Here is a 57,671-nt window from a genome sequence, read left to right as displayed (position 1 = left end):
GGGTGGTCGGCAATACGACGATCGAACTGCACGCCGACCGCAGTCGGGTGATCCGCTCGGCAGACAGCTCGGGGCGCGAGGCCCTCATCGGCTGCGGCGCGGCCCTCGACCACTTCCGCGTCGCGACGGCGGCGGCCGGCTGGAACACCACCGTCGAAACGTTTCCCGACCCGGACAGCATCGACCTCCTCGCGTCGGTGCGGATCAGTTCTCCGCGGGAAGTCACACCCGCGGTGCGTGAGCGCGCCGATGCAATTCCTGCGCCGGCGCACGGATCGGCTGCCGTTCCGGGCGCCCGGCGATCCGCTGGACCTGTTGTTACCGAACGCTTCCGACGAGAGGTTCTTCGTCGACGTCCTGGCCGCGCACACGCATTCCGAACTGGCCGAGGCTGCGCGGCTCACCGAGTCGCTGCGTTCCGCCGACGATCTCTACCATCGCGAACTTCAGTGGTGGACCGCGCCTTTCCGGCTGTCCGAAGGTGTTCCGCCGAGCGCCCTGGTGTCCGAATCGGAGCGGCGACGGGTGGGCGTCAACCGCAACTTCCGGCCCAGTGGTCATCTCGACCGCCGGTCTGTGACCGCGCACGACCAAGCGGAGATCCTGGTTCTGTCCACTCCGGCGGACACCCGCGAGGACGCCCTCAACTGCGGTCAGGCGTTGTCGAGATTGTTGCTGGACCTCACGATCGCCGGGCTGGCGACCTGCCCGATGACGCACCTCACCGAGGTCGAGGCCGGTCGCGACGCCGTCCGCCGGCTGACGGGCCGCAACGCGGTGCCGCAGGTGTTGATTCGCGTCGGGAAAGCGCCCACCATCGAAGAAACGCCGGCACCGACACCGCGGCGGTCGGTACGGGAAGTCATGGAGACTCGCCGCTAACGGTGCTGAGTTGGGAGGGCTTCGCGTGGTCACGGTCTTCTTGGTCGACGACCATGAGGTCGTCAGGCGCGGCCTGGTCGACCTGCTGGCATCGGATCCGGAACTGAAGGTCGTCGGCGAAGCCGGGTCCGTCGCCGAGGCCATGGCCAGAATCCCCGCCGTACGCCCGGATGTCGCCGTCCTCGATGTGCGCCTGCCCGACGGCAACGGCATCGAACTGTGCCGCGACCTGTTGTCCGACCTGCCCGATTTGCGCTGCCTGATGTTGACGTCGTACACCTCCGACGAGGCGATGCTCGATGCGATCCTCGCCGGCGCCAGCGGATTCGTCATCAAGGACATCAAGGGGATGGAGCTCGCGCAGGCCATCAAGGACGTCGGCGCGGGCAGATCACTTCTCGACAACCGCGCCGCGGCGGCGTTGATGGCGAAGCTGCGCGGCTCGGCCGACCGCAAGGACCCCCTTTCCGGGCTGACCGAACAGGAGCGGACACTGCTCGGGTTGCTCGGCGAAGGGCTGACCAACAGGCAGATCGCGGCGCGGATGTTCCTGGCGGAGAAGACCGTGAAGAACTACGTGTCGCGGTTGCTGGCGAAACTCGGCATGGAGCGCCGGACCCAGGCAGCGGTCTTCGCATCCAAACTGGACCGGAAACCGTGACCGACCCGACTGCGCCGAACCGGTCGAGCGAAGGTCGGTCGCTACGTAATACGTTGTCGCAGCTGCGGCTTCGCGAACTGCTGGCCGAGGTGCAAGACCGGGTCGGTCAGATCGTCGAGGGCCGCGACCGCCTCGACGGCCTGGTGGACGCCATGCTGGTGGTCACCGCGGGCCTGGAGTTGGATGCGACGCTGCGCACGATCGTGCGCACCGCAAGCGAACTTGTCGACGCCCGGTACGGTGCGCTCGGCGTTCGCGGCGACGGCCACGAGTTGGTCGAGTTCGTCTACCAGGGAATCGACGAGCCGACGCGCGACCTGATCGGGCACCTGCCCGAAGGCCGGGGTGTGCTCGGCGTGCTGATGGATGATCCGAAACCCATTCGGCTGGAGGATATTCGACAGCATCCGGCATCTGTCGGCTTTCCCCCGCATCATCCGCGGATGTCCACCTTCCTCGGGGTTCCGCTGCGGATCCGCGACGAGGTGTTCGGCAATCTGTATCTCGCGGAGAAAGCCGATGGTCGACCGTTCAGCGAGGACGACGAGATTCTGGTCGAAGCGTTCGCCGCCGCGGCCGGCATCGCGATCGAGAATGCGCGCCTGTACGAGCAGTCCCGGGCCCGGCAGTCGTGGATCGAGGCGACCCGCGACATCGCCAACGAGATGCTGTCCGGTGCCGAGCCTGCGGCGGTGTTTCGGCTCATCGCGGCGCAGGCGCTGAACCTGACCGGCGCGGACGCCACGGTCGTCGCGATGCCGGTCGACGTCGACCTTGCGGCGGCCGATGCCGTCGAGCTGTCGGTGGCGGCCGTCGCCGGCGCGCTGGGCGGCGAACGGTGCGGCACAATCATTCCCGTCCCCGACTCACCGATCGGTAAGGCGTTCCTCGACGGGATCCCGCGCAAGTTCGGATCCGTCGACATCGGCGTCGGTGCCGGCGTCGGACCCGCGCTCGTGCTGCCGCTTCGCGCCACCGATGCGGTCGCCGGCGTGGTGGCCGCGGTTCGAGGCGAAGACGCGTACCCGTTCACCTCTGAACAGCTCGAGATGATGGCCGCCTTCGCAGATCAAGCCGCGCTCGCCTGGCAACTCGCCACCTCGCAGCGCCGGATGCGCGAACTCGACGTGCTGACCGATCGGGACCGCATCGCACGTGATCTGCACGACCATGTCATTCAGCGGCTGTTCGCGGTCGGATTGTCTTTGCAGGGCACGATTCCGCGAGCGCGGTCGGTGGAAATCCAACAGCGGCTGACCGACTGCGTGGACAATCTGCAGGAGGTCATCCAGGAGATCAGGACCACGATCTTCAATCTGCAGAGCGCCCCGTCGGTCGCGACGCGGCTTCGCCAACGGCTGGACGCGGCGGTCGACGAGTTCTCCGATACGGGGCTGCGAACCACGGTGCAGTTCGCCGGGCCGCTGTCGGTCGTCGACGCGACGCTGGCTGATCACGCCGAAGCCGTTGTGCGAGAAGCCGTCAGCAACGCGGTTCGGCATGCGCAGGCGACGACGATGACGGTCGGTGTCCGGGTCGACGACAACCTCACCATCGAGGTCGCCGACGACGGCCGTGGCGTTCCCGACGACATCACCGGCAGCGGGCTGGCGAACCTGCGCAAGCGCGCCGACGAGGTCGGCGGGGCGTTCACGCTCGAGCACCGTCCGCAAGGCGGCACGCTGCTGCGGTGGTGGGCGCCTCTGGCCAGGAACTAGTCCGGCCACTCGACGACGTCGGCCAACGCACGCCGCGGTGTGGACGGCAGCGGATCGGCGTTCACCGGCGCCCAGCCGATGCGCAACAGCATCTGCGGATAACCGCTGTCGCCGAACACGTCCTCCCTCAAGGCCTCCCGCGTTTCGGCGATCTCGAGGGGTTCGGTGACCGGGCAGCTCGCCAACCCCAGCGCGGTTGCCGTGAGCAGCGTCAGGCTGGTGGCCTCACCGGCGCGCAGCCTGGCCAGCGGGCTGTCGTCCTTGGTGCCCAGCGCCAGCACCGTCGCCGAGTCGTCTTCTGGCGACACCTCGGGCGGCTGGGCCAGCGCGGGACCGGCGAAGAGGCGCCCCGGGAGCGCGGCGGCCGGATTCGACTGCGGAATGTTGCGGGCGGGCACCCCCGCCAGCGATGCGTGGCGTCCGCTCCACACGGTCAACTCGCGCAGGTAGTCCTCGTTCGAGACGTGCTGCTGCACAGCTTGGGCGACAATGTGTTGCAGCTTCGGAAGCAACGCGACCTCCCGCAACATCACGCCGCACCGGGCGGCCCGTGCACCCATCAACGCGATGTCGGCCTCCGGGACGCACCACGAGTTGTAGAGCCTGCGGTCGGTGCGTCGCCTCGGGAACGCCGCTGCCAGGACCACATCCACCTCGCCGGCGGTCCGGGGCCGCACCTCGATGGCGGCCAGGTGCTGCGGTTGCGCGGGATTCGGGAACCGGTGAACTTTGGCGTGCCAGCCGAGCGCCGCCAACGCGACCACCGCGTGGTGCAACGCGATTCCGCAACTCAACAGCAGATCGCGGCTGTCGGGATCGGCGTTGTGCAGCTGCCGGTCCAGATCGGCGTACAGGTGCAGACTTTCGTCTCCGACCCGCCACCGCCACGGTTGCGAATTGTGGATGGAGGGCGCCCTGGTGGCGAGCGACAACGCCGTGCGGATGGTGTCGCGATCCGGAAAGTGAGCGGTCATGGCGGTTCGTGCGCTTCCTGTGTGATTCGTTCTCGTACTCCACAATGGCTCGCGCCGACAGCACCGGACTAGGGACGAAGGTCCTCGATGTGAGGAAAATTGCGTCGGCGGTCAGTCGGCGATCGAAAGCGCGATACCGTCGAGGATGTCGTGCTCGCTGACGGTCAACTCGTCGATGCCGGCCCGCTGCCGCAACGCCTGCGCCAACTCTTCGACGATGATCGCGCCGCCACCGATGACGTCGACGCGGCCCTCGTGCATCGGTCCGAGCGCTGCGCGCCGGCTACGCGGCATCGCGATCAGCTCGTCGCATACCCTCAGCAGTTCGCCGAACGGAACCCGCGACCGGTGAATGGCGGCCGCATCGTACGCCGGCATCCGGTGCGCCAGCGCCGACAGCGTGGTCATGGTGCCCGCCACCCCGACCCAGGTGCGGGCCTGTTCGACCGGCACCGCGCCGAACGCCTCGGCGAGCCCGGCGCGGACCACCTCTCGCGCGGAAGCGACCTCGGTGGGGGTCGGCGGATCGGAGTGCAGGCACCGTTCGGTCAGCCGGACGCAGCCGATGTCGGCCGAATAGCTGGCGGTCACGTCGGCGCCGCCGGTGCCCAGCACCACCTCGGTCGAACCGCCGCCGAGGTCGACGACCACGAAAGGTGCTGCGGCGGCGTCCAGTTCGTCGACGGCGCCGCGGAACGACAACGCGGCCTCCTCGGTTCCGGTGATCACCTCGGCGACCGCACCCGGCGCCACCGCGCCCAGCACCTCGGCCGTCATCGCGAAGAACACGTCGCGGTTGGCGGCGTCCCTGGTCGCCGAGGTGGCGACCATGCGCACCTTCGACACGTCGTGGCGGCGCATCAGGTCGGCATAGTCGATCAGCGCCGCCTTCGTCCTGTCGAGTGCGTCGGCGGCGAATTGCCCTGTGGCGTCGACTCCTTGGCCCAGCCGGACGATCCGCATCTCGCGGTGCACGTCGGTCAGCTTGCCGTGCACCCGGTCGGCGATCAGCAGCCGGATGGAGTTGGTACCGCAGTCGACGGCGCCGACCCTATTCATCAGACCACCTTCCGGGCTCGAGGACGCCGTCCATGGCCGGGTCGTCGGCCAGTGCGGCCAGCGCCTCGTCGCCGAGCGGGTTGGTGCCGGGCCCCTTCGCCAGGGAGTGGGCCATCAGCACGTGCAGGCACTTCACCCGGTCCGGCATGCCGCCGCCGGAGAACGTCGTGCGCAACGGTTCGATCGCGTCTCGCTCGGCGAGATACGATTCGTGCGCCTTCCGATATGCCTGCGCCAGTTGCGGATCGGTCTTGAGGCGTTCGGTCATCTCCCGCATCAGCCCGGAGGACTCCAGCCTGCTGGCGGCCGCGGTAAGCGCCGGATGGGTCAGGTAGTACAACGTCGGAAACGGTGTTCCGTCCGGAAGTTTCGGCGCGGTCTTGACGACCCCGGGCTCGCCGTTGGGACACCGGTAGGCGACCTCGAGCACGCCGCGGGGTTCACGACCCAGCTGCCGCGCGACGGCGTCGAGGTCCGAGCGCTCAACCACCGGGAGCGGGCGGGGCGGGAGACGGTGGTTCGGGCGCACCGGGCACGGGCGGTGGCGCCCCCGGCAGGGGTTCGGGCGAAATCCCGTGCGGCGCATCGGCGATCGTGTGCCACAGCGCCGTGTACCACGGCTGGTCGCGGTGTGCGGCCGTCGGTTCTTCGTCGGGTGCGCCGGGCACGGCGGCGTTCGCGGGCAGCTGTACCTGGTACGGGATCTCCCCGGGCATGACGAAGCCCAGACGCTCGCGGGCCTGCGCCGCGATGAACACCGGGTCGGCCAGTTTCACCTTCTGCTGCTCGAGGTCGGCGATCTGGGCGCGCAACTGCTCTTCGGTGGCCTTAAGTTGCTTCATCTCGGTGCGCTGCGCGAAATAGGTGCGCACCGGTCCGGCGATGGTGAGCGTCAGCACGCACACCACCGCCGCGAGGATGGCTGCGCGCCGCGCCGCTGAGCCGAACCGCTGCTCGGACTGCTGTTCCGCCGAGTCTGCGATCGCGCGCCGGATGACGACGCCGGTGTCCTTCGGCTGGGACTCCGGCGACGCCTCGGCGGCGGGTCGCGATTCGGTACCTCGCGGCTCACGGCGTGCCGCCGTGCGCGGACGGCCCTTCCCGACGGCGCCGGCCTTGCCCGACTTACCTGGTCGGGAGGTCGGTGACCGACGCTTCGGGTCGGGCCGTTTCGCTTCGGGCACGGGCTATTTCACGGCCTATTTCGAGTCCAGCGCAAACCGTGGGAACGCCAGGTCGCCCGCGTAGCGGGCGGCGTCGCCGAGGTTCTCCTCGATGCGCAGCAGCTGGTTGTACTTGGCGACGCGTTCGCTGCGGGCGGGTGCGCCGGTCTTGATCTGCCCGCTGCCCACCGCGACCGAGAGGTCGGCGATCGTCGTGTCCTCGGTTTCGCCGCTGCGGTGACTCATCATCGTCCGGTAGCCGCTGTTGTGAGCCAGCGCCACCGCGTCGAGCGTCTCGGTCAGCGTGCCGATCTGGTTGACCTTCACCAGAAGCGCGTTGGCGGCGCCCTTTTGGATGCCGTCCTCGAGGCGCTCCGGGTTGGTGACGAACAGGTCGTCGCCGACCAGCTGCACCCGGTCCCCGATCGCCGACGTCAGCGCGACCCACCCGTCCCAGTCGTCCTCCGACAGCGGATCCTCGATCGAGACCAACGGATAGGTGTCGAGCAGGCCGGCGTAGAACTGGCCCATCGCCTCGGCGCTGCGTACCTCGTTCTCGAACGTGTAGCCCTGCCCGTCGGAGTAGAACTCGGTCGCGGCGACGTCGAGCGCCAGCGCCACATCCGTGCCGGGTTTGAAGCCGCTCGCCTCGATCGCGGACAGGATGAGGTCGAGTGCGGCCTTGGTGCCCGCGACGTCGGGGGCGAACCCGCCCTCGTCACCGAGACCGGTCGCCAGCCCCTGCTTCTTGAGCACCGACTTCAGCGAGTGGTACACCTCGGCGCCCCAGCGCAGCGCCTCCTTGAACGACGCCGCCCCGATCGGCGCGACCATGAACTCCTGCACGTCGACGCCGGTGTCGGCGTGTGCGCCGCCGTTGAGGATGTTCATCATCGGCACCGGCAGGATGTGGGCGTTGGGGCCGCCGATGTAGCGGAACAGGTCGAGATCGGCCGCGTGGGCCGCGGCCTTGGCCACGGCCAGCGAGGCGCCCAGGATCGCGTTGGCGCCGAGCCGCGACTTGTCGGGCGTGCCGTCGAGATCGAGCAGCGCCTGGTCCACGAGCCGCTGATCGTCGGCCTGCAGTCCGATGATCGCCGGACCGATCTCCTCGAGCACGGCTTCCACGGCCTTTTCGACGCCCTTGCCGCCGTAGCGGGAGCCGCCGTCGCGGAGCTCGACCGCCTCGTGTTCACCCGTCGACGCACCCGACGGCACCGCGGCGCGCGCGAACGAGCCGTCTCCCAGCAGAACCTCGACCTCGACCGTCGGGTTTCCCCGGGAGTCGAGGATTTCTCGGGCTCCGACCTGATCGATTGTGGGCACTGGCGTCTCCTCGGGTGTCCGTGTTGTCTCGGCGGTGGTGCGCCGTCAACCGACGAGCCTAGAGCCTCACTGTTCGCCCGGCGTGTTTAGAGGGGGTGTCCGTTGGCGTAGGCGGTGGCCCAGTCGCGCACCGTGCGCGCGTACTGGTCGGAGAGGTTGTAGGCGCGTAACGCGTTCATCCACCCGCGCGGCGTCGCAAGGTCCTTGCCGGTCCAGCACAGATACCCGGCCGCCGACAGCGCGGCGTCGTCGATGTTGTCGGCGCTGATGTGGCCGTCGTTGTTGGCGTCGACGCCGTAGTGCTGCCAGGTCTCGGGGATGAACTGCATCGGCCCCATCGCCCGGGCGAACTGCGAGTCGCCGTCGTGGCTGATCGCGGCGTCGTCGAGGATTTCCAGGTTTCCGTTGGTGCCGTCGAGCCAGACGCCCCGGATGGGCGGCTTGACGTCGCCGTTCGCCTCGATGGCCGCGCCGCGGTAGGTGCCGTGGTGGCTTTCCACCTGGCCGATACCAGCCAGCGTCGTCCACGCCAGCTTGCAGTCGGGGTTCTCCACCTCAGCTACCCGGGCCGCGTAGGCGTAGGCCTCGAGGGCGGCGACGGGGATGCCCAGCTTGGGCGAGCGTTCGGCGGCCCAGTCTCGGAGTTGATCAGCCGGGCGGCCCTTGGCGTAGGTGTCGATCTTGGGCACCGGATCGCCCGGCGGCGGGGGTACACCCTCGGGGATGGGTGTACCCAGCTGCCACGAGCAGCTCGAAGCCAAGAGCAGCGCCGTCGCACCCAACACGGCGACAGCACGCAGCCAACGCACCGGCGACACTAAATCCCCTCAACCAACTTCGGTTGCTGCCAATGTTCCCACGCGTCCCGGACGCGGCGGCTCAGCGGAGTGAGCGATTCGGGCGCGCAAATGATCGTTCAGCGGTTTTCAGCGCGCCGAATCCGCTATTTGTTCGACTTCGGTCTGAGCCTCGTCGGCCGCTTCCACCGCATCGGCCTCTTCCGCCTCCTCAGCCGCATCCACCTCATCTGATTCTTCGGTCTCGATAACTTCATCGGCGTCGGCATCGTGGTCGTTTCCGGCCTTCTCGCCGGACGGCCAGTGCGCGCGCCACTCCTCCTCGGTCACCTGGCCCAACGACGTGGCGTCGAGTTCCTCGGGAACGTCGTCGCCGCGGCGGCTGACCGCGACCGCGTGCTCGGCCCGCCGGACGGCTTCCATGAACTCCAGGGTGGCCGACCGCAACGTGTTCTCGGCATCGCTGCCCGCCGACACGGTCACCGTCGTCATCGCCGTTGGGACGAGGTCTGCGGGCAGCCCGGCGGCGCTGACCCGTTCGATCACCTTCTGCGTCAATGCCAGAGCGGGCTGGCCGGTCGGCACATCGTCGATAACTGAGAAGCGGGACTTCGCTCTCTTCTCTAAAGCCTTGCGTTCTTCCCACTGCGCGAGCTGTTCGTCCAGCGAGATCGGTTCACCGGCGAGCACCGCCGGCACCCGGTTGCCCAGCTTGCGCACCAGCGAATCGGCGACGTCGTCGATGCTGAACGGATTCTGCGGCGCGTCTTCGGCGATGCGGGCGTGAAAGAGCACCTGCAACAACACATCTCCGAGTTCCTCGCGCAACGCATCGGCGTTGCCGCTGCGCACCGCGTCGAACACCTCGTAGGTTTCCTCGAGCAGATAGCGCCGCAGCGAGTCGTGCGTCTGCTCGCTCTCCCACGGTCCGGAGGTACGAAGCTTGTCCATCATCGCGACCGCGTCGACCAGGCGCTCCCCCGGCGCGGCCTCGGGCGCGGAGATCACTTTTTCGCCGGTGGCCAGCCGGGCCTTGACCGCGGGGTGCTCCGGGTCGGAGGACAGCAGCACCGGTGCCTGGTCGCCGTCGTAGGCGGGTCGCGCGGAGGGCAACGACCACGGCACCTTGATCGGCATCTCCTCGGTGTACTGAACGTCACCGGCAAGCAGATCGATCGCGTCGATGGGGATCAGTGACGGGCGGCGGGGGTCGACCAATACGACGGTCATCGGGCTGCACCCCCTCACGCTTGTCGACGAGACCGCTGATCTCTCGGTTATACCAACCCATTGTCGGGCCTCGGCGCCTGCCGAGACCTGGCAACGCGCGCTTCACCGTCACCGGGTGGCTCCGACAGAGGATGGCCGCCCTGCCGGGAAGGCAAGGCGGCCATCGTGTCGTGACTTAGGACTCCGACGGGAACGGGTCGTCCGGGATCTCCCAGTGCCCCGGCGCCTCGTCGAAGAACGGGTTGACGATGCCGTTCACCTCAGGCAGCTTCTTGAGCTGGCCCGGAGGGATTCCGAAGAACGGGTTCGGGATCCCGTTGATGAACGCTGCGTTCTTCAGCTGTCCCGGCGGGATGTGCCCGTTCGGAAGCTTGAAGTAGTTGTCTACCTCGGGAAACTCCACGTCGGGAAGGTTCACATCCGGCACGTCGACGTCGGGAACGTTCACATCCGGCACGTCGACGTCGGGCACGTTCACATCCGGCACGTCGACGTCGGGAACATTCACATCCGGCACGTTCACGTCGGGAACATTGACGCCCGGAACGTTGACATCGGGGATGTTCACGTTCGGCACGTCCACGTTCGGGATGGCCGGCACAGGTACGGGCGGCGGCGGCGGGTCGGCCTGTGCGAGACCCGCACCCAGGCCGAGCGAGCCGAGTCCGAGTGCACCGGTCATCGTCGTGGTTACAGCCAACTTCTTCAAGTTCATCGTTCACTCCTTCGCCTTGCGTCATCGCGACGCGCACCAACAGGCTCGATGGCAATCGCGTGATGTTCGGTTTAGGAAATTGCTCGACCGCCGACTGTCGGACGATCGCGCCGCCCCAGGTTTGGACGACTAATGCAACACCTTGACCCCCCGCTGTGTATGTCGCATCCGCGCCCCCGCCCCGTTATCAGCGCTGCCCGATCCGAGGGTCGAAAAGTTTGCAGAAAACGCCCTGACCAGGCGATTAGGCCGGAGAATTCGATCCGGAAATCACGTCGACGCTGCCCTGCGGCTTGCCGTCCAGAGCCAGCACCAGGTCGGCGACCATCTGCACCAGTTCGAGGTCGCGGATGCGTGGCGCACCGAGGCCGTCTCCGGCGCGCGGGATCGGGACCTGCACCGTCGACGTGGTCGCCCGGTAGTGCGCGCTCGGGTACATGCGCTTGAGCCGAAGTTGCTGGGAGTCCATCAGCTGCAGCGGCGCCAACCGCAGCGTCGACTCCGAGACCGAACTGACCTCGGTGATGCCGTAGTGCTTGAGCAGCAACCGCAGCCGCGCGACGGCCACCAGCCGCTGCGCAGGCTCGGGCAGCGGACCGTACCGGTCGACGAGCTCTTCGACGACGGAATCGACCGCGTTCTCGTCGGCGGCCGCCGCCAGCCTGCGATACCCCTCCAGCCGCAGCCGGTCGCTGCCGATGTAGTCCGGCGGCAGATGCGCGTCGACGGGAAGATCGATCCGCACATCTTTCGGTTCTTCCGGCGCGGCAACGGTTTTACCGTCCGCGGCCGCGCGGTAAGCCTCGACCGCCTCGCCGACCAGACGCACGTAGAGGTCGAAGCCGACGCCGGCGACGTGGCCGGACTGCTCGGCGCCGAGCACGTTGCCGGCGCCGCGGATCTCCAGGTCCTTCATCGCGACGGCCATGCCGGCGCCCAACTCGTTGTTCTGCGCGATCGTGGCCAGCCGGTCGTAGGCGGTCTCGGTCAGCGGAACCTCCGGCGGATAGAGGAAGTAGGCGTACCCACGTTCGCGGCTACGCCCGACGCGACCCCGAAGCTGATGCAGCTGGGACAGGCCGAACGTGTCGGCGCGTTCGACGATCAACGTGTTGGCGTTGGAGATGTCCAGGCCGGTCTCGACGATCGTCGTGCAGACCAGGATGTCGTATTCGCGGTTCCAGAATCCCTCGACGGTGCGCTCGAGTTGTTCCTCGGGCATCTGGCCGTGCGCGACGACGACGCGGGCCTCGGGCACCAACTCGCTGACCTTCGCCGCGGCCTGGTCGATAGACCTGACCCGGTTGTGGATGTAGAACGCCTGCCCGTCCCTGAGTAACTCGCGTCTCAACGCGGCCGCGAGTTGCTTATCCGAATGTGGCCCCACGTAGGTGAGCACCGGATAGCGCTCCTCGGGCGGGGTGAGGATCGTCGACATCTCGCGGATGCCTGCCAAGCTCATCTCCAGCGTGCGGGGAATCGGGGTGGCGCTCATGGTCAGCACGTCGACGTGGGTGCGCATCGACTTGATGTGCTCCTTGTGTTCGACGCCGAAGCGCTGCTCCTCGTCGACCACCACCAGGCCGAGGTCCTTCCACGTCACGCCGGTCTGCAGCAGCCGGTGCGTACCGATCACGATGTCGACGCTGCCGTCCTTCATGCCCTCGAGCACCGCCTTGGACTCGGCGGGTGTGGTGAACCTGCTGAGGCCCTTCACGGTGACCGGGAAACCGGCCATACGCTCGCTGAACGTCTGCAGGTGCTGATCTGCCAGCAGCGTCGTCGGCACCAGCACCGCGACCTGTTTGCCGTCCTGCACCGCCTTGAACGCCGCGCGCACCGCGATCTCGGTCTTGCCGTAGCCGACGTCGCCGCAGATCACCCGGTCCATCGGGACCGGTTTCTCCATGTCGGCCTTGACCTCGGTGATCGCGGTCAGCTGGTCGACGGTCTCGGTGAAGCCGAACGCGTCCTCCATCTCGGCCTGCCACGGGCTGTCCGGAGCGAATGCGTGGCCGGGTGAGGCCTGCCGCTTGGCGTACAGCGACACCAACTCTGCGGCGATCTCCCTGACGGCACTGCGCGCGCGGCTTTTCGTATTCGTCCAGTCGCTGCCGCCCAGTCTGCTCAGCGTCGGTGACTCGCCGCCGACGTAGCGCGACAACTGGTCGAGCGAATCCATCGGCACGTACAACCGGTCGGCCTTCTGCCCGCGCTTGCTCGACGCGTACTCGAGCACCAGGTACTCGCGGCGGGCGCCGCCCACGACGCGCTCGGTCATCTCGACGAAGCGGCCGATGCCGTGCTGGTCGTGCACCACCAGGTCACCGGCGGTGAGCGCCAACGGATCGACCACGTTGCGCCGCTTGGCGGCCAGCCGCTTGCCCTCCGTGGCGGCGGCCCGGTTGCCGGTGAGGTCGGTCTCGGTGATCACCACTAGGTTCGCGCCCGAGATGATCACGCCGTCGTGCAGAGGGCCCTTGAGCACACCGACGACGCCTTCCTTGAGCGTGCTACCCGGCTCCAGAAGCCCTGCGGGAACGTCGGATTCGGCGAGTTGCTCGACCACACGCTGCGCGGTGCCTGCACCGGGGGTGACGACGGCCGCGTGGCCGCCGGTGCTGACGTGGCCGCGCAGCATCGCGAAGATCTCGTTGACGCTGGATTGCTGACCGCGAGCTGACGGGGCGGGCCGGATGTCGAGTTCGAGCGCGGACTCGTCGGACAACTGGCTCAGCGTCCACCAGGGGTGGCCCGTGGCGCGGGCGGCGGAGCGGGCGTCGTCGAGTTCGACGAATCCCGACGCGCCCAGGGCCTCGAGGTCGATCGGGGTGTCACCCCCGACAGCTGCGGCCGACCACGACGCTTCGAGGAACTCGCGGCCGGTCTTGATCAGGTCGGCGGCACGGGTGCGGACCTTCTCCGGGTCGCAGATCAACAGCGGCGTGCCGGCCGGCAGATGGTCGGACAACGTCGACAACTGGCCGCGGTCCTCGGTTCGCTTGAGCAGCGGCAGCAGGGCCTCCATACCGTCGACGGGGATGCCCTCGGCCAGCTTGGCCAGCATGTCCGGCACGGTGCCCGGCAGCGTGTTCTCCTGCACCGGATGCTGGCGGGCCAGTTCGACGGCACGCTCGCGCACGTCGTCGGTCAGCAGCACTTCGCGGCACGCCACGGCGATCACGGTGTCAACCGCGATCTCGGGGATCGACCGCTGGTCGGCGACCGAGAACATGCGCATCTCGGACACCTCGTCGCCCCAGAACTCGATGCGAACCGGGTGCTCGTAGGTCGGTGGGAAGAGGTCGAGGATGCCGCCGCGAACCGCGAACTCCCCGCGCTTGCCGACCATGTCAACACGGGTGTAGGCCAGTTCGACGAGGCGCGCGATCACGTGGTCGAAGTCCGATTCGACCCCTACGGTCAACGTCACCGGCTCGACGTCCGCCACGTCGGGTGCCATCGGCTGCAGCAGCGACCTGGCGGTCGTGACGACCACGCGCAGCGGCGGTCCGAGACGCTCGTCATCGGGACGGGCAAGCCTGCGCAACACCATCAGCCGCGCACCGATCGTGTCGACCCCCGGCGAGAGCCGTTCGTGCGGCAGCGTTTCCCAGGACGGGAACATCGCGACGGCGTCGCCGAGCACACCGCGCAGTTCAGCCGTCAGGTCGTCGGCCTCGCGACCGGTCGCGGTGACCACGACGAGTGGTCCGGTCTGCTCGAGCGCGCACGCGACGAACAGCCGGGCGCTGGCCGGTCCGACGATGGCGAGATCGGCGGGTCTGTCGGCGGCACGACGCGAGAGCTCGACCAGTGAGGGATCGCGTAACGCCAGTTCGACAAGCCCGGCGATCGGGGTCGGGACAGATACGGTCCCCGATGCGGTCATGATGAGTCCATCTTAAGTGGAGTGGCGGTCCCGGTGCGCTGCCAGTCGCCGCAGCGACGGGTTCCGTGCCGAAATCGCTTGTGGGCGTTACTCGTCGAGCAGCGGCGGGTCGTTCTCCAGATGCATCAAGCCGTTCCAGCAGAGGTTGACCAGATGTGCGGCCACCACTTCCTTCTTCGGCTCACGGACATCGAGCCACCACTGCGCGGTCATCGACACCGACCCGACCAGAGCCTGGGCGTACAGCGGCGCCATTTCCGGGTCGAGCCCGCGGCGGGAGAAATCGCCGGCCAGGATCGAGGACACCTGGTTGACGGCCTCGTTGAGCAGCGTCGAGTATGTGCTGCCCGACGTGATCGCCGCCGGGGAGTCGCGGATCAGGATGCGGAACCCGTCGGTGCGCTCGTCGACGTAGGTCAGCAGCGCCAGCGCGACCCGTTCGATGCGCAGCCGAGAGCGGTTGTTGGTCATCCTGGTCAGCGACGACGTGATCCCGTCGAGCAGCGCGGACATCTCGCGGTCGACCACCACCGCGTACAGCCCTTCCTTGCCGCCGAAGTGCTCGTAGACGACGGGTTTGGAGACGTTTGCGCGCTGGGCGATCTCCTCGATCGAGGTGCCCTCGTAGCCGCGCTCGGCGAACAGCGACCGGGCGACGTCGATGAGCTGGTGGCGGCGTTCGGCGCCGGTCATCCGCGCGCGCGGAGCCCGCATCTCTTTGTCGAGTGCAGCCACGCTTTTGAGCGTAGTGCGTTGGACGTCCGGCGACGATCAAGCGGCGAGGTACGAGCCGCGATGAGAAGCTCGACCGTTGGACTAGCATCACGAGTTGATCGATCCGTCGTGGTGTAATCGGCAGCACCTCTGATTTTGGTTCAGATAGTTCAGGTTCGAGTCCTGGCGACGGAGCACTTTTTGCGGCGAGCGACCGCTAAATGACACCGTAGAGCGGCGTGTCGGCGTACAAACACGGTCACTCGCGCGGAGGGGGAACCTCATGACCAACCACCATCGCGATTCCGCCGTCGTGGTCCTTGCCGCGGGCGCGGGCACGCGGATGCGGTCCGACACCCCGAAGGTGCTGCACACGCTGGCCGGGCGCAGCATGCTCGCGCACGCCCTGCACGCGGTCGCCAAGGTGGCGCCCGAACGACTCGTGGTCGTGGTGGGCATGGACCGCGAGCGCGTGGCGGGCGCGGTCGACCGGCTGGCCGCCGAGCTCGGCCGGACCATCGACACCGCGGTGCAGGAGCAGCAACTGGGCACCGGGCACGCCGTGGAGTGCGGGCTGTCGGCGCTGCCACCCGAGTTCACCGGCACCGTGGTGGTCACCTCGGGCGACGTGCCCCTGCTGGACGCCGACACGCTGGCCGACCTAATCGCGACTCACAACGCCGAGGCCGGCGGCCGGCCCGCCGCGGCGACCGTGCTGACCACCACGCTGCCCGACCCGACGGGTTACGGCCGCATCCTGCGGACCCAGGACGGCGAGGTCATGGGGATCGTCGAGCAGGCCGACGCCAGCCCGTCGCAGCGGGCGATCGCCGAGGTCAACGCCGGCGTGTACGCGTTCGACGTCGCCGCGCTGCGTTCCGCGTTGAGCCGGCTGCACTCGGACAACGCCCAGCAGGAGCAGTACCTGACCGACGTCATCGCGATCCTCCGGTCCGACGGACACGTCGTGCGGGCCAAGCATGTCGACGACTCGATGCTGGTCGCCGGCGTCAACGACCGCGTACAGCTGGCCGAGCTGGCGGCCGAGCTGAACCGGCGCATCGTCGCGGCTCACCAACGGGCCGGTGTCACGGTCGTCGATCCGGCCACCACGTGGGTCGACGTCGACGTGATGATCGGCCGCGACACCGTCGTGCAGCCGGGCACCCAACTGCTCGGCGGCACCCGCATCGGCGGTCGCTGCCAGATCGGGCCGGACACCACCCTGGCCGACGTCACGGTCGGCGACGGCGCGACGGTGTGCCGCACGCACGGCAGCTCGTCGGTGATCGGTGATGGTGCGACGGTCGGGCCGTTCACCTACCTGCGACCGGGCACCGTGCTGGGCGTCGATGGGAAGCTCGGCGCATTCGTCGAGACCAAGAACTCCACCATCGGCGCCGGTACCAAGGTGCCGCACCTGACCTACGTCGGGGATGCCGACATCGGCGAGCACAGCAACATCGGCGCGTCGAGCGTGTTCGTCAACTACGACGGGGAGACCAAGAGCCGCACCACCATCGGCTCGCACGTCCGCACCGGATCGGACACCATGTTCATCGCCCCGGTCACCGTCGGCGACGGTGCCTACACCGGCGCAGGCACCGTCGTACGCGACGACGTGCCGCCGGGGGCGTTGGCGGTCTCGGCGGGTCCGCAGCGCAACATCGAGGGCTGGGTCCCGCGCAAACGCCCCGGCTCGGCGTCGGCCGCCGCGGCGGCTCAGGCATCGGGTCAGCCGCCGGGCCCCGACGACACGGCGGGCTCCGACGACGACGAAACAGCCTGAACCCGTCCCCTGTTGTTCACGATCTGGCCACCCGGGCACGGCCGGTGCGTGAAGCTACGTACGATTAAGCGGTATCGATCCCCGACCTTGAGGGCGCACTGTGGGCACCGAGTGGACCGACAACCGCAAAAATTTGATGTTGTTCTCGGGTCGGGCACACCCCGAACTCGCTGAGCAGGTCGCCAAGGAACTCGATGTCCCCGTGACGGCGCAGACCGCGCGGGACTTCGCCAACGGTGAGATCTTCGTCCGCTTCGACGAGTCCGTGCGCGGCTGCGACGCGTTCGTCCTGCAGAGCCATCCGGCGCCGCTGAACCAGCACCTGATGGAACAGCTGATCATGATCGACGCGCTCAAGCGCGGCAGCGCCAAGCGCATCACCGCGATCCTGCCGTTCTATCCGTATGCCCGGCAGGACAAGAAGCACCGCGGCCGTGAGCCGATCTCGGCGCGGTTGGTGGCCGACCTGCTCAAGACCGCGGGCGCCGACCGGATCGTCACCGTCGACCTGCACACCGACCAGATCCAGGGCTTCTTCGACGGCCCGGTCGACCACATGCGGGCGCAGAAGCTGCTCACCGGATACATCGCCGACAACTACTCCGACCACAACATGGTCGTCGTCTCGCCGGACTCCGGGCGGGTTCGCGTCGCCGAGAAGTGGGCGGACTCCCTGGGCGGCGTACCCCTCGCTTTCATCCACAAGACCCGCGACCCGCTGAAGCCCAACGAGGTGGTGTCCAACCGGGTCGTCGGCGACGTGCGGGGCAAGACCTGCGTGCTCACCGACGACATGATCGACACGGGCGGCACCATCGCGGGCGCGGTCAAACTGCTCAAGCAGGACGGTGCCGGCGACGTGATCATCGCGGCCACTCACGGTGTCCTGTCCGATCCCGCGCGCGAGCGGTTGACCGAGTCGGGGGCGTGTGAGGTGATCGTCACCAACACGCTGCCGATCGGCGAGGACAAGCGCTTCCCGCAGTTGACCGTGCTGTCGATCGCGCCCTTGCTGGCCAACACGATCCGCGCCGTCTTCGACAACGGTTCGGTCACCAGCCTGTTCGACGGGTCGGCGTAGCCGTGGCCTCGAAAGCTTCAGACGCAACCATCTTCCACAACCCCAAATGCTCGACCTCACGCAAGACGCTGGATCTGTTGCGGGAGAACGGAATCGAGCCGACGATCGTGCAGTATCTCAAGACGCCGCCGACTCGCGCCGAGCTGGCGAAGATGATCTCCGAGGCGGGTATCGACGTGCGGACCGCCGTTCGCAAGCGGGAACCGCTCTACGCCGAGTTGGGTCTCGCCCACGCCAGCGACGACGAACTCCTCGACGCGATGGCCGCCAACCCGATCCTGATCGAGCGGCCGTTCGTCGTCACTTCCAACGGTGTCCGGCTCGCCCGCCCGATCGACGCGGTGCGCGAGATTCTGTGAGCCGTCGGGGCTTTGCGCTTCTCGCGGCTGCGGTCGCGGTCGCTGTGGCGTCGGGCTGCGGCACGGAACCCCCCAACTACCAGTCGGTGTGGTCGACGTCGTCGTCACCGACGACCACCGCCCCGGCAGACGGCGACAAACCGGTGACGGTCGCGGCGTACCTCGAGCAGACCGGCGTGGTCGGCGACCCGGTCTTCCCCGAGAAGCTCACCGATCTGACCGTCACATACCCGACGCCGAAAGGGTGGGAGCCGTACTTCAACGCCAACTTCGCGCCCGGCACACGGGTGATCGCCAAGGGTGAGACGTATCCGATCGCGATGCTGGTGGTGATGAAGCTGACCGGCGACTTCGATCCGCGCGAGGCCATCAAGCACGGGTACGTCGCCGCCGAGATGTCGCAGAACTTCCGGCGCCTCAACGCCTCGATGGACGACTTCAAGGGTTTCCCGTCGGCGATGATCGAGGGCAGCTACGACCTCAACGGCCGACGGATGCACAGCTACAACCGCATCGTGATCGCCACCGGCGCACCACCGGCCAAGCAGCGCTACCTGATCCAGTTCACGGTGACGGGCTATGCCGAGAAGGCCGTCGAAGAGTCGGGCGACATCGAGCAGATCATCGGCGGCTTCAACGTCGCGGTGCCGAAGGCACCCCCGCCGCCCCGGTAGTTCTTGCCGCGGCTCACTAGGCTGTCGCCATGAGCGAATGGACCGCCGCCGACCTGCCCTCTTTCGCCGGACGCACCGTCATCGTCACGGGCGCCAACAGCGGTCTCGGGCTGGTCACGGCTCGTGAACTCGCCGGCGCCGGCGCGACGGTCATCCTCGCCGTGCGCAACACCGCCAAGGGCGACGAGGCCGCCGCGGCGATCACCGGTGACGTCGAGGTCCGCAAGCTCGACCTGCAGGATCTGGGGTCGGTGCGGGCCTTCGCCGACGGTATTGACGCCGTCGATGTGCTGGTCAACAACGCGGGCATCATGGCCGTCCCGTACGCGTTGACGGTCGACGGGTTCGAGAGCCAGATCGGCACCAACCACCTCGGGCATTTCGCGCTGACCAACCTGCTGCTGCCCAAGATCACCGATCGGGTGGTGACGGTGTCGTCGATGATGCACCTGATCGGCCGCATCAACCTCAAGGACCTCAACTGGAAGGCACGGCCCTATCTGGCGTGGCCGGCCTACGGTCAGTCGAAGCTGGCGAACCTGTTGTTCACCAAGGACCTGCAACGACGGCTGACCGCGGCGGGCTCGCCGGTCAAGGCGATTGCCGCGCACCCCGGCTACTCCGCAACCAACCTGCAGGGCCAGACCGGCAACAAGTTCGGCACCCGGTTCTGGCTTGCCGGCAACCGACTGTTCGCCACGAGCGCCGAGTTCGGCGCCCGCCAGACCCTGTACGCGGTGGCCGAGGATCTGCCGGGGGACACTTTCGTCGGCCCGCGGTTCGGCAGCCGGGGACCCACCGGCCCGACCCCGTTGCGCAGCCCGCTGGCGCGTGACGCACGGACCGCGACGGCGCTGTGGGAGCTCTCCGAGCAGCTCACCGGCACCAAGTTCGCGCTCTGATTTGGGCCCGAGCAGCAGTTGCGGCTACCCTTGCCGGTGATCACGGCGAGGGTGGCCTGCCACCGTTATCGACGCGAACCTCTTTTCGAGTGGTTGAGCCCTGGCCGTGCCGAGTACACGACAGGAGCACCCACCGCATGGCCAAGAACGCCCCCAACAACCTGACCGCTTCGGTCCGTACTGAGACCGGTAAAGGCGCCTCGCGGCGTGCCCGCCGCAATGGCAAGGTGCCCGCGGTCCTCTACGGTCACGGCAGCGACCCGCAGCACCTGGAGCTCGACGGCCACGACTTTGCCGCCGTACTTCGCCACGCGGGCACCAACGCGGTTCTGACGCTCGACATCAACGGCAAGGAGCAGCTCGCGCTGACCAAGGCGCTCGACATCCACCCGATCCGCCGCACCATCACGCACGCCGACCTGCTCGTCGTGCGTCGCGGCGAGAAGGTGACCGTCGAGGTCAACGTCGTCGTCGAGGGCGACGCCGCGCCCGGCACGCTGGTCACGCAGGATGCCAACACGATCGAGGTGGAGGCCGACGTCCAGTCGATTCCGGAAAACCTGACCGTGTCCATCGAGGGTGCCGACGTCGGTACGCAGTTCACCGCCGGCGCAATCGAGCTCCCGTCGGGCGTCACGCTGGTGTCAGACCCCGAGATGCTGGTGGTCAACGTCGTCGCTGCGCCGACGGAAGAGGAGCTGGAGGCCGAGGGCGGCGGTGCGACGCTGGAGGAGCAGGGCGCCGAGGTCGCCGAGGCGGAGGCCGCGGAGGGCGAAGGCGACACCGAAGAAGCCGCACCCTCGGAAGACTCCGAGTAGTCCGGCGTGGCCGAACCCTCCCCTGGCCAAGGGCGGGGGCCCCAGATCGTGGTCGGCCTGGGCAACCCGGGGCCTCAGTACGCCACCACCCGGCACAACCTCGGGTTCCTCGTCGCCGACATCCTCGCCAACCGCATCGGCTCGGGATTCAAGGTGCACAAGAAGTCCGGCGCCGAAGTGGCCACGGGCCGCATCGGCGGACGGCCGGTCGTGCTGGCCAAACCGCGTACCTACATGAACGAGTCCGGTCGCCAGGTGGGGCCCTTGGCCAAGTTCTATTCGGTGTCGTCTGCCGACATCGTGGTGATCCACGACGAACTCGACATCGACTTCGGCCGGATCCGGCTGAAGCTCGGTGGCGGTGTGGCCGGGCACAACGGTCTGCGATCGGTGAGTTCAGCGTTGGGCAGCAACGACTTTCAGCGAGTCCGCATCGGCATCGGACGGCCGCCCGGCCGGATGGACGGTGCGAAGTACGTGCTGTCGACCTTCAGCTCGGCCGAGTGGAAGGATGTCCCGACGATCTGCGAGCAGGCCGCCGACGCCACCGAACTCCTTGTGGCGCAAGGCCTGGAGCCGGCGCAGAACATCGTCCACGCCTGGGAATAGCCCGCCGCTCGCGCCCTAGTCTCCCGTACGGCGGGCGTAGGCGCGAAGCGCGAACGGCGCGAAGATCGCCGTCAACACCAACGACCAGACGATGGTGGCCAGCACCGGGTGATGCAACGGGAGCTGTGCGCTTTCCGGCGCGGGGCCGCCGTTGCCCCACAGTTCGCGCATCGCCTGCGCCAGCGACGACACCGGGTTCCACTCGGCGATCACTCGCAGCCAGTGCGGCATCGGCTCGGTGGGCACAAAGGTGTTGGCCAGGAACGTGATCGGAAACAACACGGTGAACATCACCCCGTTGACCGCCTCGACGGTGCGCAGCAGCGACCCGATCAGGATGCCGAACCAGATCATTCCGAAACCGAACACCAGCACGAGCGCGAACGCCAGCACCGCTTCGGCGACGCTGCCGCGGATGCGCCACCCGATGGCCAAGCCCGTGAGCGCCATCACCACCACCCCGAGCGACGAGTGGATCAGGCTCGCGATGCTGCGGCCGATCAGAACCGACGAGCGCGAGATGGGCAACGACCGGAACCGGTCGATGATGCCTTTCTCGACGTCGGCCGTGATGCCGGATGCCACGACGAACGCCGAGAAAACGATCGTCTGTGCCTGGATGCCGGGGAGCAGGAACTCGCGATAGTTCGTGCCACCGGGGTTGACGATCGAAGCGCCGAACACGAACGCGAACAGCAGCACGAACATGATCGGCTGCGCGGTCACGTCGCTCAACATCTCGGGCATGCGCTTGGTGTGGATCATGTTGCGTTTGACCATGATCCACGACTGCTGAGCGATGTTGGTGCGCCCGGTGTGCGCTGGTTCGACGCGCTCGGGCGCGGACGCGGTCAGGGTGGTCATGCCTCGACCTCCTCCTCGGTGCGGTGACCGGTCAGCGTGAGGAACACGTCGTCGAGGCTGGGCCGGGACAGCCCCATGTCGTCGACGTCGATGTTGCTCTCGCGCAGCCAGCCGGCGACGCGGATCATGTCGTCGAGACCGTCGGCGGCGGCGGTGAGTTCGCGCGCGCCGACGTCGACGTACACCTCGGCGCCGGTCTTGGCGAGCAGCGCCTGCGCGGCGGGAAGATCCTCTGCCTTCGCCACGGTCACGACCAGGCTGGCAGTGCCCGCCTGCTGCTTGAGTTGCAGCGGCGACCCCTGCGCGATGATGCGCCCCTTGTCGATCACCACGATGTTGTCGGCAAGCTGATCGGCCTCCTCGAGGTACTGCGTGGTCAGCAACAACGTCGTGCCATGCTTGACCAGGTTTCTCAGTGCGTCCCACAACTCGCTGCGGCTCCGCGGATCCAGGCCGGTGGTGGGTTCGTCGAGGAACAGCACCGGAGGCGACGCGATCAGGCTCACCGCGAGGTCGAGTCGGCGGCGCATCCCGCCCGAATACGACCTCACCACGCGGTCGGCCGCGTCGGTGAGCGAAAACTGTTCCAGCAGTTGGTCTCCCAGCCGCCGAAGAGCCTTCTTGCGAATGCCGTAGAGTGCGCCGATCATCCGGATGTTCTCCCGGCCCGTCAGCAGTTCGTCCACCGTGGCGACCTGTCCGGCCAAGCCCATGTTGCGGCGCACCTGATCGGGTTCGCGCACGACGTCGTACCCGGCGACGCGCGCGGTGCCGCTGGTCGGTTCGGTGAGCGTGGTCATCATCCGCACCGTGGTCGTCTTACCGGCGCCATTGGGACCCAGCAGACCCAGCACCGTGGCAGGCGGGACGGTGAAGCTGACGCCGTCGACCGCGGTGTTCTCACCGAAGCGCTTCACCAGGTCGATGGCTTCGACGGCGGGTGGGGAGGGCATGACAGGAACCGTATCGGCACTCGCCGACAAGTTGTTACCGCGCGAGCGACCGCAAAATGCCAACTTTCCGCGGCGTGTCGCGTACAGACGCGGCCGCTCGCGACACGAGGCGGTTAGGTGACGAGCGAGACCGAGGTGCTGCGGCGCAGCTTGCCCGAGGGCGTCTTCGGGATGGTTCCCGGTCCGAGCACGACGACGTTGCGCGGGCGGACGTCGACCTCGGCCACCACCTCATGGGCGACATCGTGTTCGATGCGACGAACCTCGGCGGGGTCCTGCCACGAGTTGGACTCGACCGCGACGGCGAAGGTCTCCCGCGAGTGACCGGCGTCGAGTCGCACGGCGACCGCGCAACCCGGACGGACACCGTCGACGCGGCAGGCGGCGCGCTCGATGTCGGTCGGATAGATGTTGCGGCCGGCCATGATGATGACGTCCTTGACTCGGCCGCAGACGACGATGTTGCCCTCGTCGGTGATGTAGCCGAGGTCGCCGGTGTCGTACCAGCCGTGCTCGTCCTGAGCGGGAATGAAGCCGCCCATCGTGATGTATCCGGGCGTCAGCGACTCGCCGCGAAGCTCGATCACACCGACGCCGCGCGGCGGCATCACGTTGCCGTGCTCGTCGATGACCCGGGCCTCCAGGTCGCGCAGCAGCGGCCCCAGCGAGGCCAGTCGCCGGGTGTTGCCCTTGGTGGCGGGCACGGCGCGGCGCAGCGCGGCCAGCAGGTCGGCGTCGACCTCGTCGACCACCAGACCCGCTCCGCACGGCGAGAACGACACCGCCAGGGTGGTCTCGGCCATGCCGTAGGCGGGCAGGATCGCGTCGGGCCGCAGGCCGAACGGCTTGCCGGCGTCCAGCAGGTCCTCGACGTCCGCGGGCTCGACGGGTTCAGCTCCCGACAGCGCGAAGCGCAGCGTCGACAGGTCGAACTCGCCCGGCTTGGCCTGACGCCGCAACCGCTTGGCGAACAGCGCGTACGCGAAGTTGGGGGCGGCCGTCATGGTGCCCTTGTACTTGTCGATGAGCTTTGCCCACAGCAGCGTGTCGCGCAGGAAGTCCATCGGCGTGACCTTGACCAGTTCCGCGCCGAAGTACATCGGGATGGTGAGGAAGCCGACCATGCCCATGTCGTGGAAGCAGGGCAGCCAGCTGACCATGACGTCCTTCTCGACGTCGTACTCGGCGCCGATGAACATGGCCTCGGCGTTGGAGTAGATGTTGCGGTGCGTGATCTGCACGGCCTTCGGGGAACCGGTGGATCCCGACGTCAGCTGCATCAGGGCCAGGTCGTCCTCGCCGACCTCGACGGGGTCGATCGGCTCGGATGCCAGCAGATCGCCGACCGTGAGGACCTTGATGCCCTTCTCCTCGAGCACCGGGATCGCCACCAGGAACGGCTCGGACACGATCACGGCCTTGGCCTCGATCATGCCGATCACGGTCATGGTGTCCTCGGCCCACACGGCCAGGTCGGTGCGCGGCGTCGGCTGGTGCAGCATCGTCAGGCTGGCGCCGCGCATCCACAGGCCCTGGGCGGTCGGCGCGATCTCGACGGGGAAGCCGGCCAGCACGCCGACGGCGTCGCCGTGGCCGATGCCCGCGGCGGCCAGGCCGCCCGCGATGCAGCGCGCTCGCTCGTGCACCTCGCCCCAGGTGTGGCGGATGGGCTCGTGGGGTTCACCGGTGACCATGCCCGTCGTTACGGTGCGGGCATTGCGGTACATCTTCTCGGTGAATCGGCTCACGACGACCTCCTCGGCTCCAGAGCGAATCCCCTGGCGTAATGCTCCGCCTGATCAGGCACGCGAGCGCTGAGGCGCGCACACAAATCGGGAGCGGTTGAGTCTCGAATCGGTGATGCACCGGAACCTACGCCGCGTCTGACGAGACTCCCACCGAGGTTTCCGGTGGGGAAGAAAGTCGCGTCCGCTGCATGACCGCTAGTTTTCACCGCCGCTCATCTTAAGCAACTCTTAAGTAGCCGCCAAACTCTCGCGAGAATTGAGGTCTGGCTCACACCGGCTCGTTATCAAACCGATGTCGAGCGCTCAACTGGGTACAGAATTTCGCGGGTTTTGCGTACCAGGTTGCGCGCTCGCGGCAGACGTCACACCGATGTCGACGGTGCGGGTACCACCCGCGCGCCCTGCACGGGACCGCTGGCCACCCGCACCGTGCGACACACCCCCGCGCCGGCGAGTTGTGCGCCGACGTCGACCGCCGCACTCGCCGACGCGCACAGGAACGCGCACGTCGGCCCCGAGCCCGAGACGATGCCCGCCAGCGCCCCCGCCTCGGTGCCGGCGCGCAGCGTGCGGCGCAGCCCCGGGTCGAGGCGCAGCGCCGCGGGCTGCAGGTCGTTTCCGAGCAGCGGCGCCAGCTCAGCCGCATCGCCGGACGCCAATGCGGCCAACACCGGCTCCGGGTCGTCGAGTCGAGGCGGCGCCTTGCGGTCGGACTCCTCGGTCTCGCGCAACCGGTCGATCTCGGCGAACACGGCAGGCGTGGACAGCCCGCCGTCGGCGAACGCCAACACCCAGTGGAATGTGGTGCGGGCGAGCACGGTTGCCAGCTCCTCCCCGCGACCGGTGCCCAACGCCGTCCCGCCGTGCAATGCGAACGGCACGTCGCTGCCGAGTTGAGCGGCCAGCGCATGCAGATCGCGCCGCGGCACGCCCAGCTCCCACAGCGTGTTCATCGCCACCAGCACCGCCGCGGCGTCTGCGCTGCCGCCCGCCATCCCGCCGGCCACCGGGATGGACTTCTCGATCACAATCGCCACATCCGGCGCCCGGCCCACGTGCTCGGCCATCAACTCCGCCGCCCGCCACGCGAGGTTGCGCTCGTCGGTGGGCAGCGACTCGGCCCCTTCACCGGACATCTCCACGGTCAGCATGTCGGCGTTGCGGACGGTGACCTCGTCGAGCAGCGAAACGGCATGGAACACGGTGGTGAGCTCGTGATAACCGTCGTCGCGGCGGTCCCCCACCTCCAGGTAGAGGTTCACCTTGCCGGGCACCCGAACGGTGACCGACCCGGTGGGAACCCACTCCGAGGCGGTGTTTCCGTTCCAGCCTGGCACGGCACGACACTATCTGGTGACCAGCAGTCGTCTCACCGGGTCAGGGCCGTCACCGGCACTAATCTGGGAATGTGCTGTCCGCCGGCGACCGGTTCGAAGGCTACGTGGTCGACGAGGTCCTCGGCCGCGGCGGATCCGCCACCGTCTACCGGGTGCACGGCGCCGAGGACGCGGCGCGAGTGGTCGCGCTGAAGGTCCTCGACGAAGACCATCGCCACCTCGCCGAGCTGGCACGGCTGCGAAGGGAATTCGATTTCGCCCACCGGTTGGACCATCCCCACATCGTCACGGTGTACGAGCGCGGTCCCGGTTGGCTGACGATGGAGTTGGTTGCGGGCGGCGGGGTGCAAGGCCTGCGGAAGCTCTCCGATCGCATCACCGCGCTGAGCCAGATCGCCGACGCGCTGGACTACATCCACAACCGCGCGATCGTGCACTGCGACGTCAAACCCGCCAACATCCTCGTCGACGGCGCCCGCGCCGTTCTCATCGACTTCGGGGTCGCGGTCACGATCACCGACGACACCTGCCGGCGCCCGACTCAGGTGGAGGCGTCGTTGGCGTACTCGGCGCCCGAGCTCATCGCGGGCCGGGCACCGAGTGAGGCGACCGACGAATATGCGCTGGCCTGTACCGCGGTCGAGTTGGTCACCGGGTCGCCGCCGTTCCGGGAGGACTCCCGGGTCGGTCTGGTCGACGCACACCTGCACCGCCAGCCGCCGCGGTTCTCCCGCGAGATCGACTGGCTGCCGCGGGCTTTCGACTCGATAATGGCCAAGGCATTGTCGAAGGCGCCCGCGGACCGCTACCGGTCCTGCCGCGAGCTCGTCGCGTTGATCGCCCGCGCGTTGCAGTAGTTGCCGGTGATCCGAGGCTTCCGAGCGCGTCTCAGGGCACGCCGATCGAACCCTGCTGCTCCTGCTCGTGGGGTTCGCCGACCGGAGGCGCGTCGGCCTCACCGGACCGCTGCAGCAGCCGGACGAAGTCGGCGATCGAGAGCGTTTCGCCGCGACGCGACGGGTCGATGCTGGCGGCCAGCAGCCTGCGCGCCGACTCGTTGCCCGAACCCGCCCATTCGGCGAACGCGTTGCGGGCCGTCTTGCGGCGCTGCGCGAACGCGATGTCGATCAGCTCGAACACCTTGCGGCGGAAGCCGTCGTCGGTGGGCCACGGCGGGGTCTCGTGGCGTTCGATGCCCACCAGGCCCGAGTACACCCGCGGGATCGGCCAGAAGACGGTCGGCGACACCATGCCGTAACGCCGGACGTTGCCGAAGAACCGCACCTTGGCGCTGGGCACGCCGTACTCCTTGCCGCCCGGTTCGGCGGCGAGTCGCTCGGCCACCTCGGCCTGCACCATCACCATCACGGTGCGGATCGACGGCAGCTCGGCCAGCAGGTGCAGCAGCGCGGGCACCGCGACGTTGTAGGGCAGGTTCGCGACCAGGGCCGTCGGCTCCTCGTCCAGCTCGGCGCGACGCAGCGTCAGGACGTCGCGGTTGAGCACGGTGAGCCGGTTGATCTCGCTGTGCGAATGGTCGGCGATCGTGGCCGGCAGCTGCCGGGCCAACACCGGGTCGATCTCGACGGCGGTCACCCGCGCACCGCGGTCGAGCAGGGCCAGCGTCAGCGAGCCCAGTCCGGGGCCGACCTCGAGGACGTGGTCGTTCCTGTTGATCCCGGACGCCGAGACGATCCGCCGAACCGTGTTCGCGTCGTGGACGAAGTTCTGACCGAAGGCTTTACGCGGCCGGAAATCGATCTGTTTGGCCAGCTGCCGTATCTCAGTCCGTCCGAGTAATCGAATGGTCAGCGCGCCCCAATCCTCCCGCTACACGTCGGCCACGCTCCCCAGCCTTGCCGCGCCCGAGTGACTTCAGCAATCGCGATTTGCTCTTCTCGTGTCGCCAAATCAGCTCTCGCAGCATACCTCAGACCGCCGTTGCGCTCCCATGTGTTCTGGTCGAATTGGACGCCACCGTAGTAGCCGTTGCCGGTGTTGATAGCCCAATTACCTCCCGCTTCGCAGCGAGCAAGCGCGTCCCACGTCGCGCCGTTGGACACCGGCGGCACCTCGGTGCCGGGTTTCGTGCCGACCCGCACCACGCCTTCGCGGGCCGGCGTCACGACGACATTGGCTACTGGCAACCTGCCGGTCTCAACGCCGTTGACCTTTGCCACCGCAAAGATCACGTCCTGGGTGCCGGGCGCGCCGGGGTCCTCGACGATCTCGCGGCTCTGGTTCAGCGTCGGGTCCTCGATGCGCTTGTGGGGCGCCGGCAGCGGCACGCGCTGGGCGACCTTTTCGATCCGGTTGCGGGTGACGTCGATCCTCATGCCGTCGGCCACGGGCGCGGATGCGGCCGGCACGACGGTGTCGCGCTGCTCGAGCGGCGCGCCGGCGGCCGCGAGCAGACCTGCGACGTTCGGTGCGGCCAGTGTGACGGTGCGCATCGCCCCGCCGTCGTTGATATGCACGGTCTTGGCGCTGACGACCGGCAGCGACATGCCCGCCAGCGGAACCCGGCTGCCGCGCGAGGCGGCGGCGGGCGCCGTGTCGGTCATCTTCAGCTGCGAGAGCGCCTCGTCGACCGTCGATGCGGTGGTCCACACCTGTCGGCTGTCCTGCCCGTCGAGGGACACCTGCAGCGGACGGCTGCGACGCAGCACGATGGTGTCGGCCTGGTGCACCGGCTGATCGGCGGCCGGGTACAGGTCATCGCGTTCGCCGACGTCGAAGCCGTTCTCTTGAACGACGTCGATGACGCGCGACTTCATCGTCGCCACCGTCGTCGAGGAGCCGTCCACGGTCAGCGTGACGGTCTTGTGCGCGGCTACGGCATAGCCACCGGCGAAAGTGAGTGCGAGCAGCGTCGCACCGACCAGAAGACGTAGCAATGGCGAGCGCGCTTCATGGAGTTTTGTGAAAGTGTTCAAAACGTCGTATATCTCCGACTATCGGGCCGAATGCGGCTGCGGGGGTAGCGCTCCGGTTTCGATCACAGCACGGTAACGGAGTGGCTCGGCGTCAGCAACTCGCAAGGCCGTAGGTGCGCGCGGCGGTCGCGGTAGTTTCCCGCGCAACTACCTCTGCCGGCTTGTCGATGATCCGGGCGAGCGCCCGGACGGTGTAGGGCAGGCAATACGGCTCGTTGGGTGCGCCGCGGTACGGGTGCGGGGTGAGGAACGGCGCGTCGGTCTCGACGATCAACTGCCCCGGAGGAATCAGCGCCGCGGCTTCCTGCAGGGCCTTGGCGTTCTTGAAGCTGACGGTGCCCGACAGGCTCAGCACCCAGCCCTGGTCCACACACGTGCGCGCCATCTCCGGGCCCGAGGAGAAGCAGTGGAAGATGACCGTGTCCGGGGCCCCTTCGGCGCTCAGCACGTCGAGGATCCCCGCGTCGGCCTCGCGGTTGTGGATCATCAGCGGTTTACCGGTGCGCTTGGCGAGGTCGATGTGCCAGGCGAACGCGTCGCGCTGGGTCGCCGGGTCGGCGCACCCGTCGAGCTTGCCCGGCCAGTACAGGTCCAGGCCGGTTTCCCCGACCGCGACGACGCGGGGATGGGCGGCAAGTCGCTCGATGACTGCCTTGGCCTCCTCGGTCAGCGCGTCGGCCCGCGTCGGGTGCAGGGCGACCGCGGCGTAGACGCGCGCGTCGGCGTCGGCGGCCTCGGTGGCCCATCGCGCGGACTCGAGGTCGTCGGCGATGGTGACGACGGCCTGCACGCCGACCCCGGCGGCGCGGTCGACGATCTCGGTGACGCTCGCCGGGTCCGTGGCGCCGCACGCATCGAGATGGGTGTGCGCGTCGATCAGCGGGCTCAGCGGCGCCGGGGCGGGCGGCTGCTCCCTTCTGCCTGGGCGCTTCTCACTCACCGCCACACCATAAGCTGAGGCCAAATGAGCGAGCCTTTCTACATCACCACGGCGATCGCCTACCCGAACGGCGATCCGCACGTCGGACACGCCTACGAGTACATCGCCACCGATGCGATCGCGCGGTTCAAACGGCTGGACGGCTTCGACGTGCGCTACCTGACCGGTACCGACGTGCACGGGCTGAAGATGGCCGAGGCCGCGCAGGCGCTGGGTATCCCGACGGCCGAGCTGGCGCGGCAGAACTCCGATGTGTTCGAGCGCCTGCAGCGCAAGCTCAACATCTCGTTCGACCGGTTCATCCGGACGTCCGACGCCGACCACCACGAAGCGTCCAACGAGATCTGGCGGCGGATGAACGACGCCGGCGACATCTACCTCGACTCGTACCGGGGTTGGTACTCCGTGCGTGACGAACGGTTCTTCACCGAAGCCGAAACCAGCGTCGGCGCCGACGGTGTGCGGGTGGCAACGGAAACCGGCGCTCCGGTGACGTGGACCGAGGAGCAGACGTACTTCTTCCGGCTGTCGGCCTACACCGACAAGTTGCTCGCGCACTACCGGGCGCACCCGGAGTTCATCGAGCCCGACGTGCGGCGCAACGAGATCATCAGTTTCGTCTCCGGCGGGCTGCGCGATCTGTCGATATCCCGGACGACGTTCGACTGGGGCGTGCCGGTACCCGATCATCCCGACCACGTCATGTACGTGTGGGTGGACGCCCTGACGAATTACCTGACGGGCGTGGGCTTTCCGGACACGTCGTCCGAGGTGTTCCGACGTTATTGGCCGGCCGATCTGCACATGATCGGCAAGGACATCATCCGGTTTCACGCCGTCTACTGGCCGGCGTTTCTGATGTCTGCCGGAATCGCGTTGCCACGCAGGGTCTTCGCGCACGGATTCGTGCTCAACCGAGGCGAGAAGATGAGCAAGTCGGTGGGCAACATCATCGATCCGGTGAACCTCGTCGACACGTTCGGGCTCGATCAGGTGCGGTACTTCTTCCTGCGCGAGGTCCCGTTCGGTCAGGACGGCAGCTACAGCGAAGAGGCCATCATCGGGCGCATCAACGCCGACCTCGCCAACGAGTTGGGCAACCTGGCGCAGCGTTCGTTGTCGATGGTCGCCAAGAACCTCGACGGAATCGTCCCCGAGCCAGGCGATTTCACCGCCGAGGACACCGCGTTGCTGGAGTCGGCCGACTCGTTGCTGGACCGGGTGCGCGCCCACTACGACGCCGTGGCGATGCACCTGGCGCTGGAGGCCATCTGGTCCGTGCTGGGGTCGGCGAACAAGTACTTCTCGGCCCAAGAGCCGTGGGTGCTGCGCAAGTCCGAGTCGCCCGAGGACCAGAGGCGGTTCGGCACTGTGCTGTACACGACGCTGGAGGTCGTACGGATCGCGGCACTGCTGGCCCAGCCGGTGATGCCCGACTCGACCGCCAAACTGCTCGACCTGCTCGGTCAGGACCCCGACGAACGCTCCTTCGCCGCCGTCGGTATCCGATTGAAGCCAGGCACCGCCCTGCCGGCCCCGACCGGCGTGTTCCCCCGCTACCAGGCTGAGTGATTCGAAAAGTGAACGGACTGCACGAAAAACTGCACGACATCTACGAAGAGGTCGCGCGGCGCAACGCCGGCGAGACCGAATTCCACCAGTCCGTGTTCGAGGTGCTCACCAGCCTCGGACCCGTGGTGGAGAAGCATCCGGAATATGTCGACTCCGAGGTGATCCGGCGGCTGTGCGAACCGGAACGCCAGATCATCTTCCGGGTACCCTGGGTCGACGACCGCGGCACGGTCCAGATCAACCGCGGCTTCCGCGTCGAGTTCAACTCCGCGCTGGGCCCCTTCAAGGGCGGTCTGCGCTTCCATCCGTCCGTCTACCTCGGAATCGTCAAATTCCTTGGCTTCGAGCAGATCTTCAAGAACTCGCTGACCGGCATGCCGATCGGCGGCGGCAAGGGGGGCGCGGATTTCGACCCCAAGGGCCGCACCGACAACGAGGTGATGCGGTTCTGCCAGTCGTTCATGACCGAGCTGTACCGCCATCTGGGTGAGTACACCGACGTGCCCGCCGGTGACGCCGGCGTGGGTATGCGTGAAATCGGTTACCTGTTCGGGCAGTACAAGCGGATCACCAACCGCTACGAGTCCGGCACGCTCACCGGCAAGGGGTTGACCTGGGGCGGTTCGCAGGTCCGCACCGAGGCCACCGGATACGGAACCGTGTTCTTCGTCAACGAGATCCTCAAGGCCAAAAACGACAGCTTCGAGGGCAAGCACGCCGTCGTGTCCGGCTCGGGAAACGTCGCGATCTACGCCATCGAGAAGATCCAGGAACTCGGCGGCATCGTGGTGGCCTGTTCGGACTCGAGCGGCTATGTCGTCGACGAGAAGGGTATCGACCTCGAGATCCTCAAGGAGATCAAGGAAGTGCGGCGCGGCCGGGTGGCCGACTACGCCGAGATACGTGGCGGCGCCGCCACGTTCGTCGAAGACCGCAACGTGTGGAGCGTGCCGTGCGAGATCGCGCTGCCGTGCGCGACGCAGAACGAGGTCAACGGCGACGAGGCGCTTGCGCTGATCGCCAATGGCTGCCGGATCGTCGCCGAAGGCGCGAACATGCCGTGCTCCCCCACCGCGGTCAAACACTTCGCGGGGGCCGGGGTGACGTTCGCACCGGGTAAGGCCGCCAACGCGGGCGGTGTCGCAACCAGCGCGTTGGAGATGCAACAGAACGCGTCGCGGGACTCGTGGACATTCGTCGACACCGAGCAACGGCTGGAGCAGATCATGCGCCGCATCCACAATCGCTGCCTGGCCACCGCCGACGAGTACGACCAACCCGGCAACTATGTGGCGGGGGCGAACATCGCCGGGTTCATCCGGGTGGCCGACGCGATGCTGGCGCTCGGACTCGTCTGACCGCTTAGAGTGACCCACGTCACGTTCTGTCACGATCCGGCGGCGAGCGGTGTCTAGAGGGCATGACTGAACACAACGCACCCAACACACACAACGCACACAACACGAGAGTCGTCGTCATCGGCGGCGGCTACTCCGGAACACTGGCGGCCAACCATCTGCGAACGCGCGGGGACCTCGACATCACACTGGTCAATCCCCGCCCGAAGTTCGTCGAGCGGATCCGCCTGCACCAGCACGCCGCCGGCAACTACGAGGCCACCGTCGACTACGGCACGCTGCTCGGCGAGGGCATCAAGCTGGTGGTCGACACCGCGACACGCATCGACACCGCCACGCGAAGGATCGAACTCGCGTCGGGCCGCGCCGTGAACTACGACTACGTCATCTACGCGGTAGGCAGCACCGGCGCGATACCGGCATCGGTGCCGGGTGCAGCCGAATTCGCCTACCCCATTGCGGAATTGGAGCAGGCGCAGCGGCTGCGGGCCATCCTCGATGATGTGCGTCCAGGCGCTCCGGTCACCGTCGTCGGCGGCGGACTGACCGGCATCGAGTCGGCGGCCGAGCTGGCAGAGCAAGGTCACAACGTGACGCTGGTCTGCGGTGGCCAGTTGGCAACGCCGCTTTCGGAACCGGGGCGGCGTTCGGTCGCCAAGACGTTGCGCAAGTTGGGCGTCACCATCCTCGAAGCCGACGTCGTGACCGAGGTGCGCGCCGACGCGGTGGTCTTCGCCGACGGCGCGGTGCGCCCGACAGCACTGACCATCTGGGCGGCAGGCTTCGGCGTGCCTGAACTGGCCGCGGCCAGCGGCCTGTACACCGACGAACTGGGCCGGCTGCTCACCGACGAGACGCTGACCAGCATCGACGACGATCGCATCGTCGCCGCTGGCGACTGCGCCTCCCCGTCGGGTGTACCGCTGCGGATGTGCTGCGCGTCTGCCGGACAGCTCGGACCCCAGGCAGCCAACACGGTGCTGAGCCGGATCGCGGGCACCGCCCCGGCGAGTTTCCAGTACGGGCTGCCGGGGACGTGCACCAGCCTGGGCCGGCGCGCCGGGATCCTCCAGCTCGGTCACCAGGACGACACTCCGGTGAACTTCTTCATCGCCGGCCGCGTCGGCGCCAAGGTGAAGGAGGCCATCTGCAAGGGCACTATTTGGGGACAGCGTCAAGAGGCGCGCAAACCCGGCGCCTCGTTCTGGTTCAAGGGCGGCCCGCGTCCTTCGCAGCCGGCCTTCGCTCCGAAGGTGGTCACGGAAACGTGACCACCACGGGCCCCACAGCCGGCTCGGCCGGCGAAGGCCACCACGCCGAGCGGTTCACCCATCTGCGGCCGCTGCTGTTCACGATCGCCTACGAGATCCTGGGCAGCACAACGGAATCCGACGACGTGCTGCAGGACAGCTACCTGCGCTGGGCCGACGTCGACCTCGCGACGGTGCGGGACACGAAGTCGTACCTGGCACAGTTGGTGACCCGCGAGGCGCTCAACGCGGTACGCAGCCGGGCACGTCGTCGCGAGGAGTATGTCGGCCCGTGGCTGCCCGAGCCGCTGCTGCTCGAGGACACCGACCCGTCGGCGGATGTGGTGCTGGCCGAATCGGTTTCGATGGCGATGCTGGTGGTGCTGGAGACGCTGACGCCCGACGAGCGCGCGGTGTTCGTGTTGCGCGAGGTGTTCGGCTTCGACTACGACCAGATCGCCGAAGCGGTCGGAAAGTCCGCGGGGACGGTGCGCCAGATGGCGCACCGTGCCCGTGCCCACGTGCAGTCGAGGCGCAAGCGGTTCGGCCCCGTCGACGAACGCCGGACGGCCCAGATCACCGAGCAGTTCCTGACCGCGGCGGCGACGGGCGACGTGGAGGGTCTGATGGCTCTGCTCGCGCCCGGCGTGACCTGGACCGCCGACCACGGCGGCAAGGCCACCGCGATCCGCAGGCCCGTCGTCGGCGCGCGGCGGGTGGCCGCGCTGATGGCCCAACTTTTCCGGGTGGCCCGGGATATGCCGGACATGCGGTTCCACACAGCGGTGTACAACAGCGCGCCGGCCGTCGTGATCTACACCGGCGAGCACCTGGAGGGCCTGTTCGTGTTCGAGGTGACCGACGACAAGATCACGAACCTGTATGCGGTGCGCAATCCGGACAAGCTCGGCGGCGTCACGATCCCCCGGAAGATCAGCCGCTGACTCTTCCTGCGCGCGCAGTCGCAAAGTGCCCTGTTTCGCCGGAATTTCGGGTCACTTTGCGTCTGCTCGCGGGACACAGCAAGCTGGGGTCGTGCGGATCGACCTGCTCGGCGACCTGGGCGGCGCCCCGGCGGTACTGCGCGCCGTCGCGTACGCCGCGGCCGAGCGCGGGCTGGCCGCGCCCGCAGCGCTGATCGGCGACTGGTTCGGCTCGGGTGCGGTCATCGCGCCGACGGTCGACGTGTCACCCGTCGAAGCGTCGCGAGTGTTCGACGTGGCGCCGGGTGGATCAGGAGATGCGGTCGGCGGCGGTTGGTTCGGTTACCTGTCGTATCCGGACGCTGCGGCCGATGGGAATGGCCCGCGTGTTCCCGAGGCTGCGGGCGGCTGGTCCGATTGTGTGCTGCGTCAGGACCGGGACGGACGGTGGTGGTTCGAAAGCCTCACCGGCGCAGCGATTCCGGACTGGGTGGTCGACGCGCTGCGAGTGCCTGCCGAACCGCGGCCGGCTCGCGTCGCGTGGGGCGGGGCCGACCGCGAGGCGCATCGGCGCGGGGTGTTGGCCTGCTTGGATGCGATCGCCGCCGGCGAGGTCTACCAGGCGTGCGTGTGCACACAGTTCCGCGGCCGACTCGACGGCCCTTCGATCGACTTCTTCGTCGACGCCGTCGAACGCACGTCTCCCGCGCGGGCGGCATACCTGGGCGGCGACTGGGGCGCGGTGGCGTCGTTGTCGCCGGAATTGTTCCTGTGCCGGCGTGGTGACCACGTCGCGTCGAGTCCGATCAAGGGCACGCTGCCGTTGTCCGCCGATCCGGCGGCACTGCGTGCGTCGGCCAAGGACGTCGCCGAGAACATCATGATCGTCGACCTGGTGCGCAACGACCTCGGGCGCGTCGCCGACGTCGGCACGGTGACGGTGCCGGAGCTGTTGTCTGTGCGACCCGCGCCGGGGGTGTGGCATCTGGTGTCGACGGTGTCGGCGCGGGTGGACGTCGGTGTGCCGATGTCGGCGGTGCTCGACGCCACGTTCCCGCCCGCCTCGGTGACGGGCACGCCGAAGACGCGGGCACGCCAGCTGCTCACCGGATGGGAACCCGTTCGACGCGGAGTTTATTGCGGCACAGTAGGTCTCGCATCACCCGTCGCCGGCTGCGAGTTGAACGTCGCGATCCGCACCGTCGAGTTCAACGCGTCCGGCAACGCGGTTCTGGGTGTCGGCGGGGGCATCACGGCCGATTCGGATCCCGGTCGCGAGTGGGAGGAGTGCCTGCACAAGGCGGCGCCGATCACGGGATCACGCGCGCGAACGCAGGACCGCGTCGTAGAGCTCACGCCGTGACGGTGCGCCTGGATTCGCCGCGACCACCTCGGCACAGGCGTCCTTGACCCGGATGCCGTCGTCGACGAGTTTGGTGACCTGGGCCACCAGCGTGTCGAGGTCGGCCTTCGGAACGGCGCCGGCCAGCACGACGGTGATCTCGCCGAGGACGCCGTCGGCGGCCCAGTCGGCCAGTTCGGCGAGCGAGCCGCGGACCACTTCCTCGTGCGTCTTGGTCAGCTCGCGGCACACCACCGCCCGTCGCTGCGAGCCGAGTACCTCGACGGCGTCGGTGAGCGTCCCGGCAAGCCGCCGCGGCGACTCGAAGAACACACAGGTCCGCTGCTCGGTCGCCAGGGTGTTCAGCCATGTTCTGCGGGCAGCCTGTTTGCGCGGCGCGAACCCTTCGAAGCAGAACCTCTCGGCCGGTAGCCCCGAGACCGCCAGCGCCGTCGTCACCGCCGACGGTCCGGGCAGGCAATGGACGGCTACCCCAGCATCTATAGACGCCGTCACCAGCCGGTAACCGGGATCGCTGATCAACGGCATACCGGCATCGCTGACCAGCAGCACGGTCGCGCCGGCCCGGACCTCGTCGAGCAGGCCCGACACCCGCGAGGCCTCGTTCTGGTCATAGAGGCTGACCACCTTGGCGGTGAGCCTGACGTCGAGAGCCTGGGCCAGCGTGCGGATGCGGCGGGTGTCTTCCGCGGCGATGACGTCGGCGCCCCGCAGCGCGTCGACCAGCCGTGATGAGGCATCGGAGGGCTGGCCAAGTGGGGTGGCGCCGATGAGCAGTCGGCCGAGGGTCATGCCGGACAGCCTACGATCGCACTCGTGACCGCCCCCGCCACCAAAGCGCCACGCGCGGTCCCCGTCATCAGCCCCGCGCCGCAGGTTCCTGTCGCGGACTTCGGTCCCGTCGACCGCATGCAGGGCTGGGTGATGACGGCCGTCATCGCCGCGCTGGCGGCGGTGACGCGGTTCCTCAACCTCGGGTCGCCGACCGACGCCGGCACGCCGATCTTCGACGAGAAGCACTACGCCCCGCAGGCGTGGCAGATGTTGCACAACCACGGGGTCGAGGACAACCCCGGCTACGGCCTGGTCGTGCATCCGCCGGTCGGCAAGCAGCTGATCGCGATCGGCGAGGCGCTGTTCGGTTACAACGGGTTGGGCTGGCGGTTCTCGGGCGCCGTCTGCGGCGTGATCATGGTCGTGCTGGTGGCGCGCATCGCGCGGCGCATCAGCCGGTCGACGTTGGTCGGCGGCATCGCGGGGCTGTTGGTGGTCGCCGACGGAGTCAGCTTCGTCGCCTCGCGCACCGCGCTGCTCGACGGGTTTCTGGTGATGTTCGTGGTGGCCGCGTTCGGCTGCCTGATCGTCGACCGGGACCAGGTGCGCGAGCGGATGCACGTCGCGCTGCTGGAGGGCCGCATCGGCGAGACGCTGTGGGGACCGCGGCTCGGCGTGCGGTGGTGGCGGTTCGGCGCCGGGGTGCTGCTCGGGTTGGCTTGTGCCACAAAGTGGTCCGGGCTGTACTTCGTCGCATTCTTCGGTGTCATGACGATGGTGTTCGACATCGTCGCGCGGCGCGAATATCGCGTGCCGCGACCGTGGCTGGGTGCGTTCCGGCGCGATCTGGGGCCGTCGCTGTACGCGCTGGTGTTCATCCCGTTCGTCGTGTACCTGGCGTCCTACACGCCGTGGTTCGCCTCGGAGACGGCCGTGAACCGCCACGAAGTCGGCCAGTCGATCGGCGAGCACAGCGCATTGCCGATTCCCGATGCGCTGCGCTCGCTGTGGCATTACACCTATGCCGCGTACCAGTTCCATGCCGGGCTGACCAACGCCGACGGGAACCACCACCCATGGGAGTCCAAGCCGTGGACGTGGCCGATGTCGCTGCGGCCGGTGCTGTATGCGATCGACAACCAGGACGTGGCGGGCTGTGGCGCGCAGTCGTGCGTGAAGGCGGTGATGCTGGTCGGCACACCGGCGATGTGGTTCCTCGCGGTGCCGGTGCTGGCCTGGGCCGTGTGGCGGGCCTTCATCAGGCGCGACTGGCGGTACGCGGTGGCGCTGGTCGGCTACGGCGCCGGTTTCCTGCCGTGGTTCGCCGACATCGACCGCCAGATGTACTTCTTCTATGCGACGACGATGGCGCCGTTCATGGTGATGATGATCGCGTTGATCCTCGGCGACATCCTGCACAAGCCGAACCAGAACGCCGAGCGCCGAACGCTCGGGCTGATCGCGGTGAGCTGTTATGTCGCACTGGTTCTGACGAACTTCGCGTGGATGTATCCGATTCTGACGGGCATCCCGATCTCACAGTCGACGTGGAACATGCAAATCTGGCTGCCCTCCTGGCGATAGCGATAGCGGATACGGCCGGGGATCTGGCACAGAGGCATAGGTGGGTCCCGGGTCCTACACGCGAGATTGCATCCATGGCTGCGATCGCGAGCCACAACCCTGTATGCAATCTCGACCGTAGGAGCGGCAAATGTCAGTAGACCTGGTCAGCATTGCGGCATGGAGGACGTGTTCGTCGGAACTGAGGCGGTGGCCAGTGGCGCACTGACTCGCCGGCAATTGCGCTGGAACTACCGGCGCATGTTCCCAGACGTCTACAGCATCAACGCTGCAAAGCCGCAGCTGGCGCAGCGCATCCTCGGCGCCTGGCTCTGGCCGAAACGGCATGGCGTGATCGCCGGCGCCGCCGCCGCCGTGCTGCATGGCGCGCGACTCGTGAACCAAGAGGTGGACGTCGAATTGATCTGGCGCTGCGGCCGACCGCCTCACGGGATACGGGTCCGCAACGAGCGGATCGAAGCCGATGAGATTGCCGAGATCGCCGGGCTGCCCGTCACCACGCCCGAACGAACCGCACTGGACCTTGCGCGCCATGCCCCGCGCGATTCCGCCGTCGTCCACCTCGACGCACTTGCCCGCGCGACCAGGTTAACGGCGTCTGAAGTAGAACCGTTGCTGGACCGCTACCGCGGCAGCCGCGCGATCTGGCATGCGATCGAAGCGGTGGCACTGATGGACGACGGGTCGAGTTCACCGAGAGAGACGTTGACCCGCCTCGCCCTGTCCGATGCCGGGTTCCCACCGCCCAAAACGGATTTCATGGTGACCGATGGCGGCTGTTCCACACGTGTAGCGATGGGCTACGACGCGCCGATGGTCGGTGTGGACTTCGGCGAAGACAGCTTGGGGATGCAGGAGAAGGCCGGATGGACATTGATTGCTGCGGCCGATGCGACGCCACTGGCCATCATGTGCAAGATGCGGATGGCGGTCGCCGAACGCGGGTATCCGTTGTGGCGGTTGCAACGGCTGTCGCGGGCCTAGAGCGGGTCGCGGCCCGCCGGGCACGACATGCATCGCGGGCCGCCGCGGCCGGTGCCCAGTTCGAATGCCTCGATCGGCAGCACCTCGATGCCCGCGTCGGCAAGGCGCGCATTGGTTTCGACGTTGCGCTCGTAGGCGACCACCACTCCGGGGGCCAACGCGAGCGTGTTGTTGCCGTCGTCCCACTGCTCGCGCTCGGCGGTCACCGGATCGAGACCCGTCGCGATGACTCGCAGCCTGTCGATACCCATCGCCACCGCGGCGGCCTCCACGAACGGCACCTCGTCGTCGATGCGCACTCCACCACTGCCGTCGCGGTGAATCGTGAACGCCGACAGCGAGTCCACCACCGGCGGGTACGTCACCACCGCATCGACGTCGACCATTGTGCAGACCGTGTCGAGATGCATCTGCGCGCGCCCCTGAGCGATGGGCACCGCCAGCACGGTGTGGGCGAGATCGTCGTCGAACAGGCTGCGCGCCAACGCCTCCGCACCGGCGGGCGTGGTCCGCTCGCCCACCCCGACCGCAACGACACCCGGTGCGAGCAGCAACACGTCTCCGCCCTCGACGGGCGCCGACCGCGACTCGTAGGCCCGCCGCACGCCGAGGAACCGCGGATGATGCGCGTAGATCACGTCGGTCAGCGACGTCTCCCGCACCCGCGCCGGCAGCGCCAGCGATGTGATCGCCACCCGCGGGCCGATCCAGAACGATGAGTCGCGGGTGAACAACAGGTTCGGCAGCGGGTCGATGACGAAGTCGGCGCCGTGGTGCATCCGGCGCACCAGCGACAACTCGGCCCCCGACAGGGGCAACTCGTTGAACGTCATGCCCGCCATCAGCACGTGGGCCAGCGGCGCCGGCTCCAGCGACCGTAGATACGCCGAAAGTTCCTGCGCCAGCGGCAATCCCAACCGGCGCGGATCTACCGCCGCTGCAATGCCGTGCATTCTCGCCGCGCCACTGTGCGACAGCGCCTCGGTCAGCAGGTCCGCCAGCAGCAGCACCTCGACGCCGCGGTCGGCCAGCAGCGCGGCGAACGCGTCGTGCTCCTGCTGCGCCCGCGCCACCCACGGCAGTCCGTCGAACAGCAGGGCGTCGTTGTTGCGGGGCGTCAACCGCTGCAACTCGGCGCCGGGCCGATGCAGGATCACCGCGCGCAGTCGCCCGACTTCGGAGTCGCAGCCCAGCGTCACATCTAGCACCGTAACCCGCGAGGTCACCTCAACTATGGTTGATGTTATGGAGTTGATTCACGAGCTGACTCCCGGCGAGATGTCGGCTCGCAGCGGTGTTGCGGTCTCGGCACTGCACTTCTACGAGCGCGAAGGTCTCATCCACAGCCGGCGCACGACCGGCAACCAGCGCCGCTACGCCCGGGAGACGTTGCGGCGGGTCGCGTTCATCCGGATGTCGCAACGGCTCGGCATTCCGCTGTCCCGCATCCGCGAAGCGCTGGCCACCCTGCCCACCGACCGGGTGCCGACGAGCAAGGACTGGGCGAAACTGTCGGCGGGTTGGCGGCAGGATCTCGACGAGCGCATCCTGCATCTGCAGCGCCTGCGGGACAACCTGGCCGGCTGCATCGGCTGTGGCTGCCTGAGCCTGAAGACCTGCGCGCTCACCAACCCCGGAGACATGCTCGCCAACCAGGGCCCGGGCGCGGTGCGGCTCTGACCCGAGTCGAACGCCTGTGCGATAGAATCGCGATCATGGAGCCGGCTCTGCAGAGCTCGCTGTTCGAGCACGCCGAACGCCGCCATCTGGGCAACGGCGCCTGGATCGACTACCGATCCGGGTGGCTGGAGGATGCCGACACGCTGTTCGAGGAACTGTCCGACGTCGTCCCCTGGCGCGCCGAGCGCAGACCGATGTACGACCGCGTGGTCGACGTGCCCCGGCTGGTCTGCTTCGTGAATCTCGTCGACGAGCCGCCGCCGCATCCGCGACTCAAACAGCTCCGCCGTCGGCTCAACGACGCCTATGCCGGTGAACTCGGCGAACCGTTCACCACCGCCGGGCTGTGCCTGTACCGCGACGGCAACGACAGCGTCGCCTGGCACGGCGACACCATCGGGCGCAGCAGCTCCGAGGACACCATGGTCGCGATCGTCGGGCTCGGCGCCACAAGGACTTTCGCGTTGCGCCCGCGTGGCGGCGGTAAGTCGCTGCGCCTGCAGCACCGGCACGGTGACCTGCTCGTCATGGGCGGGTCATGTCAACGCACCTGGGAGCACGCCATTCCGAAGACGGCACGACCCGTCGGCCCGCGGATCAGCATCCAGTTCCGTCCGCACGACGTGCGCTAGGACCTGACCGCCTTCACCGCGGCGACGAGGAGGTCGCGGGCGCGTTGAGTGTCGACCTTCGCGACCGGCTTGTCGGGCAGGACCAACGGGTTCGCCGTGACGATCACCAGGAACGAACCGAAACTGGCGAGGTAGTTGTAGAGCTCACCGGTGCGCGGCTTGCCGTCGGCGGTTGTCTGCAGGACGCGGTGGGTTCCCAACGTCTGGACACCCTCGATCTGCGGCGCCTCGACGACCTCGACCAGACCGCGCACTGCGCCGCCGGCGAAGCCGACCTTGCGGCAGTTGTCGGTCGGCGGATTGACAGAAGCGGCCTCCGATGTCTCGACCGCGATCGCGATGAAGCGGTTGCCCTCGCCCTCGGCCGTGGTCGCCGCCATGTTGCCCCTGGCGCCTTCGGGCACCATCTGCTGATTCGCGAACGAGGAGCAGTCGGGCGGTTCGAACTTCATGCCCGGCGGCAGCGCTTGGCGGCCGAGCAGCCGCGGGTCGATACCGGTCGGCCCGACGTCGGTGACCGTGAAACCTGGTCCGAAGCTTGTCCGCACGTCTTTGACACGGACGATGTCGGCGCGCGACGGATCGTCGGCCGATTGGCCGGTCGCACACGCGGTGAGCAGGCCGGCGCATGCGAACACCATCATCGGGCTCTTCGACATCGCCGCACAGGCTACCCGGGGATGCGGCCTCAACCCCGTAACGCGGACACCGTTTCCCTCATCAAGGTGGCGGCGAAGGCCGAGCCGAGTTGCGGGTTCGGTGAACCGGGGTCGGTGACGACCGCGACGAATGCGACGTGGTCATCGAGGTACGCGGTGACAGTGTCGGCCTCCGAACGAGTTTCGGTCCCGCCTTCGACGACCGTCGTGCTGGCCGTGGCCAACGCGACCGTCGGCGCGTCGTCGATGACCGGTGCGGGTCCGAGCGTGACGGTCCCCGTGGTGCGCCCGCCCGCCACGGTGAAGCGCCCGCATTCGTCGAGTGTCCCCGGATCGACGTGTCCTGCCGCCTCGGCGACGACGGCGTAGACGATTCCTCCCGGTCCCGATGCCGACCAGCCGCTGGTGTTCGCGGCGCCGTCGGCGGGATCGATCAGCGCAGCGCACATCGGCGGATCGGCGCTCCACTGCGCGCCGTATCCCCATGCGGTGATCGGTCCGAGCGGGTCCTCGAGGTTGGAGACCTCGTAACCGGCGGGAAGCGCACTTCGGGCGCGCTCTATTCGGGCCGGGTTGATCTGCGGCGGATCCTCAGCCGACGGCGCCTGAGCATGGGACGGTTCCGGCGGCCCGCCGCATGCGGCCGCGCAGAGTGCCAGGACCGCCGCCACGGCGACGCCGGGACCGCTGATCGCCCGGTTACGCCGCGGCCTGCCCTTCGGACCCGTCGGCCGCGTCCTCGCCGGGGTCGTTTTCCGTCTCGGTCTTAGGTGTGCCGTCGGCGTCGGGCGGGTCACTGGGCTCGACGCCCGCCTTGTTCTGTGAATCGAATTGGATGGGACCACGCACCTTGGGATTGTCGGGTTTGGTGCCCACCACCGGCGTTTCCGTCTCGAGGGGGTCGTCTTCAGCTTCCTCGTCGCCCGATTGATCAACGACCTCTTCCTCATCGACTGGAGTATCGACTGGGGTCTCATCCTCGTCGAGTGTCGTCTTTTCCTCGACCGTGTCGAGGGGCTTCTCCTCGACCGTGTAGGCCGGCTTCTCGACGATGTCGAGCGGCTTGTCGCCGGCGGTATCGTCACCGAGCGGCTCTCCCGCGGGTTCGGGCTCGTCGACGGGCGATTGGCCATCGTCGACAACCGTGCCGCCGATTTCGCCGTCGCCCTCGGCTGACCACGACATCGACCTCCGCATGTCGCTCTCGTCGAGCGGCGGCGGCAGGTCCGGGCCGCCGACACCGAAGGGGCTGGTGGTCGGCTGCGTGCCCAGCGGGCGGAACGTCGGATCTCCGGCGATCTCGGCGAGCGCGTCGTCGATACCGGTCGGAATCGCCGCCACGAGATTGAGCGCCGTCTGGATCGGATTCCGGAAAGGAAGCAGGCCCACTTTCGTCCCGACGCCGGGGCTGACGTCACGTGCGTAGGCACCCTCGATCAGCACGCGAAGCGGCGCGTCCAGAAGCGTCAACACCGGCGACGGCACCACACCCTCGAACGGCATCAAGATCGGCAGCCGCTTCGTCGGGTAGAGGTAGTAGTCGGTGTCGCCGTGGCTGCCCTGGTAGAGCGCATCGTCGAAGTCCGCGTTCTGCAGATCACCGTGCAGGTAGTAGTAGCCGGCGACGGCGTTGAGGATGGCCAGCACGTTGGTGAGGCTGGCGGGCGCATCACCGCCGAGACCGTCGTACTGCGCCGCCACGTCGACCGTCGGCATACACGGCCCGCCCGCCTGCTCGCAGGTGTTCGTCGGGGTCGCGCCGTGGAAGGTCACGCCGAGGATCGGGATCGTCAGTCCCTCCGGCCCTCGCGCCAGGATGCCGCCGTTGGGCCGCATCGGATTGGCCAGCAGGAAGAACGACGTCTCCCCCGGGTCTTCCCCCGCCCTCGGCGTGGTGATCAAGCCCCGCTTCACCAGAGACGCGACCACGGCACTCTGCGAGTACCCGAAGATGACGTAGTCCTCATCTGCAGGAGGCGCCGGAAGCGTCGGCGGGGGCGTCGGCAGATTCGGGTCGACGCTGTAACTGGCGTCCTCGTTGTAGACACAGGACGCCGCTCCGCGAACGCATCCGTCCAGGCTCAGCACACCCTCGCGGACGGAGGCGTCGAAGGTCTTGGTGCCGAACACCGGGAAGAACTGAGCGGGATAGACGACGGCATAGACGTTGCGGTCGACGTCCTCGATCGGTGGGTGCCCCGGACCGGTGGGCGAGCCCGCCGCCGGGTTGATGAAGAAGGTGACGGCGTCGTCCAAGTACTCGCTGATGAAGGCCGGATCATCGGGCGGGGAGCTCAACGGGTGTTCTGTTCCACCCATGATCAGCGCGCTCGCCGCCAAGTGCACCGCGGTCGCGGCCGTCCACGCGACGACCAGGACGATCGCCGCGAGCACAGCCAGACACATCGCGCCGAGCGAACGCAGCGCTGTCTTCATTCGCGCACCATCCGACGACATCGCGCGTTCCCCTTCCGACACCGTGGCCGTTGCCCCCACACAGTCTGCACACAGCTAACCATCTCAGACTTCTCCAGCAAAGTTCTTGCGGAGGTTTGCCGTCGGCAACCGGCTGCCGAGTGGAGTTTCCCTGCATGCGATGGATGGCGCCCGTAGGCTACGGCGCAGATCAAACTGTTGGAGGAGCGAATGAGCAGTGCGATGCGGACCGGAATCATCGCGGTTGCGGCCGTCGCACTTGGCCTTGGCCTGGCCGGGTGTGGATCGGACACCAAGAGCGAGTCAACGACGCCCTCGGAGGAAACCAGCGCAGCGGCTGCCGGCACGACGGAGCCTTCGGCCGCCCCACCGCCCGGGTCGGCAAAGGCCACGGGCGCCAACTACACGATCGTCGAGTACATCCGGGACAACGGGATCGTCGAAACCCCGGTCAGACGCGGCGATCCCGGCGCCCCGGACATCGAGCTGCCGTTTCCCCCCGGCTGGAGTGATGCTGGACCCCGGGCGCCGGAATGGGCTTACGGCGCGATCGTTTCCGATGACCCCGCGATGGCACAGGATCCCCCGACCGTCATCGCGCTGGTATCGAAATTGACCGGCAACGTCGACCCGGCGAAGATCCTCGAATTCGCCCCGAACGAGATCAAGAACATGCCCAAATACGAAGGGGCCGAGGAAGGTTCGCCGTCCACCCTCGCCGGCTTCGAGGCGGTGCAGATCGGCGGCACGTACACAAAGGACGGCGTCTTGCGGGCGATCGCTCAGAAGACCGTCGTGATACCCGGCCAGGACGGGCTGTACGTCCTGCAACTCAACGCCGACGGCCGCGAGGACCAGATGGGTGCGCTGATGGATGCCACGTCGGTCATCGACGAGCAGACCACCATCACGCCCTGACTCAGGCGCGTGACACCGCGGAGGCGGCCATGATCTGTTCGTCGGTCGGCCGTATGCCGGTGTAGCGCTCGAACTGCTCGGCGGCCTGCAGTGCGATCACCTCCGCGCCGGTGATCACTGCGACACCCGCCTTGCGTGCCGCCTTGATGAGCGGTGTCTCGGAGGGCATCGCGACCACATCGAAGACGTGGTGCGCCTTGGCAATCGCGGCATCGTCGAAGGACTTCTCGCTCGCCTCGGGCGCGCCGGCCATTCCAACGGGCGTCACGTTGACGAGTACGTCGGCCTCACGCGAGCCCATCTCGGCCACGTAGTCGTAGCCCAGGCGGCCGGCCAGCGAACGACCGGTCTCGGCGTTTCTCGCCACGATCGTGCCGTGGTCGAATCCGAGGTCGCGGAATGCAGCGCCGACCGCACTGGCCATCCCGCCACTGCCGTGGATGACCACCGACTGTGACGGCTGCAGCCCGTTCTCGGCGATAAGGCGTTGCACCGCAAGGTAGTCGGTGTTTGATGCGGTGAGCCTGCCACCGGGCACAGACAGGTCGTTGACGATCGTGTTGACCGCGCGGATCGACTGTGCCGACTGCTCCACCTCGTCGACGAGCGCCAGGACGTCTTGTTTGAACGGCATCGACACCGAACAGCCGCGGATACCGAGCGCCCGCACTCCCCCGATCGCCGCTGCGATATCCGTTGTCGTGCACGCTTTGTAGATGAAGTCGAGGCCGAGCAGGTCGTACAGGTAGTTGTGGAACCGGGTCCCGATGTTGGTCGGCCGGCCCGACAGCGAGATACACAGTCGGGTGTCCTTCGACAACGGCACGCGCATCAGCCGACCGCCCGCACGACCTGAGACGCCGCGTCGCGGATCTGTTTGGTCAGCTCAGCCGAGAACGGCGGGTTGGACGGGCGCGGTACGTCGATGGTGGTGGTGACCACCCCGAGGTCGTCGCGCTGCCAGCGCGCGCCGAAGCGGGTCAGGATGCTGCGCATGGGATAGTTGTCGGAGAGCACCCGCGCGGTGAATCGTTGCACGCCATGGTAATTCGCGGCGATCGCGAGCGCGCCCATGAGGAACGTTCCGACGCCCTTGTTCTGATAGGCGTCAGCGACGATGAACGCCACCTCCGCAACGGCGAGGTCCTTCTCGTCACGCACGAAGCGCCCGTCCGCGACGACCGGGCCGTCGGGACCGTCGGTCATCACCCAGACGAAGTGGTGGTCGTAGTCGACCTCGAACAGATAACGCATCAGCGACTTGCTCGGAACACGAACCGATTGGAACCGTCGGTACAGCGTCTCGCTGGAGAATTCGACGGGACCTTTGGAGGTGCGTTCGTTGTCGCCGGGCAATACCGGCCGCAGCCACAACTTGGTTTCGTCCCGTAGCCGGATCGGGATGGGGTTCACGTAGGCGGCGAGACGCTGTCGGGCGGTGCTCAGCAGCCGGTCGAGCATGCCCGGGATCTCGAGCAGCGTGGCGAACGCTTCGCGTCCGCCCACCCATCCGCGCACGGGTTGGGTGGCGATGACGGTTGCGGTGCGCGCCGTGTCACGCAGCAGCGCGATCTCGCCGACGATCATCCCCGCCGTCAGCTTGGCGACGGTGTCGTGCCCGTCGACACCGACGTGGGTGACCTCGGCCTCGCCGGAACCGATCAGCAGAAAGGACACCGCGAGTTCGCCTTGATGCATGAGCACCTGCCCGGCGGCGGCGTTGAGCGGACTCAGTTGGGCCGCCAGCGGAACCAGGGCCTCGGCCCGATAGCCACCGAAAACTTCCAACGCGGTGAGTTCATCGGCGCGGACGCCGGTCGGACCGGCCACGTTCTGAGGCTACGGGCTCATCGTCGCGTCCGGCAAGGAAAGGCGCCGGTCGGCGGAAGTGGAGCGGGCCGGCCGTGGTACTTCGCCACCCGCCGGAAGACAAGTCGCCACATGATGTGCTGCATCGATGTCGTCCACGGCCGCCCGCGGGACACAGGATACCACAACATCTGAACAGGTAGACAGGTATAGATTGCCGCCATAGGCTACGACTGCAGATCAGAAAGGAAGCCCAATGGCCGAGTACACCCTGCCTGACCTTGACTACGACTACGGCGCCCTGGAGCCGCATATCTCGGGACAGATCAACGAGATTCACCACAGCAAGCACCACGCCACCTACGTCAAGGGTGTCAACGACGCGATCGCGAAACTCGAGGAAGCGCGCGCGAACGGCGACCACGCGGCGATCTTCCTCAACGAGAAGAACCTCGCGTTTCACCTCGGCGGGCACGTCAACCACACGATCTGGTGGAAGAACCTCTCGCCGAACGGCGGCGACAAACCGACCGGCGATCTGGGTGCCGCCATCGACGACCAGTTCGGGTCGTTCGACAAGTTCCGGGCGCAGTTCACGGCGGCGGCCAACGGGTTGCAAGGCTCGGGGTGGGCGGTGCTCGGTTACGACACCCTGGGTCAGCGGTTGCTCACGTTTCAGCTCTACGACCAGCAGGCGAACGTGCCGCTGGGCATCATTCCGCTGCTCCAGGTCGACATGTGGGAGCACGCGTACTACCTGCAGTACAAGAACGTGAAGGCCGACTACGTCAAGGCGTTCTGGAATGTCGTGAACTGGGAGGACGTGCAGAACCGCTTCGCCGCGGCCACCAGCCGAGCAACGGGGCTGATCTTCTAGTCTCTAACCGGGCGGCCGGGGCGGCCGATCCGGAACCGACGGAGGCGCGCCGATGAGCGACGATCAGTTCAGCACGCACACACAGCTTTTCGACCTCACCGGCAAGCGAGCCCTGGTGACCGGCGGCACCAGAGGCGTCGGCGCGATGCTGACGCGCGGGCTGCTGCAGGCGGGCGCCCGCGTGGTGATCAGCTCCCGCAAGGCCGAGGGTTGCGAACAGGCCGAAGCTGCGCTGTCGAGATACGGCGAGGTGCGCGCCGTGCCCGCCGACCTCTCTCGGCACGACGAGTGCCTGCGGTTGGCCGAAGAGGTCGCCGGCGACGGCGAACCGCTGCACATCCTCGTCAACAACGCCGGCGCGACATGGGGTGAGCCGCTGGAGAGTTTCCCGGATTCGGCGTGGGACAAGGTGCTCGACCTGAACGTCAAGTCGCCGTTCTGGCTCGTTCAGGCGCTGCTGCCAGCCCTTCGCCTCGCGGGCACTGCGGACGATCCCGCCCGGATCATCAACGTCGGCAGCATCGACGGCATCCGGGTTCCGCAGTTGCCGACCTACTCCTACAGCAGCAGCAAGGCGGCCGTGCATCAGCTCACCCGGGTGCTCGCCCGTGAGCTCGGGCCGCAGCACATCACCGTGAATGCCGTTGCCCCAGGACCGTTTCCGTCGAAGATGATGGCGGCGACGCTCGACGCGTACGGTGACCAGATCGCGGCGTCGGCACCGCTGCGCCGGATCGGACGCGACGACGACATGGCCGGGATCGCAGTCTTCTTGGCGAGCCGCGCGGGCGCGTATGTGACGGGAGCGATCATCCCGGTCGACGGCGGGATCGCGACGACCGCCTAGCTGAGTCTGCGACCACTGGGCCGCCGCCCCTAGGCGGTCGAGTCGCTTGCGCCCATTCGGAGATGCTCGATGTGGTAGATCGCCTCGTCGAGCAACTGGGCGACGTGGTTGTCGTAGAGCCGGTAAACGATGTTGCGGCCGTTTCGGTCGCCCGCTACCAGGCCGAGCGCACGGAGCAGCCGCAGTTGGTTGGAGACTGCCGGTTGTTCCATACCCACGGCGGCAGACAGTTCGCCGACCGAACAGGGTGACTGCCGGAGCCGCGTGAGAATCATGAGCCGGTTGGGCGAGGCGAGCGCCTGAAGCGTCTCGGCGACTTTGACAGCCGAGGCCGAATCAAGAGTCGCCGGAGGCGCAGCTCTGCCTTGGACACCGTGTCCCATCGCTCAATTGAAGCACGGTCCAGCCGGCCGCATGACATATGTAGACCTCTACATGTATACATATCGGTGTGATGTCGATACGGCTGGCCGTACCGAGAGCCACCGTCCGGGGCGAACCGCCGTCCGGCACCGGCCGGCGACCGATCCTTCCGATGCTGTGGTCCGTCGCGTCAATGCGGTGGGCTGCACTAGCGCTGGGCTTGTTCGTGGCTGGGCTGGCCGCGCAGTTGCTCGATGCACCTTCACCGGTGTGGTGGACGCTCTATCTGGCGTGTTATGCGGCGGGCGGATGGACGCACGCGTGGGACGGGTTGCGGGCGCTTCGGTCCCGGACACTCGACGTGGATCTCCTCATGGTGGTGGCCGCGATTGGCGCGGCCGGTATCGGGCAGATCTTCGACGGCGCCTTGCTGATCGTCATTTTCGCGACCTCAGGCGCGCTGGAAGACGTGGCGACGAAGCGCACCGCGGATTCGGTCAAAGGCCTGCTGGATCTCGCGCCCGATCGGGCAACCCGCCTCGACGGCGACGGCGCCGGACGCTCGGTGGACGCTGCCGACCTGCGCGTAGGAGACATGGTGCTGGTTCGCCCCGGTGAGCGCGTGTCAGCCGATGGTGTCGTAGTCGGCGGCGCGTCGGATGTCGACCAGTCCTCGGTCACGGGAGAACCGCTGCCCGTCGGCAAATCGATCGACGACGAGGTTTTCGCAGGCACTCTCAACGGCGCAGGGGTACTTCGTATCCGCGTCACCCGCGACCCGTCCGATACCGTGGTCGCCCGCATCGTCGCGTTGGTCGCCGAGGCGTCGGCCACCAAAGCGAAGACCCAGCTGTTCATCGAGAAGGTCGAGCAACGCTATTCGGTTGGTGTCGTCGCGGCGACGCTCGCGCTGTTCGCCATCCCGTTGACCTTCGGCGCTGACTTGCAGTCCACGCTGCTGCGAGCGATGACTTTCATGATCGTTGCATCACCGTGCGCGGTCGTGCTGGCCACGATGCCGCCGCTGCTGTCGGCCATCGCCAACGCAGGGCGCCACGGTGTACTGGTGAAATCCGCCGTCGCCATGGAACACCTCGCGGACACGAGCGTCGTCGCCATCGACAAGACCGGAACGCTGACCACCGGTATCCCGCGACTGTCCAACGTCGTATCGGTCGACGACCGGTTTGACGAAGACGACATCGTCAGGATGGCCGCCGCCGCAGAGCAATTCAGCGAACACCCGCTTGGTCGAGCCATTCTCTCCGCCGCCGTCGAACGCGACCTCGTCATACCGGCCGCCGCCGACTTCCGTTCGTCACCCGGCCGCGGCGTCCGCGCGACCGTCGACGGCCAACTCGTCGAGGTCCTCAGCCCGCGCGCGCTCGATTCCGCAGCGCACACCGACGTCATCGCCGCGGTGGAGAGCAACGGAGCCACCGCGGTGGTTGTCGTCCTCGACGGGCGGGGCGTCGGTGTGCTCGCGCTCGATGACACGACCCGCAACGGCTCCGCGGCGGTCGTACAGGCCATCGTCCGGATCACCTCGGCTCCCCCGGTCATGCTGACGGGAGACAACCACCGTGCGGCCGCACGACTCGGTGCGCAGATCGGAATCGACGACACTCGCGCCGAACTGCTGCCCGACGGCAAGGTCGCGGCAGTACGTGACCTGCAAGCCGGCGGTCATCGCGTGCTGTACGTCGGCGACGGGGTCAACGATGCGCCGGCCATGGCGGCCGCGCATGCCTCGCTTGCCATGGGACGCAGCGGAGCCGACCTGACGCTGGACACCGCCGATGCCGTCACGGTGCGTGACGACCTGGCCACGATCCCAGCCGTCGTGGCGCTGGCTCAGCGTGCACGCCGCGTCGTCATCGCAAACCTCGTGATTGCAGCGACATTCATCTGCGTACTCGTGGCGTGGGATGTGCTCGGACACCTGCCGCTGCCGCTCGGCGTCGCCGGTCACGAGGGCTCGACGATCATCGTTGCGCTCAATGGGTTACGACTGCTGAGTTCCCGCGCCTGGCGTCAGCCGTCGGCGGCTAGCCACTCTTTGCTATCCAGATCGTCAGTTTCCAGCTAACATTTGGTGAGGGCAATCCATAGGCGCCACCAGCGCAATCAACAAGCGGAGGAAACGCATGCAACGCATCGCCATTCTCGTCGGGGGGCTAGCGGTCGCGGGACTGGTCGCTGCAGCACCGGCCGGCGCCGAACCGGGTCAAGTGGACTGCTCGCCGTGCGCCCGCACAACCAGCAGCAGCGGCGGCGGCGCTGGGGGGACGCTGCCCGAGCGTTGGGTCGCCAATGCCCACGCGCTCGGGGAGTCGTGGGCCAAGCTCCCCGGCCGCTATGCAGCGCTGCCGGGCGAGATCGTCTCGAACATCGCCAGCATCCCCGGCAAGATCGCGGCCAACTACGACGCCGATCCGACCAACAACTCGCCTGAGTGACCTGACCCGCCCGCAAAAAGTCGGCCCCTACCCGTTCGGGGTAGGGGCCGATTTGTGCTTAACCTGCTCAGATGTTGTGGAGCTAAGGGGAATCGAACCCCTGACCTACTCGATGCGAACGAGTCGCGCTACCAACTGCGCCATAGCCCCTGATACCGGTAGCAGGCTACCAGCCACTCGATGGCCGCCGAAAATCGACGGCGTGACCGGTCTACTGGCCCGCGGCCCGCGGTAGGTCGAAGTGGCGCGCGAACGGCGCATAGTCCAGATGCTCGAAGATCGGATCCTCGTCGTCGATCTCCAGCACCACCGACCCGGGTCGTCTCAGCCGCGACGGCACCACGTCGAACTCGCGGTCATCGGTGTTCTCGACACCCAGCCGCGAGCGCGCGATGCGCTGAGCTCGCCTGCGGCGCAACCGCTCCTCGATCCGCGTCTGGCGGCGCAGATAGCCCAGATACAGCACCGTGATCGCGCCGACCGCGCCACACAGCCACCACAGCCCGGGGCTCACCGTGTACGCCGCGACGGCCGAGCCGACCAACAGGACCCCCATCGCCGTCAGCATCCGCTTGCGGAACTTGTACTTGCGCTCGCTCACCGCGGCGGCCGTCTTCGACTCGTACCGGCGCTGCCGCGCCGCCGACAGCGAGTCGGCCATCCGCAGGTCGGCCTCCGACGGCGCCTCCAGGCCGGACGAATCGTCGACGTACTCGTACTCGTCCTGCGATTCGTCGGCTTCAGGTTCGAGCGCGACGACCTCGTCCACGGCCTCTTCATCGGCTTCGTCGTCGACTTCCCCGTCAGCTTCGTTGCCGACGGCGTCCACTTCCTCGGCCGACTCATCGAATTGCAGTGTCAGCTCGTCGTTTTCGTCTGCTTGCCGGTCCGACTCGCCGACCGGCAGCGCTCCTGAGTCCTCGCCGACGACATCGACGTCGAGGTCGTCGGGTTCCGCACTGTCCTCGCTTTCGACGACCGCGGCGCGCACCAGCGAACGGCCCACGGGTTCCTCTTCGACTTCGTCATCGACATCCTCGGACGGCCGCCAGTCCGGATCGCTGGCGTGCCCCGCCGCGGGGCCGTGGCGCTTGAGCAGGCGCGCTTTGCGCCCACTGTTGAGCACGCGCGTCGCCAGCGCGACGTCGCTGGTTCGGCGCACGGTGTCGCGCTTGCTGATCAGCATCGGCACGAGCACAAAAAGCCAGAGGACGACGAGGGATATCCACAGAAGGGATTGGGGGATGCTTGGCATGTCGCCTGCTCCTTTCCCCGTAAAGGCTAGGTCTGTGACCTGCGCATCCGTGGGCGGCGCGCCGAGACAATTACACACCTGTAATTCGCGCATGACAAGCACCACCAGTAACAAATGTCACATTGGTAACAGCGCGTCTCTTCACTCATGTCGCGAGATGTACACCCGGGTCGCGATTTTGCTCGCGGCACAGCCCTGTCGTACGTCTCGCGAAAATGCAGGCGGGAAGCTCGCCGGACGCAAGCCCGCGGCGGGCGAAACAACCGGGGCTATGCCCAGCTCGCGCGGCCCTGACGCACCAGCGCGGCGGCCGCTGACCCGTTGAGTTCCTCGATCGTGATGGCCATCAGCAGATGATCGCGCCAGGCACCGTCGACCTCCAGATACCGGTGCAACAGCCCTTCCTCCCGAAAGCCGACCTTCGCCAGTACCGCGCGGCTGGCCCCATTCTCGGGCCGCACGGTCGCTTCCACGCGGTGCAGTCGCACCGGACCGAAGCAGTGATCCACGCCCAGCGCGAGTGCGGCGGTCGCGACCCCTCCGCCGTTGACCGCCTTGGCCACCCAATACCCGATCCACGCGGACCGCAGGGCGCCGTGTGTGACGTTGCCGATCGTCAGCTGCCCGGCGAACTGGCCGTCCAACTCGATCGTGTAGGGCAGCATCCGGCCTTTGCGGGCCTCCGACCGCAGCCCTGAACACACCGACGGCCACGAAGTGATCGCGTGCCGCGTCGCCCAGTCCACGCCGGTGGCCGGTTCCCACTGCTCGAGGTGAGCGCGCTCGGCCAGCCGCAGGCGGCTCCACTGTGCGCCATCGCGCAGCCGGACCGGGCGCAACCGCACCACGCCGGCGGCCACCCGCAGCGGACCGGCAGGCTGCGGCCAGCCGGGATGCAGGGAACTCGACCGCCAAAGGTTCACGTCGACACGCCGGGCGGGTCAGCCGCGCTGAGCCAGGAATGCGACGTCGACGATCTCGCCGGTGCGGACCTGTTCAGCTTCGGTGGGCACGACGACCAGACAGTTCGCCTCGGCCAGCGTCGCCAGCAGATGCGACGCGCCCGGGGCTCCGCCGAGCGCCTGCACGAGATACTCGCCGGTGTCCTGATCCCGCATCAGCTGTCCGCGCAGATACCCCTTGCGCCCGGCCACCGACTCGATCGGCGACAGCGCACGGGCCTGCACAATCCGTCGGTGCGCCTGCCGTTTGCCCAGCGACAGCCGGATCAACGGACGCACCATCACCTCGAACACCACCAGCGCGCTGACCGGGTTGGCGGGCAGCAGGAACACCGGCACGCCGTCGCGGCCGAGCTGGCCGAACCCCTGCACCGAACCGGGGTGCATCGCGATGCGCGTCACCTCCATCTCGCCCAACTCGGCGAGCACCGAGCGGACCGCCTCGGCGGCCGCCCCGCCGACCGCACCGGCGATCACCACCACCTCGGCGCGGTTGATCTGGCCCTCGACGACTTCACGCAGCCGCTTGGGGTCGGTGTCGACGATGCCGACGCGGTTGACCTCCGCGCCGGCATCCCGGCCCGCGGCGGCCAGCGCGTAGGAGTTGACGTCATAGACCTGACCGTTGCCGGGAGTCCGGGAAATGTCGACGAGCTCACCACCGACGCACATCACCGACAGCCGCGGCCGCGGATGCACCAACACACGTTCCCGGCCGACGGCTGCCAGCAGACCGACCTGCGCCGGGCCGATGATCGTGCCCGCCCGCACCGCGACGTCGCCGGGTTGCACGTCGTCTCCGGTGCGACGCACGTAGGCGCCCGACCGCACCCCGCGCAGCACCCGTACCCGCGCATCACCGCCGTCGGTCCAGCGCAACGGCAGCACCGCGTCGGCGAGCGTCGGCATCGGGGCGCCGGTCTGCACGCGCGCCGCCTGGCGCGGCTGCAACCGACTCGGCGTTCGGGCACCTGCCTCGATGACGCCCATCACCGGCAGGCTGACCTCGCCGTCCGCGGGCTCTTCGCCGTCCCCGGCGTCGCCCACCCCGAGCACGTCGACGCTGCGGACCGCGTAACCGTCGATCGCGGCCTGGTCGAAACCCGGTAATGGCCGCTCGGTGACCACCTCCTCGGCGCACATCAAGCCCTGCGCTTCGGCGATCGCCACCCTGACCGGTCGCGGCGCCACCGCCGCAGCCGCCACCCGTGCCTGCTGTTCCTCGACCGAACGCACTGCACCCCTTATCTATGCGTCAGGGCTCTCAGCAGTCGACCAGCCCCAATCGCTCCACCAACCACCGCCGCAGTTCCGGCCCGTAGTCGTCGCGCTTCAATGCAAAGTCAACCGCAGCCTTGAGGTAGCCGCCGGGATTTCCGAGGTCGTGTCGATCGCCGCGGTGCACGACCACGTGGACCGGGTGCCCCTCGTTGATGAGCAGCGCGACGGCGTCGGTCAATTGGATCTCGCCGCCCGCACCGCGCGGGACCCGCCGCAGCGCATCGAAGATGGCCCGGTCCAGCACGTAACGGCCGGCCGCGGCGTATGGCGACGGCGCATCCTCCGGCTTCGGTTTCTCGAACATGCCGTTGACGCGTAAGACGTTCGGATTGTTGGTGTCGGCGACGGGCTCGACGTCGAACACGCCGTACGCGCTGATCTCGTCAACGGGCACCTCGATCGCACACAGCACCGAACCGCCGCGTTTGGCACGGACTTTCGACATCGTCTCGAGGACGCCGGTCGGCAACACGAGGTCGTCGGGCAGCAGCACGGCGATCGCGTCCTCGTCGGGCGACAGCGAGGATTCCACGCAGCTGACCGCGTGGCCGAGGCCCAGCGGTTCGGCCTGCACCACCGATTCGACCTTGATCAGCGCGGGCGCGCGGCGGACCTTCTCCAGCATCGACTTCTTGCCGCGCGCTTCCAGCGTGCCCTCGAGCACCAGGTCCTGGACGAAGTGCGCGACCACCCCGTCCTTGCCCTCGGAAGTGACGATGACCAGACGCTCCGCGCCCGCCTCGGCGGCTTCCGCGGCGACGAGCTCGATGCCGGGGGTATCGACGACGGGCAGCAGTTCCTTGGGAACCGTCTTGGTGGCGGGCAGGAACCGCGTGCCCAGTCCCGCCGCCGGAACCACCGCCGTATACGGGATCGGTACCTCAGGCCTTGTCATCGTTCACACATTAACCTCCTTGGGCAGGTTGACCCTGTCGAGGCCGGGCGGCTCGGAGCAATTGGGAAGCGATTCGGAATGGGCGCTGTGGGTGCGACGAAAGCGGATCTGCGCGCCGCGATCCTGTCGGCCCGCCGGGCCGTTTCCGCGCATGAGCACGACGCCGACGCGGCTGCCCTGGCCGGGCATGCGACGACGCTCGCCGCGGCCGGTCAGACCGTCTGCGCCCACGTTCCCGTCGGGGCTGAGCCGGGGTCACTCGAGCTGGTCGATTCCTTGTATCGGCGCGGTGTTCGGGTGCTGCTGCCGGTGGCCAAATTCGACGCCACGGGCGGTCCCGTGCCCCTGCGATGGGGTGAATACGTTCCCGGCGGATTGCGGGAGGCGCGGTTCGGTCTTCGTGAGCCGGCCGAGCCGTGGCTGCCGGCCGAAGCGGTCGCGGACGCGGCGACGCTGCTGGTACCGGCGCTCGCGGTCGACCGGCAGGGAGTTCGGCTGGGCCGCGGCGCGGGTTTCTACGACCGGTCCCTGCCGTTGGCGTCGCCGTCGGCACGGCTTGTTGCGGTCGTGCGCGACGACGAACTCGTCGACCGGCTACCCGCCGAACCCCACGACGTGTCGATGACCCACGCGCTCACCCCCCGGCTCG

At 67.9% G+C, this 57,671-nt stretch carries 54 protein-coding genes, 2 tRNA genes and 1 pseudogene (2 of these 57 running past the window's edge); 27 read left to right on the top strand and 30 right to left on the bottom strand.

All coding sequences use genetic code 11. From position 1 onward, the window contains the following. The 3 genes and pseudogenes from AU187_RS14745 to AU187_RS14735 all read left to right on the top strand — a co-directional run. Positions 1 to 882, top strand: a pseudogene (locus AU187_RS14745) (Acg family FMN-binding oxidoreductase) (it extends 106 nt beyond the left edge of the window). A 25-nt stretch (positions 883 to 907) separates the two neighbouring features. Continuing rightward, positions 908 to 1,543 carry a hypoxia response regulator transcription factor DosR/DevR gene (dosR, locus tag AU187_RS14740; protein WP_059098046.1) on the top strand — a complete coding sequence of 212 codons (636 nt, stop codon included), beginning with the start codon at positions 908 to 910 and terminating at the stop codon, positions 1,541 to 1,543. Next, positions 1,540 to 3,261 (top strand): GAF domain-containing sensor histidine kinase, encoded by a 1,722-nt coding sequence (locus AU187_RS14735; RefSeq protein WP_059098047.1) that lies wholly within the window; start codon positions 1,540 to 1,542, stop codon positions 3,259 to 3,261. The genes dosR and AU187_RS14735 overlap by 4 nt, the downstream gene beginning before the upstream one ends. Here the strand turns inward: AU187_RS14735 and AU187_RS14730 are convergent. From AU187_RS14730 to AU187_RS14685, 10 genes are all read right to left on the bottom strand, one after another. Continuing rightward, on the bottom strand, positions 3,258 to 4,235 hold the full coding sequence (locus tag AU187_RS14730) for an Acg family FMN-binding oxidoreductase (RefSeq protein WP_059098048.1): 978 nt from the start codon (positions 4,233 to 4,235) through the stop codon (positions 3,258 to 3,260). The genes AU187_RS14735 and AU187_RS14730 overlap by 4 nt on opposite strands. Positions 4,236 to 4,346: 111 nt before the next feature. Beyond that, a complete protein-coding gene (locus AU187_RS14725; protein WP_059098049.1) occupies positions 4,347 to 5,294 on the bottom strand; it encodes a Ppx/GppA phosphatase family protein in 948 nt (315 codons plus the stop codon). Then, on the bottom strand, positions 5,287 to 5,784 hold the full coding sequence (locus AU187_RS14720; RefSeq protein WP_059098050.1) for a DUF501 domain-containing protein: 498 nt from the start codon (positions 5,782 to 5,784) through the stop codon (positions 5,287 to 5,289). The genes AU187_RS14725 and AU187_RS14720 overlap by 8 nt, the downstream gene beginning before the upstream one ends. Then, entirely contained in the window at positions 5,777 to 6,478 is a 702-nt protein-coding gene (locus tag AU187_RS14715) for an FtsB family cell division protein (protein ID WP_059098051.1), read from the bottom strand. The genes AU187_RS14720 and AU187_RS14715 overlap by 8 nt, the downstream gene beginning before the upstream one ends. 15 nt (positions 6,479 to 6,493) lie before the next feature. After that, the gene (gene eno, locus AU187_RS14710; protein WP_059098052.1) at positions 6,494 to 7,783 is read right to left on the bottom strand and encodes a phosphopyruvate hydratase; all 1,290 of its coding nucleotides are present in this window, start codon (positions 7,781 to 7,783) and stop codon (positions 6,494 to 6,496) included. A gap of 86 nt (positions 7,784 to 7,869) precedes the next feature. Then, positions 7,870 to 8,601 (bottom strand): lytic transglycosylase domain-containing protein, encoded by a 732-nt coding sequence (locus tag AU187_RS14705; protein ID WP_059098053.1) that lies wholly within the window; start codon positions 8,599 to 8,601, stop codon positions 7,870 to 7,872. A 108-nt stretch (positions 8,602 to 8,709) separates the two neighbouring features. Further along, positions 8,710 to 9,810, bottom strand: a complete 1,101-nt coding sequence (locus AU187_RS14700) for a nucleoside triphosphate pyrophosphohydrolase (protein WP_059098054.1) — start codon at positions 9,808 to 9,810, stop codon at positions 8,710 to 8,712. A 175-nt stretch (positions 9,811 to 9,985) separates the two neighbouring features. Next, positions 9,986 to 10,525 carry a hypothetical protein gene (locus tag AU187_RS14695; protein WP_059166883.1) on the bottom strand — a complete coding sequence of 180 codons (540 nt, stop codon included), beginning with the start codon at positions 10,523 to 10,525 and terminating at the stop codon, positions 9,986 to 9,988. 244 nt (positions 10,526 to 10,769) lie between these two features. After that, positions 10,770 to 14,417, bottom strand: coding sequence for a transcription-repair coupling factor (gene mfd, locus AU187_RS14690; protein ID WP_059098056.1), 3,648 nt, complete (start codon positions 14,415 to 14,417; stop codon positions 10,770 to 10,772). Between the two features lie 87 nt (positions 14,418 to 14,504). Beyond that, complete coding sequence (locus AU187_RS14685) at positions 14,505 to 15,110, bottom strand: TetR/AcrR family transcriptional regulator (RefSeq protein ID WP_059098424.1); 606 nt, start codon at positions 15,108 to 15,110, stop codon at positions 14,505 to 14,507. A 144-nt stretch (positions 15,111 to 15,254) separates the two neighbouring features. On the opposite strand from AU187_RS14685, the gene AU187_RS14680 reads away from it, so the two are divergent. The 8 genes from AU187_RS14680 (at position 15,255) to pth (ending at position 21,363) form a co-directional block, all read left to right on the top strand. Continuing rightward, positions 15,255 to 15,326 (top strand) — tRNA-Gln (locus tag AU187_RS14680). An 88-nt stretch (positions 15,327 to 15,414) separates the two neighbouring features. Next, positions 15,415 to 16,920: a bifunctional UDP-N-acetylglucosamine diphosphorylase/glucosamine-1-phosphate N-acetyltransferase GlmU gene (gene glmU, locus AU187_RS14675; RefSeq protein WP_059098057.1), complete on the top strand. Its 1,506-nt coding sequence runs from the start codon at positions 15,415 to 15,417 to the stop codon at positions 16,918 to 16,920. Positions 16,921 to 17,020: 100 nt separating this feature from the next. Further along, positions 17,021 to 18,001 carry a ribose-phosphate diphosphokinase gene (locus tag AU187_RS14670; protein WP_059098058.1) on the top strand — a complete coding sequence of 327 codons (981 nt, stop codon included), beginning with the start codon at positions 17,021 to 17,023 and terminating at the stop codon, positions 17,999 to 18,001. 2 nt (positions 18,002 to 18,003) lie between these two features. Further along, complete coding sequence (arsC, locus tag AU187_RS14665) at positions 18,004 to 18,360, top strand: arsenate reductase (glutaredoxin) (protein WP_059098059.1); 357 nt, start codon at positions 18,004 to 18,006, stop codon at positions 18,358 to 18,360. Next, a complete protein-coding gene (locus AU187_RS14660; protein ID WP_059098060.1) occupies positions 18,357 to 19,034 on the top strand; it encodes an LpqN/LpqT family lipoprotein in 678 nt (225 codons plus the stop codon). The genes arsC and AU187_RS14660 overlap by 4 nt, the downstream gene beginning before the upstream one ends. 29 nt (positions 19,035 to 19,063) lie before the next feature. Further along, positions 19,064 to 19,936 carry an oxidoreductase gene (locus tag AU187_RS14655; protein ID WP_059098061.1) on the top strand — a complete coding sequence of 291 codons (873 nt, stop codon included), beginning with the start codon at positions 19,064 to 19,066 and terminating at the stop codon, positions 19,934 to 19,936. 137 nt (positions 19,937 to 20,073) lie between these two features. Beyond that, positions 20,074 to 20,754 (top strand): 50S ribosomal protein L25/general stress protein Ctc, encoded by a 681-nt coding sequence (locus AU187_RS14650; protein ID WP_059098062.1) that lies wholly within the window; start codon positions 20,074 to 20,076, stop codon positions 20,752 to 20,754. A 6-nt stretch (positions 20,755 to 20,760) separates the two neighbouring features. Continuing rightward, the gene (gene pth, locus AU187_RS14645) at positions 20,761 to 21,363 is read left to right on the top strand and encodes an aminoacyl-tRNA hydrolase (protein ID WP_059098063.1); all 603 of its coding nucleotides are present in this window, start codon (positions 20,761 to 20,763) and stop codon (positions 21,361 to 21,363) included. 15 nt (positions 21,364 to 21,378) lie between these two features. Here pth and AU187_RS14640 read toward each other — a convergent pair whose 3' ends face one another. The 4 genes from AU187_RS14640 to AU187_RS14625 form a co-directional block, all read right to left on the bottom strand. After that, positions 21,379 to 22,227: an ABC transporter permease gene (locus AU187_RS14640; protein WP_059098064.1), complete on the bottom strand. Its 849-nt coding sequence runs from the start codon at positions 22,225 to 22,227 to the stop codon at positions 21,379 to 21,381. Next, entirely contained in the window at positions 22,224 to 23,180 is a 957-nt protein-coding gene (locus tag AU187_RS14635) for an ATP-binding cassette domain-containing protein (RefSeq protein WP_059098065.1), read from the bottom strand. Before AU187_RS14635 ends, AU187_RS14640 begins: the two co-directional genes overlap by 4 nt. Positions 23,181 to 23,293: 113 nt before the next feature. Continuing rightward, on the bottom strand, positions 23,294 to 24,928 hold the full coding sequence (locus AU187_RS14630; protein WP_059166882.1) for a fatty acyl-AMP ligase: 1,635 nt from the start codon (positions 24,926 to 24,928) through the stop codon (positions 23,294 to 23,296). A gap of 362 nt (positions 24,929 to 25,290) precedes the next feature. Beyond that, complete coding sequence (locus AU187_RS14625) at positions 25,291 to 26,265, bottom strand: 4-(cytidine 5'-diphospho)-2-C-methyl-D-erythritol kinase (RefSeq protein WP_059098067.1); 975 nt, start codon at positions 26,263 to 26,265, stop codon at positions 25,291 to 25,293. Positions 26,266 to 26,336: 71 nt separating this feature from the next. Here AU187_RS14625 and AU187_RS14620 point away from each other — a divergent pair, with 71 nt between their 5' ends. After that, a complete protein-coding gene (locus tag AU187_RS14620; RefSeq protein WP_059098068.1) occupies positions 26,337 to 27,122 on the top strand; it encodes a serine/threonine-protein kinase in 786 nt (261 codons plus the stop codon). 31 nt (positions 27,123 to 27,153) lie between these two features. Here AU187_RS14620 and rsmA read toward each other — a convergent pair whose 3' ends face one another. From rsmA to AU187_RS14605, 3 genes are all read right to left on the bottom strand, one after another. Further along, a complete protein-coding gene (rsmA, locus tag AU187_RS14615) occupies positions 27,154 to 28,077 on the bottom strand; it encodes a 16S rRNA (adenine(1518)-N(6)/adenine(1519)-N(6))-dimethyltransferase RsmA (protein WP_059098069.1) in 924 nt (307 codons plus the stop codon). Continuing rightward, positions 28,074 to 29,201, bottom strand: coding sequence for a resuscitation-promoting factor (locus AU187_RS14610; RefSeq protein WP_059098070.1), 1,128 nt, complete (start codon positions 29,199 to 29,201; stop codon positions 28,074 to 28,076). Before AU187_RS14610 ends, rsmA begins: the two co-directional genes overlap by 4 nt. Before the next feature lie 91 nt (positions 29,202 to 29,292). Continuing rightward, on the bottom strand, positions 29,293 to 30,141 hold the full coding sequence (locus AU187_RS14605) for a TatD family hydrolase (protein WP_059098425.1): 849 nt from the start codon (positions 30,139 to 30,141) through the stop codon (positions 29,293 to 29,295). 24 nt (positions 30,142 to 30,165) lie between these two features. Here AU187_RS14605 and metG point away from each other — a divergent pair, with 24 nt between their 5' ends. The 5 genes from metG to AU187_RS14580 all read left to right on the top strand — a co-directional run bounded on the left by metG (position 30,166) and on the right by AU187_RS14580 (position 36,607). After that, entirely contained in the window at positions 30,166 to 31,713 is a 1,548-nt protein-coding gene (metG, locus tag AU187_RS14600; protein ID WP_059098071.1) for a methionine--tRNA ligase, read from the top strand. Between the two features lie 8 nt (positions 31,714 to 31,721). Then, positions 31,722 to 33,071 carry an NADP-specific glutamate dehydrogenase gene (gdhA, locus tag AU187_RS14595; RefSeq protein ID WP_059098072.1) on the top strand — a complete coding sequence of 450 codons (1,350 nt, stop codon included), beginning with the start codon at positions 31,722 to 31,724 and terminating at the stop codon, positions 33,069 to 33,071. 62 nt (positions 33,072 to 33,133) lie between these two features. Beyond that, entirely contained in the window at positions 33,134 to 34,342 is a 1,209-nt protein-coding gene (locus AU187_RS14590) for an NAD(P)/FAD-dependent oxidoreductase (protein WP_059098073.1), read from the top strand. After that, the gene (locus tag AU187_RS14585) at positions 34,339 to 35,265 is read left to right on the top strand and encodes an RNA polymerase sigma-70 factor (RefSeq protein ID WP_059098074.1); all 927 of its coding nucleotides are present in this window, start codon (positions 34,339 to 34,341) and stop codon (positions 35,263 to 35,265) included. The genes AU187_RS14590 and AU187_RS14585 overlap by 4 nt, the downstream gene beginning before the upstream one ends. Before the next feature lie 91 nt (positions 35,266 to 35,356). Continuing rightward, positions 35,357 to 36,607 (top strand): aminodeoxychorismate synthase component I, encoded by a 1,251-nt coding sequence (locus AU187_RS14580; RefSeq protein WP_059098075.1) that lies wholly within the window; start codon positions 35,357 to 35,359, stop codon positions 36,605 to 36,607. On the opposite strand, the gene rsmI is transcribed toward AU187_RS14580, so the two are convergent. Continuing rightward, entirely contained in the window at positions 36,563 to 37,399 is an 837-nt protein-coding gene (rsmI, locus tag AU187_RS14575) for a 16S rRNA (cytidine(1402)-2'-O)-methyltransferase (protein WP_059166881.1), read from the bottom strand. The two genes, AU187_RS14580 and rsmI, sit on opposite strands and share 45 nt — an antisense overlap. A 117-nt stretch (positions 37,400 to 37,516) precedes the next feature. On the opposite strand from rsmI, the gene AU187_RS14570 reads away from it, so the two are divergent. Further along, positions 37,517 to 38,965, top strand: coding sequence for a dolichyl-phosphate-mannose--protein mannosyltransferase (locus AU187_RS14570; RefSeq protein WP_231740248.1), 1,449 nt, complete (start codon positions 37,517 to 37,519; stop codon positions 38,963 to 38,965). Positions 38,966 to 39,124: 159 nt separating this feature from the next. Then, a complete protein-coding gene (locus AU187_RS14565; protein WP_059098078.1) occupies positions 39,125 to 39,949 on the top strand; it encodes a type IV toxin-antitoxin system AbiEi family antitoxin in 825 nt (274 codons plus the stop codon). Here the strand turns inward: AU187_RS14565 and arcA are convergent. After that, a complete protein-coding gene (gene arcA / locus AU187_RS14560; RefSeq protein ID WP_172800279.1) occupies positions 39,946 to 41,157 on the bottom strand; it encodes an arginine deiminase in 1,212 nt (403 codons plus the stop codon). The two genes, AU187_RS14565 and arcA, sit on opposite strands and share 4 nt — an antisense overlap. Positions 41,158 to 41,194: 37 nt before the next feature. On the opposite strand from arcA, the gene soxR reads away from it, so the two are divergent. Together soxR and AU187_RS14550 are read left to right on the top strand one after the other, a co-directional pair. Next, positions 41,195 to 41,629 (top strand): redox-sensitive transcriptional activator SoxR, encoded by a 435-nt coding sequence (gene soxR, locus AU187_RS14555; RefSeq protein WP_059098080.1) that lies wholly within the window; start codon positions 41,195 to 41,197, stop codon positions 41,627 to 41,629. Between the two features lie 35 nt (positions 41,630 to 41,664). Further along, a complete protein-coding gene (locus AU187_RS14550) occupies positions 41,665 to 42,261 on the top strand; it encodes an alpha-ketoglutarate-dependent dioxygenase AlkB family protein (RefSeq protein ID WP_059166880.1) in 597 nt (198 codons plus the stop codon). Here AU187_RS14550 and AU187_RS14545 read toward each other — a convergent pair. From AU187_RS14545 to AU187_RS14535, 3 genes are read right to left on the bottom strand one after another with little or no spacing between them, the layout of a single operon-like run. Next, complete coding sequence (locus AU187_RS14545; RefSeq protein WP_059098082.1) at positions 42,258 to 42,920, bottom strand: DUF5642 family protein; 663 nt, start codon at positions 42,918 to 42,920, stop codon at positions 42,258 to 42,260. The genes AU187_RS14550 and AU187_RS14545 overlap by 4 nt on opposite strands. A 29-nt stretch (positions 42,921 to 42,949) precedes the next feature. Further along, a complete protein-coding gene (locus AU187_RS14540; protein ID WP_172800256.1) occupies positions 42,950 to 43,591 on the bottom strand; it encodes a DUF5642 family protein in 642 nt (213 codons plus the stop codon). 28 nt (positions 43,592 to 43,619) lie between these two features. After that, a complete protein-coding gene (locus tag AU187_RS14535) occupies positions 43,620 to 45,356 on the bottom strand; it encodes a PE-PPE domain-containing protein (RefSeq protein ID WP_059098083.1) in 1,737 nt (578 codons plus the stop codon). A gap of 210 nt (positions 45,357 to 45,566) precedes the next feature. On the opposite strand from AU187_RS14535, the gene lpqN reads away from it, so the two are divergent. After that, on the top strand, positions 45,567 to 46,274 hold the full coding sequence (lpqN, locus tag AU187_RS14530) for an envelope biogenesis lipoprotein LpqN (RefSeq protein ID WP_059098084.1): 708 nt from the start codon (positions 45,567 to 45,569) through the stop codon (positions 46,272 to 46,274). Position 46,275: 1 nt separating this feature from the next. On the opposite strand, the gene AU187_RS14525 is transcribed toward lpqN, so the two are convergent. Continuing rightward, positions 46,276 to 47,106: a shikimate 5-dehydrogenase gene (locus AU187_RS14525; protein ID WP_172800264.1), complete on the bottom strand. Its 831-nt coding sequence runs from the start codon at positions 47,104 to 47,106 to the stop codon at positions 46,276 to 46,278. Next, complete coding sequence (gene pat, locus AU187_RS14520) at positions 47,106 to 48,104, bottom strand: acetyltransferase Pat (protein WP_059098086.1); 999 nt, start codon at positions 48,102 to 48,104, stop codon at positions 47,106 to 47,108. The genes AU187_RS14525 and pat overlap by 1 nt, the downstream gene beginning before the upstream one ends. Before the next feature lie 235 nt (positions 48,105 to 48,339). Here pat and AU187_RS14515 point away from each other — a divergent pair, with 235 nt between their 5' ends. Beyond that, entirely contained in the window at positions 48,340 to 48,960 is a 621-nt protein-coding gene (locus AU187_RS14515) for a superoxide dismutase (protein ID WP_059098087.1), read from the top strand. Positions 48,961 to 49,012: 52 nt separating this feature from the next. Further along, positions 49,013 to 49,807 (top strand): SDR family oxidoreductase, encoded by a 795-nt coding sequence (locus AU187_RS14510; protein ID WP_059098088.1) that lies wholly within the window; start codon positions 49,013 to 49,015, stop codon positions 49,805 to 49,807. Positions 49,808 to 49,836: 29 nt separating this feature from the next. On the opposite strand, the gene AU187_RS14505 is transcribed toward AU187_RS14510, so the two are convergent. Next, positions 49,837 to 50,190 (bottom strand): ArsR/SmtB family transcription factor, encoded by a 354-nt coding sequence (locus AU187_RS14505; protein ID WP_059098089.1) that lies wholly within the window; start codon positions 50,188 to 50,190, stop codon positions 49,837 to 49,839. Positions 50,191 to 50,342: 152 nt separating this feature from the next. Here AU187_RS14505 and AU187_RS14500 point away from each other — a divergent pair, with 152 nt between their 5' ends. Together AU187_RS14500 and AU187_RS14495 are read left to right on the top strand one after the other, a co-directional pair. Beyond that, positions 50,343 to 52,259 carry a heavy metal translocating P-type ATPase gene (locus tag AU187_RS14500; RefSeq protein WP_059098427.1) on the top strand — a complete coding sequence of 639 codons (1,917 nt, stop codon included), beginning with the start codon at positions 50,343 to 50,345 and terminating at the stop codon, positions 52,257 to 52,259. Between the two features lie 58 nt (positions 52,260 to 52,317). After that, positions 52,318 to 52,629: a hypothetical protein gene (locus AU187_RS14495; protein ID WP_059098090.1), complete on the top strand. Its 312-nt coding sequence runs from the start codon at positions 52,318 to 52,320 to the stop codon at positions 52,627 to 52,629. A gap of 77 nt (positions 52,630 to 52,706) precedes the next feature. Here AU187_RS14495 and AU187_RS14490 read toward each other — a convergent pair. From AU187_RS14490 to AU187_RS14470, 5 genes are all read right to left on the bottom strand, one after another. Next, positions 52,707 to 52,779, bottom strand: a tRNA-Ala gene (locus AU187_RS14490). 61 nt (positions 52,780 to 52,840) lie between these two features. Then, entirely contained in the window at positions 52,841 to 53,884 is a 1,044-nt protein-coding gene (gene sepX / locus AU187_RS14485; RefSeq protein WP_059166879.1) for a divisome protein SepX/GlpR, read from the bottom strand. Between the two features lie 269 nt (positions 53,885 to 54,153). Beyond that, positions 54,154 to 54,807 carry a GNAT family N-acetyltransferase gene (locus AU187_RS14480; RefSeq protein WP_059098092.1) on the bottom strand — a complete coding sequence of 218 codons (654 nt, stop codon included), beginning with the start codon at positions 54,805 to 54,807 and terminating at the stop codon, positions 54,154 to 54,156. A gap of 18 nt (positions 54,808 to 54,825) precedes the next feature. Further along, positions 54,826 to 56,082, bottom strand: coding sequence for a molybdotransferase-like divisome protein Glp (gene glp, locus AU187_RS14475; protein WP_059098093.1), 1,257 nt, complete (start codon positions 56,080 to 56,082; stop codon positions 54,826 to 54,828). A gap of 28 nt (positions 56,083 to 56,110) precedes the next feature. Next, positions 56,111 to 57,022, bottom strand: coding sequence for a UTP--glucose-1-phosphate uridylyltransferase (locus AU187_RS14470; protein WP_059098094.1), 912 nt, complete (start codon positions 57,020 to 57,022; stop codon positions 56,111 to 56,113). 78 nt (positions 57,023 to 57,100) lie between these two features. Here AU187_RS14470 and AU187_RS14465 point away from each other — a divergent pair, with 78 nt between their 5' ends. Then, positions 57,101 to 57,671: the 5' portion of a 5-formyltetrahydrofolate cyclo-ligase gene (locus tag AU187_RS14465; RefSeq protein WP_059098095.1), read on the top strand. It continues 53 nt past the right edge of the window; only the first 571 of its 624 coding nucleotides appear in the window; its start codon is at positions 57,101 to 57,103; its stop codon lies beyond the right edge, outside the window.

Origin of the sequence: Mycobacterium sp. IS-1556, assembly GCF_001499985.1 — a bacterium.
Classification (GTDB): Bacteria; Actinomycetota; Actinomycetes; order Mycobacteriales; family Mycobacteriaceae; genus Mycobacterium.
The sequence above is the reverse complement of the archived record's forward strand: the minus strand, read 5'-3'. Positions and strand labels throughout refer to the sequence as shown.

Bases quoted from the DNA above. Each gene is read 5' to 3' on its own strand.
- AU187_RS14590 (WP_059098073.1), top strand. From the start codon at position 33,134: ATGACTGAACACAACGCACCCAACACACACAACGCACACAACACGAGA.
- soxR (WP_059098080.1), top strand. From the start codon at position 41,195: ATGGAGTTGATTCACGAGCTGACTCCCGGCGAGATGTCGGCTCGCAGC.
- AU187_RS14685 (WP_059098424.1), bottom strand. From the start codon at position 15,110: ATGACCGGCGCCGAACGCCGCCACCAGCTCATCGACGTCGCCCGGTCG.
- AU187_RS14635 (WP_059098065.1), bottom strand. From the start codon at position 23,180: ATGCCCTCCCCACCCGCCGTCGAAGCCATCGACCTGGTGAAGCGCTTC.
- AU187_RS14500 (WP_059098427.1), top strand. From the start codon at position 50,343: ATGCTGTGGTCCGTCGCGTCAATGCGGTGGGCTGCACTAGCGCTGGGC.
- AU187_RS14700 (WP_059098054.1), bottom strand. From the start codon at position 9,810: ATGACCGTCGTATTGGTCGACCCCCGCCGCCCGTCACTGATCCCCATC.
- AU187_RS14730 (WP_059098048.1), bottom strand. From the start codon at position 4,235: ATGACCGCTCACTTTCCGGATCGCGACACCATCCGCACGGCGTTGTCG.
- AU187_RS14570 (WP_231740248.1), top strand. From the start codon at position 37,517: ATGCAGGGCTGGGTGATGACGGCCGTCATCGCCGCGCTGGCGGCGGTG.
- AU187_RS14525 (WP_172800264.1), bottom strand. From the start codon at position 47,106: ATGCGCGTGCCGTTGTCGAAGGACACCCGACTGTGTATCTCGCTGTCG.
- AU187_RS14695 (WP_059166883.1), bottom strand. From the start codon at position 10,525: ATGAACTTGAAGAAGTTGGCTGTAACCACGACGATGACCGGTGCACTC.
- AU187_RS14515 (WP_059098087.1), top strand. From the start codon at position 48,340: ATGGCCGAGTACACCCTGCCTGACCTTGACTACGACTACGGCGCCCTG.
- sepX (WP_059166879.1), bottom strand. From the start codon at position 53,884: ATGCCAAGCATCCCCCAATCCCTTCTGTGGATATCCCTCGTCGTCCTC.
- AU187_RS14535 (WP_059098083.1), bottom strand. From the start codon at position 45,356: ATGAAGACAGCGCTGCGTTCGCTCGGCGCGATGTGTCTGGCTGTGCTC.
- AU187_RS14655 (WP_059098061.1), top strand. From the start codon at position 19,064: ATGAGCGAATGGACCGCCGCCGACCTGCCCTCTTTCGCCGGACGCACC.
- AU187_RS14550 (WP_059166880.1), top strand. From the start codon at position 41,665: ATGGAGCCGGCTCTGCAGAGCTCGCTGTTCGAGCACGCCGAACGCCGC.
- AU187_RS14650 (WP_059098062.1), top strand. From the start codon at position 20,074: ATGGCCAAGAACGCCCCCAACAACCTGACCGCTTCGGTCCGTACTGAG.
- AU187_RS14495 (WP_059098090.1), top strand. From the start codon at position 52,318: ATGCAACGCATCGCCATTCTCGTCGGGGGGCTAGCGGTCGCGGGACTG.
- lpqN (WP_059098084.1), top strand. From the start codon at position 45,567: ATGAGCAGTGCGATGCGGACCGGAATCATCGCGGTTGCGGCCGTCGCA.
- mfd (WP_059098056.1), bottom strand. From the start codon at position 14,417: ATGACCGCATCGGGGACCGTATCTGTCCCGACCCCGATCGCCGGGCTT.
- metG (WP_059098071.1), top strand. From the start codon at position 30,166: ATGAGCGAGCCTTTCTACATCACCACGGCGATCGCCTACCCGAACGGC.
- AU187_RS14505 (WP_059098089.1), bottom strand. From the start codon at position 50,190: ATGGGACACGGTGTCCAAGGCAGAGCTGCGCCTCCGGCGACTCTTGAT.
- AU187_RS14725 (WP_059098049.1), bottom strand. From the start codon at position 5,294: ATGAATAGGGTCGGCGCCGTCGACTGCGGTACCAACTCCATCCGGCTG.
- AU187_RS14640 (WP_059098064.1), bottom strand. From the start codon at position 22,227: ATGACCACCCTGACCGCGTCCGCGCCCGAGCGCGTCGAACCAGCGCAC.
- AU187_RS14510 (WP_059098088.1), top strand. From the start codon at position 49,013: ATGAGCGACGATCAGTTCAGCACGCACACACAGCTTTTCGACCTCACC.
- rsmI (WP_059166881.1), bottom strand. From the start codon at position 37,399: ATGACCCTCGGCCGACTGCTCATCGGCGCCACCCCACTTGGCCAGCCC.
- AU187_RS14545 (WP_059098082.1), bottom strand. From the start codon at position 42,920: ATGTCGAAGAGCCCGATGATGGTGTTCGCATGCGCCGGCCTGCTCACC.
- AU187_RS14470 (WP_059098094.1), bottom strand. From the start codon at position 57,022: ATGACAAGGCCTGAGGTACCGATCCCGTATACGGCGGTGGTTCCGGCG.
- AU187_RS14565 (WP_059098078.1), top strand. From the start codon at position 39,125: ATGGAGGACGTGTTCGTCGGAACTGAGGCGGTGGCCAGTGGCGCACTG.
- glmU (WP_059098057.1), top strand. From the start codon at position 15,415: ATGACCAACCACCATCGCGATTCCGCCGTCGTGGTCCTTGCCGCGGGC.